The 50,122-nt window shown below is 52.0% G+C and carries 49 protein-coding genes; 29 read left to right on the top strand and 20 right to left on the bottom strand.

The annotated features are described in order from the left end of the window. Positions 1–27 precede the first annotated feature (27 nt). Positions 28–780 carry a 16S rRNA (guanine(1516)-N(2))-methyltransferase RsmJ gene (gene rsmJ / locus ATB02_RS10670; RefSeq protein WP_032303981.1) on the top strand — a complete coding sequence of 251 codons (753 nt, stop codon included), beginning with the start codon at positions 28–30 and terminating at the stop codon, positions 778–780. 48 nt (positions 781–828) lie between these two features. Here rsmJ and dtpB read toward each other — a convergent pair whose 3' ends face one another. Then, positions 829–2,298, bottom strand: coding sequence for a dipeptide/tripeptide permease DtpB (dtpB, locus tag ATB02_RS10665; protein WP_105271540.1), 1,470 nt, complete (start codon positions 2,296–2,298; stop codon positions 829–831). A 165-nt stretch (positions 2,299–2,463) separates the two neighbouring features. Between dtpB and ATB02_RS26660 the strand changes: the two genes are divergently transcribed. Next, the gene (locus tag ATB02_RS26660; protein WP_212591402.1) at positions 2,464–2,517 is read left to right on the top strand and encodes a hypothetical protein; all 54 of its coding nucleotides are present in this window, start codon (positions 2,464–2,466) and stop codon (positions 2,515–2,517) included. A gap of 98 nt (positions 2,518–2,615) precedes the next feature. Here the strand turns inward: ATB02_RS26660 and uspA are convergent, their stop codons facing one another. After that, positions 2,616–3,050: a universal stress protein UspA gene (gene uspA, locus ATB02_RS10655; RefSeq protein ID WP_000323571.1), complete on the bottom strand. Its 435-nt coding sequence runs from the start codon at positions 3,048–3,050 to the stop codon at positions 2,616–2,618. A gap of 390 nt (positions 3,051–3,440) precedes the next feature. On the opposite strand from uspA, the gene uspB reads away from it, so the two are divergent. Next, on the top strand, positions 3,441–3,776 hold the full coding sequence (gene uspB / locus ATB02_RS10650) for a universal stress protein UspB (protein WP_000626187.1): 336 nt from the start codon (positions 3,441–3,443) through the stop codon (positions 3,774–3,776). Positions 3,777–4,020: 244 nt separating this feature from the next. Here the strand turns inward: uspB and pitA are convergent, their stop codons facing one another. Then, positions 4,021–5,520 carry an inorganic phosphate transporter PitA gene (gene pitA / locus ATB02_RS10645; protein WP_000902780.1) on the bottom strand — a complete coding sequence of 500 codons (1,500 nt, stop codon included), beginning with the start codon at positions 5,518–5,520 and terminating at the stop codon, positions 4,021–4,023. A 231-nt stretch (positions 5,521–5,751) separates the two neighbouring features. Between pitA and ATB02_RS10640 the strand changes: the two genes are divergently transcribed. Beyond that, on the top strand, positions 5,752–6,954 hold the full coding sequence (locus ATB02_RS10640; protein WP_105271539.1) for an NAD(P)/FAD-dependent oxidoreductase: 1,203 nt from the start codon (positions 5,752–5,754) through the stop codon (positions 6,952–6,954). 307 nt (positions 6,955–7,261) lie between these two features. Here the strand turns inward: ATB02_RS10640 and ATB02_RS10630 are convergent, their stop codons facing one another. Continuing rightward, complete coding sequence (locus ATB02_RS10630) at positions 7,262–8,314, bottom strand: DUF2776 domain-containing protein (RefSeq protein ID WP_001028909.1); 1,053 nt, start codon at positions 8,312–8,314, stop codon at positions 7,262–7,264. A 381-nt stretch (positions 8,315–8,695) separates the two neighbouring features. Here ATB02_RS10630 and ATB02_RS10625 point away from each other — a divergent pair, with 381 nt between their 5' ends. The 6 genes from ATB02_RS10625 to ATB02_RS10605 all read left to right on the top strand — a co-directional run bounded on the left by ATB02_RS10625 (position 8,696) and on the right by ATB02_RS10605 (position 17,476). Next, a complete protein-coding gene (locus ATB02_RS10625) occupies positions 8,696–10,303 on the top strand; it encodes a DUF4049 domain-containing protein (protein WP_105271537.1) in 1,608 nt (535 codons plus the stop codon). Between the two features lie 261 nt (positions 10,304–10,564). Further along, a complete protein-coding gene (locus tag ATB02_RS10620; RefSeq protein WP_105271536.1) occupies positions 10,565–12,187 on the top strand; it encodes a DUF4049 domain-containing protein in 1,623 nt (540 codons plus the stop codon). Between the two features lie 189 nt (positions 12,188–12,376). Further along, on the top strand, positions 12,377–12,481 hold the full coding sequence (gene yhiY / locus ATB02_RS26655) for a hypothetical protein (protein WP_213054493.1): 105 nt from the start codon (positions 12,377–12,379) through the stop codon (positions 12,479–12,481). Between the two features lie 71 nt (positions 12,482–12,552). Continuing rightward, a complete protein-coding gene (locus tag ATB02_RS10615) occupies positions 12,553–13,620 on the top strand; it encodes an HlyD family secretion protein (protein WP_000361507.1) in 1,068 nt (355 codons plus the stop codon). Continuing rightward, positions 13,617–16,352: a ribosome-associated ATPase/putative transporter RbbA gene (gene rbbA, locus ATB02_RS10610; protein WP_032185361.1), complete on the top strand. Its 2,736-nt coding sequence runs from the start codon at positions 13,617–13,619 to the stop codon at positions 16,350–16,352. Before ATB02_RS10615 ends, rbbA begins: the two co-directional genes overlap by 4 nt. Further along, on the top strand, positions 16,352–17,476 hold the full coding sequence (locus tag ATB02_RS10605; protein WP_016262635.1) for an ABC transporter permease: 1,125 nt from the start codon (positions 16,352–16,354) through the stop codon (positions 17,474–17,476). Before rbbA ends, ATB02_RS10605 begins: the two co-directional genes overlap by 1 nt. Positions 17,477–17,484: 8 nt before the next feature. Here ATB02_RS10605 and nikR read toward each other — a convergent pair whose 3' ends face one another. From nikR to ATB02_RS10565, 8 genes are all read right to left on the bottom strand, one after another. Beyond that, positions 17,485–17,886, bottom strand: coding sequence for a nickel-responsive transcriptional regulator NikR (gene nikR, locus ATB02_RS10600; protein WP_032185354.1), 402 nt, complete (start codon positions 17,884–17,886; stop codon positions 17,485–17,487). 4 nt (positions 17,887–17,890) lie between these two features. Further along, positions 17,891–18,697: a nickel import ATP-binding protein NikE gene (gene nikE / locus ATB02_RS10595; protein ID WP_000173700.1), complete on the bottom strand. Its 807-nt coding sequence runs from the start codon at positions 18,695–18,697 to the stop codon at positions 17,891–17,893. Then, positions 18,694–19,458, bottom strand: a complete 765-nt coding sequence (nikD, locus tag ATB02_RS10590; protein ID WP_103253587.1) for a nickel import ATP-binding protein NikD — start codon at positions 19,456–19,458, stop codon at positions 18,694–18,696. Before nikD ends, nikE begins: the two co-directional genes overlap by 4 nt. Next, positions 19,458–20,291 (bottom strand): nickel ABC transporter permease subunit NikC, encoded by an 834-nt coding sequence (gene nikC / locus ATB02_RS10585; protein ID WP_001008972.1) that lies wholly within the window; start codon positions 20,289–20,291, stop codon positions 19,458–19,460. The genes nikD and nikC overlap by 1 nt, the downstream gene beginning before the upstream one ends. Then, complete coding sequence (gene nikB / locus ATB02_RS10580) at positions 20,288–21,232, bottom strand: nickel ABC transporter permease subunit NikB (RefSeq protein WP_000947080.1); 945 nt, start codon at positions 21,230–21,232, stop codon at positions 20,288–20,290. Before nikB ends, nikC begins: the two co-directional genes overlap by 4 nt. Next, complete coding sequence (gene nikA, locus ATB02_RS10575; protein ID WP_105271535.1) at positions 21,232–22,806, bottom strand: nickel ABC transporter substrate-binding protein; 1,575 nt, start codon at positions 22,804–22,806, stop codon at positions 21,232–21,234. Before nikA ends, nikB begins: the two co-directional genes overlap by 1 nt. Positions 22,807–22,916: 110 nt before the next feature. Next, a complete protein-coding gene (acpT, locus tag ATB02_RS10570; protein WP_032185350.1) occupies positions 22,917–23,504 on the bottom strand; it encodes a 4'-phosphopantetheinyl transferase AcpT in 588 nt (195 codons plus the stop codon). Between the two features lie 54 nt (positions 23,505–23,558). Further along, positions 23,559–24,608, bottom strand: coding sequence for an AI-2E family transporter (locus ATB02_RS10565; RefSeq protein ID WP_001353619.1), 1,050 nt, complete (start codon positions 24,606–24,608; stop codon positions 23,559–23,561). Between the two features lie 98 nt (positions 24,609–24,706). Here ATB02_RS10565 and ATB02_RS10560 point away from each other — a divergent pair, with 98 nt between their 5' ends. Beyond that, complete coding sequence (locus tag ATB02_RS10560; RefSeq protein ID WP_123059838.1) at positions 24,707–25,957, top strand: MFS transporter; 1,251 nt, start codon at positions 24,707–24,709, stop codon at positions 25,955–25,957. A 3-nt stretch (positions 25,958–25,960) separates the two neighbouring features. On the opposite strand, the gene dcrB is transcribed toward ATB02_RS10560, so the two are convergent. Together dcrB and ATB02_RS10550 are read right to left on the bottom strand one after the other, a co-directional pair. Next, the gene (gene dcrB / locus ATB02_RS10555) at positions 25,961–26,518 is read right to left on the bottom strand and encodes a phage sensitivity protein DcrB (RefSeq protein ID WP_001245295.1); all 558 of its coding nucleotides are present in this window, start codon (positions 26,516–26,518) and stop codon (positions 25,961–25,963) included. A 72-nt stretch (positions 26,519–26,590) separates the two neighbouring features. Then, positions 26,591–27,256 (bottom strand): 7-cyano-7-deazaguanine/7-aminomethyl-7-deazaguanine transporter, encoded by a 666-nt coding sequence (locus ATB02_RS10550; RefSeq protein WP_001100467.1) that lies wholly within the window; start codon positions 27,254–27,256, stop codon positions 26,591–26,593. Between the two features lie 220 nt (positions 27,257–27,476). Between ATB02_RS10550 and tusA the strand changes: the two genes are divergently transcribed. Further along, complete coding sequence (gene tusA / locus ATB02_RS10545) at positions 27,477–27,722, top strand: sulfurtransferase TusA (RefSeq protein WP_000130623.1); 246 nt, start codon at positions 27,477–27,479, stop codon at positions 27,720–27,722. Positions 27,723–27,936: 214 nt separating this feature from the next. Further along, the gene (locus ATB02_RS10540) at positions 27,937–28,245 is read left to right on the top strand and encodes a hypothetical protein (protein ID WP_000385055.1); all 309 of its coding nucleotides are present in this window, start codon (positions 27,937–27,939) and stop codon (positions 28,243–28,245) included. Positions 28,246–28,277: 32 nt separating this feature from the next. Here the strand turns inward: ATB02_RS10540 and zntA are convergent, their stop codons facing one another. Together zntA and ATB02_RS10530 are read right to left on the bottom strand one after the other, a co-directional pair. Further along, positions 28,278–30,476 carry a Zn(II)/Cd(II)/Pb(II) translocating P-type ATPase ZntA gene (gene zntA / locus ATB02_RS10535; protein ID WP_105271533.1) on the bottom strand — a complete coding sequence of 733 codons (2,199 nt, stop codon included), beginning with the start codon at positions 30,474–30,476 and terminating at the stop codon, positions 28,278–28,280. 73 nt (positions 30,477–30,549) lie between these two features. Further along, the gene (locus ATB02_RS10530; RefSeq protein ID WP_000964718.1) at positions 30,550–31,176 is read right to left on the bottom strand and encodes a lysoplasmalogenase; all 627 of its coding nucleotides are present in this window, start codon (positions 31,174–31,176) and stop codon (positions 30,550–30,552) included. A 140-nt stretch (positions 31,177–31,316) separates the two neighbouring features. Here ATB02_RS10530 and ATB02_RS10525 point away from each other — a divergent pair, with 140 nt between their 5' ends. Next, a complete protein-coding gene (locus ATB02_RS10525) occupies positions 31,317–31,676 on the top strand; it encodes a DUF2500 domain-containing protein (protein ID WP_000042886.1) in 360 nt (119 codons plus the stop codon). Between the two features lie 2 nt (positions 31,677–31,678). On the opposite strand, the gene ATB02_RS10520 is transcribed toward ATB02_RS10525, so the two are convergent. Both ATB02_RS10520 and rsmD read right to left on the bottom strand, forming a co-directional pair. Next, on the bottom strand, positions 31,679–31,948 hold the full coding sequence (locus ATB02_RS10520; protein ID WP_032185343.1) for a DUF1145 family protein: 270 nt from the start codon (positions 31,946–31,948) through the stop codon (positions 31,679–31,681). Then, complete coding sequence (gene rsmD, locus ATB02_RS10515) at positions 31,938–32,534, bottom strand: 16S rRNA (guanine(966)-N(2))-methyltransferase (RefSeq protein ID WP_000743193.1); 597 nt, start codon at positions 32,532–32,534, stop codon at positions 31,938–31,940. Before rsmD ends, ATB02_RS10520 begins: the two co-directional genes overlap by 11 nt. A gap of 149 nt (positions 32,535–32,683) precedes the next feature. Between rsmD and ftsY the strand changes: the two genes are divergently transcribed. From ftsY to livJ, 5 genes are all read left to right on the top strand, one after another. Continuing rightward, positions 32,684–34,222, top strand: a complete 1,539-nt coding sequence (ftsY, locus tag ATB02_RS10510; RefSeq protein ID WP_001040621.1) for a signal recognition particle-docking protein FtsY — start codon at positions 32,684–32,686, stop codon at positions 34,220–34,222. A 2-nt stretch (positions 34,223–34,224) separates the two neighbouring features. Further along, positions 34,225–34,893, top strand: a complete 669-nt coding sequence (gene ftsE / locus ATB02_RS10505; protein ID WP_000617723.1) for a cell division ATP-binding protein FtsE — start codon at positions 34,225–34,227, stop codon at positions 34,891–34,893. Continuing rightward, positions 34,886–35,944: a permease-like cell division protein FtsX gene (gene ftsX, locus ATB02_RS10500; RefSeq protein ID WP_001042003.1), complete on the top strand. Its 1,059-nt coding sequence runs from the start codon at positions 34,886–34,888 to the stop codon at positions 35,942–35,944. Before ftsE ends, ftsX begins: the two co-directional genes overlap by 8 nt. A 244-nt stretch (positions 35,945–36,188) precedes the next feature. Further along, positions 36,189–37,043 carry an RNA polymerase sigma factor RpoH gene (rpoH, locus tag ATB02_RS10495; protein WP_000130217.1) on the top strand — a complete coding sequence of 285 codons (855 nt, stop codon included), beginning with the start codon at positions 36,189–36,191 and terminating at the stop codon, positions 37,041–37,043. Between the two features lie 271 nt (positions 37,044–37,314). Continuing rightward, positions 37,315–38,418 carry a branched chain amino acid ABC transporter substrate-binding protein LivJ gene (gene livJ / locus ATB02_RS10490; protein ID WP_001021996.1) on the top strand — a complete coding sequence of 368 codons (1,104 nt, stop codon included), beginning with the start codon at positions 37,315–37,317 and terminating at the stop codon, positions 38,416–38,418. A 200-nt stretch (positions 38,419–38,618) separates the two neighbouring features. Here the strand turns inward: livJ and panM are convergent, their stop codons facing one another. Beyond that, positions 38,619–39,002, bottom strand: a complete 384-nt coding sequence (panM, locus tag ATB02_RS10485; RefSeq protein WP_000778764.1) for an aspartate 1-decarboxylase autocleavage activator PanM — start codon at positions 39,000–39,002, stop codon at positions 38,619–38,621. A 423-nt stretch (positions 39,003–39,425) separates the two neighbouring features. On the opposite strand from panM, the gene livK reads away from it, so the two are divergent. From livK to ugpQ, 10 genes are all read left to right on the top strand, one after another. Then, entirely contained in the window at positions 39,426–40,535 is a 1,110-nt protein-coding gene (gene livK / locus ATB02_RS10480) for a high-affinity branched-chain amino acid ABC transporter substrate-binding protein LivK (protein WP_001353622.1), read from the top strand. Positions 40,536–40,582: 47 nt separating this feature from the next. Continuing rightward, entirely contained in the window at positions 40,583–41,509 is a 927-nt protein-coding gene (gene livH, locus ATB02_RS10475) for a high-affinity branched-chain amino acid ABC transporter permease LivH (RefSeq protein WP_001295097.1), read from the top strand. Beyond that, positions 41,506–42,783, top strand: a complete 1,278-nt coding sequence (livM, locus tag ATB02_RS10470; RefSeq protein ID WP_000803807.1) for a branched chain amino acid ABC transporter permease LivM — start codon at positions 41,506–41,508, stop codon at positions 42,781–42,783. The genes livH and livM overlap by 4 nt, the downstream gene beginning before the upstream one ends. Then, positions 42,780–43,547 (top strand): high-affinity branched-chain amino acid ABC transporter ATP-binding protein LivG, encoded by a 768-nt coding sequence (gene livG / locus ATB02_RS10465; protein ID WP_000082101.1) that lies wholly within the window; start codon positions 42,780–42,782, stop codon positions 43,545–43,547. The genes livM and livG overlap by 4 nt, the downstream gene beginning before the upstream one ends. A gap of 1 nt (position 43,548) precedes the next feature. Then, entirely contained in the window at positions 43,549–44,262 is a 714-nt protein-coding gene (gene livF, locus ATB02_RS10460; protein ID WP_000416895.1) for a high-affinity branched-chain amino acid ABC transporter ATP-binding protein LivF, read from the top strand. Between the two features lie 397 nt (positions 44,263–44,659). Beyond that, positions 44,660–45,976 (top strand): sn-glycerol-3-phosphate ABC transporter substrate-binding protein UgpB, encoded by a 1,317-nt coding sequence (gene ugpB / locus ATB02_RS10455; RefSeq protein WP_105271532.1) that lies wholly within the window; start codon positions 44,660–44,662, stop codon positions 45,974–45,976. 97 nt (positions 45,977–46,073) lie between these two features. Beyond that, positions 46,074–46,961, top strand: coding sequence for a sn-glycerol-3-phosphate ABC transporter permease UgpA (ugpA, locus tag ATB02_RS10450; RefSeq protein ID WP_000099289.1), 888 nt, complete (start codon positions 46,074–46,076; stop codon positions 46,959–46,961). Next, entirely contained in the window at positions 46,958–47,803 is an 846-nt protein-coding gene (ugpE, locus tag ATB02_RS10445) for a sn-glycerol-3-phosphate ABC transporter permease UgpE (RefSeq protein WP_000572172.1), read from the top strand. Before ugpA ends, ugpE begins: the two co-directional genes overlap by 4 nt. Position 47,804: 1 nt before the next feature. Further along, complete coding sequence (gene ugpC, locus ATB02_RS10440) at positions 47,805–48,875, top strand: sn-glycerol 3-phosphate ABC transporter ATP binding protein UgpC (protein WP_000907804.1); 1,071 nt, start codon at positions 47,805–47,807, stop codon at positions 48,873–48,875. Then, entirely contained in the window at positions 48,872–49,615 is a 744-nt protein-coding gene (gene ugpQ / locus ATB02_RS10435; protein WP_105271531.1) for a glycerophosphodiester phosphodiesterase, read from the top strand. The genes ugpC and ugpQ overlap by 4 nt, the downstream gene beginning before the upstream one ends. Here ugpQ and ATB02_RS10430 read toward each other — a convergent pair. Continuing rightward, entirely contained in the window at positions 49,602–50,042 is a 441-nt protein-coding gene (locus ATB02_RS10430; protein ID WP_105271530.1) for a DUF2756 family protein, read from the bottom strand. The genes ugpQ and ATB02_RS10430 overlap by 14 nt on opposite strands. Positions 50,043–50,122 lie beyond the last annotated feature (80 nt).

Genomic DNA, 50,122 nt, shown 5'->3' with positions numbered 1-50,122 from the left:
ACTACGGCATTAAGGGCTGATCATTCAGTGAAAATCTGTTTAATTGATGAAACAGGCGCCGGAGACGGCGCCTTATCTGTTCTGGCGTCCCGCTGGGGGCTGGAGCACGATGAAGACAACCTGATGGCGCTGGTGTTAACGCCGGAGCATCTTGAATTGCGTAAGCGCGATGAGCCAAAACTTGGCGGCATCTTTGTTGATTTTGTTGGCGGAGCGATGGCGCACCGTCGCAAATTCGGCGGTGGTCGCGGTGAGGCGGTGGCAAAAGCGGTGGGCATTAAAGGCGATTATTTGCCGGACGTAGTAGACGCTACCGCAGGCTTAGGTCGCGATGCCTTTGTGCTGGCTTCGGTCGGCTGTCGTGTGCGGATGCTGGAGCGTAATCCAGTCGTTGCCGCGCTGCTCGACGACGGCCTGGCGCGTGGTTATGCGGATGCGGAAATCGGCGGCTGGTTGCAGGAGCGTTTACAGTTAATCCACGCCTCCAGCCTGACGGCGCTAACCGATATTACTCCCCGCCCGCAGGTGGTCTATCTCGACCCGATGTTCCCGCATAAGCAGAAAAGCGCGCTGGTGAAAAAAGAGATGCGCGTGTTCCAGTCGCTGGTGGGGCCGGATCTCGACGCTGATGGGTTGCTGGAGCCTGCACGCTTGCTGGCGACCAAACGCGTGGTGGTAAAGCGCCCGGACTACGCGCCGCCGCTGGCGAATGTCGCCACGCCAAACGCCGTAGTCACCAAAGGGCATCGCTTTGATATTTATGCAGGTACGCCGGTGTAAAAGTAAAGCAGGGTAGTGTTATTGCTACCCTGTGTTCTGCAAGAATAATTAATGGCTTTCCGGCGTCGCAATCATGCGTTTCAGCCACGGCACCATCAGCAGCATCACCACCGCAACGCCCAGCGTAACCAGGCCAATCTTACCAAACACGTTGGTATAGACGGGCAACGTCTCAAGCGGATCGGTAATGTTGTCTGGTACTGCGGTAAATGTTGCCACATAGCCGCCCAGCAAGAACGCGGCAGCCTGCGTCAGGAACCACATCCCGAGAATAAAGCCCATCAAATGCTGCGGCACCAGGGCAGCAATCATCGCCAGGCCAAGGGCGCTAATAAACAGTTCACCCAGGCTCTGGAACAAGTAAACCAGCACGATAAACCACGGCGATGTCAGTCCTTGTGCATCAGCAAACCACATTCCCGCAGCGGCGGCTGTAAGAAAGCCCAGCGAGCACATAAACATTCCGAGAGTAAATTTCATCGGCATCGAGAGGTCTTTGCCTTTGTTACCCAAATGCGTGTAGATACCTGCCAGTATTGGGCTGGCGAGTACCACCCAGAACGGGTTAAGCGCCTGGAAGCTGACCGGGTTGATGGAAAAGCCGAGAATTTCATGATGCACGTTGTTGATGGCAAAGAAGTTCAGCGACGTTGGCATCTGGGCGTAGAGAATGTAAAACACCACCGCTTCGAGCATCAGGACAAAGGCAACAAACATTTTATTGCGCCCGGTTTTATCCAGCTTGAATGCCTGACGAAAGAAGATGATGGTGACGACGATGGAGAGAACAATCAGCACCAGATTGGCGACTTCTACGTTGTGCATCAGCCATGCACAGACGAAGATCATCACCACGCTGCCAAGTAATACGTACAACAGTTTGCTGAAGCTCATCGGCTTGAAGTCGGGTTCAGAACCAATGTTTTTCACCATTCCACGACAGGCGATGTAAACCAGTAATGCGATAATTAACCCCGCACCGCACAGGTTGTAGGTAACAGAATAACCGAATCTATCAGCGATCACAGGGGCCAACGATAACGCTATCAACGAGCCGATATTGATCGACATATAGAACAGGGTGAATGCGCCATCAAGCCGCGGATCTTTCGGTGGATAGCACTTCGAAAGCAAGCTGGCAGGGTTAGCTTTAAACAGGCCGTTACCGACAGCGATAGTCCCCAGGGCGATGAAAATCAGGTCAGGCTTAAGTAGCGACATGCCGGTCATGAAGTAGCCAATCGCCAGCACAAGTGCTCCGAGAACAATGGTGCGTTTGGTCCCCAGCAGGTGGTCGCCGACATAGCCGCCAATGGAAATGAGGCCATAGACCAGCGCAGCAAACGCACCAAAAGTGACAAAAGCCTGCTCTTGCGAGAATCCAAGCTGTTTAACGAAGAAAACCGCCAGTACGCCCTGCACGCCGTAGTAGCCGAATCGCTCCCATAACTCGACAAAAAAGATCATGAAAAATGGGCGAGGTTGCTGCAGCATCCCCATGGGTGTTGTTGTATTCATATTTATTAACCTTCCAATACCATCCTGAAAAGTATGAACGCGTAAGGGATAACGCGCGAAAAAGTTTACATCTGTCAGAGATTCTTAATATTGATGCGGTGAATAGATTAATACACTATTACAACAGAAAATAACCAGCTGATCACACTAATGATGGAAAATATGATGGTGTTAAATGTTGTATTGGCTGGGGATTTTGATTGCGTACGCAGATCGTAGGCCAGATAAGGCGTATACGCTGCATCAGGTAACAAGGCGCGCCAAAAAGCAAAACGCCCGCATATGCGGGCGTTCAGGCACACGTCGTGGAGGGAAGATTATTCTTCTTCGTCGCGCAGCGGAACAATCAGCATATCAACGTGAACGGTGTTGATCAGCTGACGTGCGGAAGACATCAGTTTGCTCCAGAAGTCCTGGTGGTGACCACAAACCACCAGATCCATATCGTATTTCTTGATTGCATCGACCAGAACCTGGCCCAGATCGCCGCTGCCGCTCAGGGTTTCAGTGATTGGGTAGCCTGCATTAGTGGAAAGCTCGGTCAGCGCATGATGTGTCTCTTCAGAGATGCGTTTCTGCATATCACCCAGATTCACATCAATAAGCCCGGTGTATAGGTCAGAGTAGTTTACATCTACGTGGATCAGAGAAACTTTCGCATTGTAGGGGCGAGCCATAGAGACTGCTTTCTCTACCAGAACTTTGCTTTCCGGGGAGAGATCGACCGCGATGAGAATGTGTTTATAAGCCATAGTGTTACTCCTTCCATAAAGTTGTCGATGACTGGCCAGCTAGCGTTTCTTGTGCCGTTACGTCACCCGCGTCCTGCGAACTACGTGCGCGGGGCTAACCCAGCCGTAAAGATTCAGTGTTAAGACCATCCTTACCTTATAGCGACCCGGATGATCCGTCAATCCGCCTTGCTTACCCGTTAGATAAACAAATTTTCGGCATGAATATATTGATAGTGGTTAACCTTCTGGAAAAAAAACAACCTGATCTCCTACACTATCTATAGAGCCGCTCGGATGTTGGTCACCACAAAAGCGGTTTCTCCAGGACCTGGTGTTAACTGATTGGCAGCGTATCGGGAGCGGTAGCCCCGGGGTGGAACTCCGCGGGCAGGTCGCCGGGGAGGAGGTATGATAAGCACCGTCGCATTATTTTGGGCTTTATGTGTCGTTTGCATTGTTAACATGGCGCGCTATTTCTCATCACTACGCGCGTTGTTAGTGGTACTGCGTAACTGCGATCCATTGCTCTATCAATATGTTGATGGAGGGGGCTTTTTTACCTCACATGGCCAACCCAACAAACAGGTGCGTCTCGTTTGGTATATCTATGCCCAACGTTATCGCGATCATCACGATGATGAGTTTATTCGCCGCTGTGAGCGGGTGCGTCGGCAGTTTATTCTGACCAGCGCATTGTGTGGTCTGGTGGTGGTCAGTCTGATTGCATTGATGATTTGGCATTAAGCACTTCAGCAAAAATAACGCATAAAAAAAGCGGGCCAGCAAACTGACCCGCTCGAGACTGATTACAAACGCAAAATTGCCTGATGCGCTACGCTTATCAGGCCTACATAATCTCTGCAATCGATTGAATTTGCATGTTTTTGTAGGCTGGATAAGGCGTTCACGCCGCATCCGGCATGAACAAAGCGCACTATGTCAACAATCTGAAGCGGGCCAACTGACCCGCTCGTTTTGGTGCGTGCGATTACAGGAACTGCAAGGAGAGCCAGTAAAGCCCGCCGGAAAGCAGTACCGCAGCCGGAAGGGTAAACACCCAGGCCATCAGAATACTGGTCACGGTTTTACGCTGTAAGCCGCCGCCATCTACCACCATCGTCCCCGCGACAGAAGAGGAGAGTACGTGGGTAGTGGAAACCGGCATCCCGGTATAACTCGCCAGGCCAATAGACACTGCCGCAGTCATCTGGGCAGACATCCCCTGAGCGTAGGTCATGCCTTTCTTACCGATTTTCTCACCGATAGTCGTTGCCACACGACGCCAGCCAATCATCGTACCGATACCTAACGCCAGCGCGACCGCCATGATGATCCACACCGGCGCATACTCGATGGTGCTAAGCATGTCGGACTTCAGTTTCTTCAACAGACGCTGATCGTCAGCACTCACGCCAGGCATCTTCACCACTTTGTCGATAGTGTCAGAAACGCACAGCATAATGCGGCGCATCTGGCTACGTTGATCAAGCGACAGCTTGTCGTAGCTTTCCACATCAGTAGTCAACATGCCTTTCAGGCGGTTGAGCGCGTTAATGGTATTCGACGGATGGCAATGGAACTCCGCAGGTTGCGTTGCGCCAGCTTCCGGAGCCGGTACTAACTGATCAGCACCGGTAGCCTGTTTCAGCAGCGCAGGGTGCTGCTCAAAGTAAGCTTCCACGTTGTTGATGGCATCACGGGTACGGGTGATTTCGTAGCCAGTGGCATTCATATTCACCACGAAGCCTGCTGGCGCGACGCCAATCAGTACCAACATAACCAGACCAATGCCTTTCTGACCATCATTTGCGCCGTGAGAAAACGCCACACCGATAGCGGAAAGGATCAGCGCGATACGCGTCCAGAACGGCGGCTTTTTCTTGCCGTCTTTCTTTTCACGCTCCGCTGGGGTCAGGTGGATACGGGCGCGTTTCTTGGTGCCGCTCCAGTAGCGACGCAGCAAGAAAATCAGACCGCCAGCAAACACCAGGCCGACAATAGGGGAAACGATCAGAGAACCGAAAATACTTAATACTTTCGGGATATTGAGTGCATCCACCACTGACGTCCCGGTCATCAACGCATTGGTTAAACCAATCCCGATGATCGCGCCAATCAGAGTATGAGAGCTGGATGCAGGTAAACCAAAGTACCAGGTACCCAGGTTCCAGATAATCGCCGCCAGCAACATAGAGAACACCATGGCAAGGCCATGAGACGATCCCATATTAAGCAGCAGATCCGTCGGCAGCATATGCACAATGGCATAGGCAACACTCAGACCACCCAGCAAAACACCCAAAAAGTTGAACACCGCCGCCATAACCACGGCGAGCTGAGAACGCATCGCGCGGGTATAGATAACGGTTGCCACGGCGTTGGCTGTGTCATGGAAACCATTGATGGCTTCGTAGAACAGCACAAAAGCCAGTGCAAGCAATAATAACAGCCCGGTATGCAAATCCAGGCCAGCAAACAAATGTAGCATAGGACGTTACGCCATTTTGAGGACATGAACGCGGCGCATTATCAGTGACTTTCGCGGCGCGGGCAAAGTGAAATATAGACTTTTTTTGATTTGCCTCCTGTATAGATTGCACTCAAAAAATAATTATCTTATATAATTCAGGCAAATACTTCCTTTTAGTAATATTGATGCTGGTGCGACCACTGAGGAATCTTTACAATTCACGCCCGTTTTTTCTTAGAGGAGCGCAACGTGGAAAGGTTTGATGCCATTATTATAGGCGCTGGTGCGGCGGGTATGTTCTGTTCTGCGCTGGCAGGTCAGGCAGGACGCCGGGTTCTGCTGATCGATAATGGTAAAAAACCAGGGCGCAAAATCCTCATGTCTGGCGGTGGGCGCTGCAACTTTACCAACCTTTATGTCGAACCGGGCGCTTATCTGAGCCAGAATCCGCATTTTTGTAAGTCTGCACTCGCGCGTTTTACCCAGTGGGATTTCATTGATCTGGTCAATAAACACGGCATTGCCTGGCACGAGAAAACGTTAGGGCAACTCTTCTGTGATGACTCCGCGCAGCAGATTGTCGACATGCTGGTGGCTGAGTGCGAGAAGGGCAATGTGACCTTCAGATTGCGAAGCGAAGTGCTGAGTGTGGCGAAGGATGAAACAGGCTTCACGCTTGAACTGAATGGCATGACCGTCGGTAGCGAAAAACTGGTCATCGCGACCGGTGGGCTGTCAATGCCGGGGCTGGGGGCATCGCCGTTTGGTTATAAGATTGCCGAACAATTTGGCCTCAACGTGCTGCCGACCCGCGCGGGTCTGGTGCCATTCACTTTGCATAAACCGTTGCTCGAGGAGTTACAGGTGCTGGCGGGTGTGGCGGTGCCTTCCGTGATTACGGCTGAAAACGGCACCGTTTTCCGTGAGAACTTACTCTTCACCCATCGCGGCTTGTCTGGACCGGCAGTGTTGCAGATTTCCAGCTACTGGCAACCGGGTGAATTTGTCAGCATTAATCTGCTACCGGATGTGGACCTCGAAACCTTCCTGAATGAACAGCGTAACGCACATCCGAATCAGAGCCTGAAAAACACACTGGCGGTTCATCTACCGAAGCGGTTGGTTGAACGCTTACAACAACTCGGGCAAATCCCGGATGTCTCGCTAAAACAGCTCAACGTACGTGACCAACAGGCACTGATTAGCACCTTGACCGACTGGCGTGTGCAGCCGAACGGCACTGAAGGCTATCGCACTGCCGAAGTGACGCTCGGCGGCGTGGATACCAACGAACTCTCTTCACGGACGATGGAAGCGCGCAAAGTGCCTGGGCTGTATTTCATCGGCGAAGTGATGGACGTCACCGGCTGGCTGGGGGGCTATAACTTCCAGTGGGCGTGGTCGAGTGCGTGGGCTTGTGCGCAGGATTTGATTGCTGTGAAGTCGTCCTGACCTATTACCTAAAGATGAAAATTATTAGAGCCGCATTAAAAATGAGCTAATTTTGATAGTGGCTATCTTGTGATTATTTTCTAATAAGCCCGTGAACTGAAACCCTCCATGCTTAAAATAAGGTGGGGGAATGGTGATTAAAAATCGACCGAAGTCCAGATCTTTATAAAATATGAACAGGTTGAAAAAATACAGTAACTTTACTGTTTTTTTATACTTAACCATCAATGTTAAGTTATTTCATGATACCTAAGAAAAACCAGCGTTACGCAATTGGTCGACGCTGGTTTTATCCGGTACGTTGCAATTATTTTTTAGCAGAACCCGCTTCTAATATTGAAACGATTGAGAACAACGTAAAGCATACCGCTCCCAAACCGACCAGAACCCGCGAAGGAATAAAATATCCCATGTCGGTCTGCGCCATTTCCGCAAGAAACGATGCCAGGAAAAGGCAAAACAGGCAGGTGAAGACGGGAATCATCGGAATTCTGTTGGCTAATGAACAGGTACGTCTCCAGACCAGTGCCAGTAGCCAGACTTTTGAGAATATGCTGTAACAGATCATTCCAAGGCAAATGAGAATAATGCCGGGAGCCAGTCGAGCGCTTGCATCGGAACTGACTAAGACGTATATGCCCTGCAGCACCGTGATTGAGCCGAGAAAAATAACCCAATAACACCACAGCCAGTGCTCTTTGGATGAGAACGTATTACGTGTTTGATGGACGATTGTGGCTACAAGGCCAATGAGACAGGCACAGATTGCGGTTAACCCAAGCAATACGTGACCGGCGACATAATGTGGTGTTATGTCGGCACTGCGTAACAGCGTTATCGACCAAATGAAACCGAGCAGGGTGAGTAATACGGGAACGGCAATGAGGCAATTACCGATTAATGAAGAATAAGCCTGTACCGGCGTTCCGTCGCTTTTGCTCCCCGATGCATTTTTGGGAATGAGCAGAAAGTGACCGGATGACGCTGCCACTGTCGATACACAGGCGGCAATCATACCAACGCCGAAAATCACATGACCGGCGACAAACTCGTCTGCCATCACATCATTGCCTGCTAACAGTGCCCAACCCCATATCATGGTGATAATTGACCCCGCATAGCCAATAATGGGGAACAGTGTATTGTAAAACGTATTAACACCGCGCGTGAGCTGCGAAATGATAATAAATGCGGTAGTGAATAATGCCAGGCATATGGCTGCCAGAGAAATCAGCACATGACCCGCGACGAAATACTCGCTTTGCCCTGAACTTTCCAGCACAAAGCCACCTAACGCGATACAAATTAACCCCATAATCAAGGGGATTAATTTGAAAAGCCACCCGATATATATGTTCACTTTTAACTCCTCAGGTATCCCTGCTAATATCGAAATGTGCATTAATGATAATTTCAGCCTGTTAATAAAATGACGAGATATCATTAAAGACAAATGCATAGCATAACTATAGCTGGGTTTACTTTGCCGAGTGCCACTTTTCAGCGTTCAAAAGGCCATGGTAAATAAATATTTATCCTAAGATTAATTCTTATTCTGTAGTTCTTTACAATTATCTTCCAGGGAGGGATTATTTTTCATTATTGGTAAAAGACCGGATAGTCTCGGTGTTTAAAATCAGCGAACATATAATTATTATTGCTTTATATCGTCGTAAATATGTCTTTCAGACATGTATCGTTTATTTTGTAACAAACAATTCAAAAATATCATAGGTTATTTATGAAAGCAATTCATAATCTGATTGGAAACAACTCCTTAAGCCATCAATATAAGCATTCAGATAAAGTTAACAATCATCAACACCATGGCAAGGTTGATAAAAAACATCTTTCAAAGACAGTTGAAGTTAATATACTGGATAAATTTTCGCAAATAGGTAACAATGCAGGCCTGCATATCATCTATTTCCTGCAATATGGTCACTGGAATGTAAATGACTATTTTCATCAGACGGTGAAAACATCGCTTTACAATAGTGAGCCTTCTATAGATATCCAAGAATATAATAGTTTCGCCAACATGGATACTGACACGTTTATCTTTACAATTATACCAGACAATAACCATGTGTTAAAATTATCATCTCCCATAACCGTTACGATTGAGCGTAGGGATGGTTATTATTTTATTAATTTCTCCGGAGATAAATCAGATATAATTTATAAAGTTGATGGGCTTTCTATCATATCTGAAAATTTCTTTACTCTTCTTAGCGGTAATTTTAAACCTGACTGGCGTTGGGATGTCTCTACTGAGATGCTCACTAAGGAAAAGTTTGATAACTATGTTAAATCTGTGTTCTCAGAAATAGATTTTTATAAACACTGTGGTGTGATTAACCCACAAAATATGAACACGGCTTATTTTGGCGATACAGATGGAAGAGTAGGCGCTATACTTTATGCATTGCTCGTTTCAGGGCATATAGGCATCCGGGAAGAGGGGTGGAGTTTAATATGTGAATTATTAAATCACGAAAATATGGCTTCATCTGCATACGAAAAGAAAAAAATGGGAGAGCTCTACGCTTTATTAAATGCAAGAGACATGATCTTGAATAAGTTGCATAATCATGTTTTTTTAAAAGGCGATGCGATTACTCCTTGTATTTTCCTTGGAGATCATACAGGCGACAGGTTTAGTACTATTTTTGGAGATCAATATATCCTTACTTTGCTAAATTCTATGCAAAATATGGAGGGTAATAAAGATAGTCGTATAAATAAAAATGTCGTCGTTCTGGCTGGAAATCATGAAATCAATTTTAATGGTAACTATAGTGCACGACTAGCAAATCATAGACTCTCCGCCGGTGATACATATAACTTAATTAAAACGCTTGATGTTTGTAATTATGACCCAGAAAGGAAAGTTTTAACCAGTCATCACGGAATAATAAGAAATGAAGAAAGTAAATGTTATTGTCTCGGTGCTTTGCAGGTTCCATTTAAACAGATGAAAAATCCTACTGATCCTGAGGAATTAGCTAATATATTTAATAAAAAACATAAAGAATATATGGATGATCCTCTATTCCATCTAATCCGAAGCAATATTATGAAACCCACAGATTTATATGCTGATTATTTTAATAACACTACTGATTTCAGACCAACACGTAATCATATCTTCATATGTGGAGAGAAACTCAAATGTGAAGACCCCAGAAAATACATTAGACAAAAATATGGCCATCATGGGCTCGGGGTAGATCAGAATCAACTATTTGATAATGGTATTATGGGTCTAAATTCCCGGAAGAAAGTACGTGATAAAAATAATGAAATAATTTATTTATCAGGGCTTAGTTGTTTTCAATCTCATTAAAACTCCATGAATACTGTGGTATGTCTTATTAATCCTGAAAGTATTTCATAGGTTTTCTTAATCGATTGTAGAGGTATGTTCTGATAACGCCTCTACAATCTCTAGGGATTTTGTCTACTTTGAGATAAGAAATTTCATATTATGCCTTAAGGCTGAATGATTTGTGCAAAATATAATTGTTTTTCCATCGAACATGAGGTGTATGTCATAAGATTAAATATTAACTACGTATTCCTCGCGGTGAATAGCATGAGGTAAAAAATGAAAATTGGAGCTGTGACCGGTACTCACGACAGTACTATGACAATCCCCGCAAATGATATTATGCAAGATCATGTTACCAACTTCACTAAAGAACTGTTTGGGTATATAGCAAATGGCTTAGATAATGACATATCAAGTATTGCCAGGACAATGCTCGGTGAAGTTGTGGAAAAAATAGATGACTGGCAAATAGAACGTTTCCAACAATCTTTTCAAGATGACAAGATTTCATTTTCCATACAGACGTATCAATCAGAAAAATATAGTATGCTATCGGGCATGCGTGTTCATATCCTACGCAGGAATAATAGTTATCAGTTTATTGTGACAATTAATGGAAAAAATTACGGTTGCCCTCTTGATAACATAGAAATAAATTGGCGCAGCATTGTTTGTTTTCTTAATGCCATGACAGAAGATGGTAATATGAATGATATTGTAGTTACTGAGTCGTACAAACCCCTCTGGGACTGGAAAACTTCGCAATACAATATATTTGATATTAAATTCGAAACAGTAATAAAGGCCCATTTTGCTAATAGAGTCTATTTCTCAAATTGCTCACCCGTTGATCCTACAAGTACCAGACCGACCTATTTCGGTGATACCGATGGCTCAGTCGGTGCCGTTTTGTATGCGCTTACTGCAACAGGACATTTGGGTATTATGGCTGAAGGAGAAAATTTCCTTAGTCAGTTGCTTAATATAGAAGATGAAGTTCTCAACGTATTGCTAAGGGAGAACTTTAATGAGCAACTTGACACTAATGTTAATACAATAATCAGTATTCTGAACAGAAGAGATATAGTTTTAGAAAGTCTTCAGCCTTATTTGGTTATTAATAAAGGCGCAGTGACGCCATGTACGTTTCTGGGTGACCAAACCGGCGATCGGTTTAGTAATATCTGTGGCGATCAATTTATCATCGATTTGTTAAAACGCATAATGAGTATCAATGAAAATGTTCATGTATTAGCTGGAAATCATGAAACAAATTGCAATGGTAACTATATGCAGAACTTCACGCGCATGAAACCACTTAATGAAGATACCTACGCTGGGATAAAAGATTATCCTGTATGTTTCTATGACCCCAAATATAAAATAATGGCAAATCATCATGGGATAACTTTCGACATACAACGCGAACGTTACATTTTAGGTCCGATAACAGTCTCTAAAGATGAAATGACCAATGTTCTCGATCCGGTCGAATTAGCGGCAATCATTAATAAAAAGCATCATACCATAATTAATGGTAAAAAATTTAAAATTAGCCGGGCCATCTCTTGTCAATCTTTTAATCGTTATTTTTCCATCTCGACAGATTACAGGCCCAAACTTGAAGCACTATTAGCATGCTCACAAATGTTAGGTATAAATCAAGTTGTTGCACATAACGGTAATGGTGGGAGAGAACTCATAGGTGAAATGGGGGCTGTTTTAGGTCTGAACGCCCGTGACAGTAAACATGCCGGAAGAATGTACAGTATGCATAATTGCCAAATTAATCCTGGTGCAGGGCCTGAGGTAACCGCTCCCTGGACGTCTTACCAGCATGAAAAAAACAGAAATGAACTTATGCCTTTGAGTAGAAGGCGCACGCTGTTACAGCTTTGAACCATAGACAACATGAATATTAATGTTACTATCTGGTTGAGACTGTTGATAAAACGTAAAAAGGAATGCTCTGTTCCTGCAACTGAACAGGCGTGAAACGCTATCCAACAGGATGGATACCGTTTTATCAGCCAGTTTTATAGATCACACTTATGAGTATGCGTGTTTCATTTACGGCCAGGAATGCTGATGATGACAACATTACTACCCGTTTTCACTAAGCCTTCCCCATTGGCGCTCAATGCTCTGTGCGCTGGTCGTATTTGCCGTTTCCTTCTTATCCCGGATGGATGAATCCGCTGAACGTCGTTCGGCGGCAGTTGTAACACGTGTCGTTTGCTTACAGGGATTATGGCGGGTCGATTATGGATAAGAGTAAGCGCCATCTGGCGTGGTGGGTTGTCGGGTTACTGGCGGTGGCTGCCGTCGTGGCGTGGTGGCTGTTGCGCCCGGCAGGTGTGCCGGAAGGCTTTGCCGTCAGCAATGGGCGTATTGAAGCGACGGAAGTGGATATCGCCAGCAAAATTGCCGGGCGTATCGACACCATTCTGGTGAAAGAAGGCCAGTTTGTTCGTGAAGGTGAAGTATTGGCGAAGATGGATACCCGCGTGTTGCAGGAGCAACGGCTGGAAGCCATCGCACAAATCAAAGAAGCACAAAGCGCCGTTGCTGCCGCGCAGGCTTTGCTGGAACAGCGGCAAAGCGAAACTCGTGCCGCACAGTCGCTGGTCAATCAACGCCAGGCCGAACTGGACTCCGTGGCCAAACGTCATACGCGTTCCCGCTCGCTCGCCCAACGAGGGGCTATTTCTGCGCAACAGCTGGATGACGATCGCGCCGCCGCTGAGAGCGCTCGAGCTGCGCTGGAATCAGCAAAAGCCCAGGTTTCGGCTTCTAAAGCGGCTATAGAAGCGGCACGTACCAATATCATTCAGGCGCAAACGCGCGTCGAAGCGGCACAAGCCACTGAGCGGCGCATTGCCGCAGATATCGATGATAGTGAACTGAAAGCCCCGCGTGACGGACGCGTGCAGTATCGGGTTGCTGAACCAGGGGAAGTGCTGGCAGCAGGCGGTCGGGTGCTAAATATGGTCGATCTCAGCGACGTCTATATGACCTTCTTCCTGCCAACTGAACAGGCGGGCACGCTGAAACTGGGCGGCGAAGCCCGGCTGATCCTCGATGCCGCGCCAGATCTGCGTATTCCTGCAACCATCAGTTTTGTCGCCAGCGTCGCCCAGTTCACGCCAAAAACCGTCGAAACCAGCGATGAGCGGCTGAAACTGATGTTCCGTGTCAAAGCGCGTATCCCACCGGAATTACTCCAGCAGCATCTGGAATATGTCAAAACCGGTTTGCCGGGCGTAGCGTGGGTACGGGTGAATGAAGAACTTCCGTGGCCTGACGACCTGGTGGTGAGGTTGCCGCAATGACGCATCTGGAACTGGTTCCCGTCCCGCCTGTCGCGCAACTGGCGGGCGTGAGCCAGCATTATGGAAAAACCGTTGCGCTGAACAATATCACTCTCGATATTCCGGCCCGCTGCATGGTCGGGCTGATTGGCCCGGACGGCGTTGGGAAGTCGAGTTTGTTGTCACTGATTTCCGGTGCCCGCGTCATTGAGCAGGGCAACGTGATCGTGCTGGGCGGCGATATGCGCGACCCGAGGCATCGCCGTGACGTCTGCCCGCGCATTGCCTGGATGCCGCAGGGACTGGGCAAAAACCTCTACCACACCTTGTCGGTGTATGAAAACGTCGATTTTTTCGCCCGCCTGTTCGGTCACGACAAAGCGGAGCGGGAAGTCCGAATTAATGAGCTGCTGACCAGCACCGGGTTAGCACCGTTTCGCGATCGTCCGGCAGGTAAACTCTCCGGCGGGATGAAGCAAAAACTGGGGCTGTGCTGTGCGTTAATCCACGACCCGGAATTGTTGATTCTTGATGAGCCAACAACGGGGGTTGACCCGCTCTCTCGCGCCCAGTTCTGGGATCTGATCGACAGTATTCGCCAGCGGCAGAGCAATATGAGCGTGCTGGTTGCCACCGCCTATATGGAAGAGGCGGAACGCTTCGACTGGCTGGTAGCGATGAATGCCGGAGAAGTACTGGCGACTGGCAGCGCCGAAGAGCTGCGGCAGCAAACGCAAAGCGCCACGCTGGAAGAAGCATTTATTAATCTGTTACCGCAAGCGCAACGCCAGGCGCATCAGGCGGTAGTGATCCCACCGTATCAACCTGAAAACGCAGAGATTGCCATCGAAGCGCGCGATCTGACCATGCGTTTTGGTTCCTTCGTTGCCGTTGATCACGTCAATTTCCGCATTCCACGCGGGGAGATTTTTGGCTTCCTCGGTTCGAACGGCTGCGGTAAATCCACCACCATGAAAATGCTTACCGGACTGCTGCCTGCCAGCGAAGGTGAGGCGTGGCTGTTCGGGCAACCGGTTGATCCAAAAGATATCGATACTCGCCGTCGGGTGGGCTATATGTCGCAGGCGTTTTCGCTCTATAACGAACTCACCGTGCGGCAAAACCTGGAGTTACATGCCCGTTTGTTTCACATTCCGGAAGCGGAAATTCCCGCGCGAGTGGCTGAAATGAGCGAGCGTTTTAAGCTCAACGACGTTGAAGATGTTCTGCCGGAGTCATTGCCGCTCGGCATTCGCCAGCGGCTTTCGCTGGCGGTGGCGGTGATTCATCGCCCGGAGATGTTAATCCTCGATGAGCCTACTTCTGGCGTCGATCCAGTGGCGAGGGATATGTTCTGGCAGTTAATGGTCGATCTTTCGCGCCAGGACAAAGTGACCATTTTCATCTCCACCCACTTTATGAACGAAGCGGAACGCTGCGACCGCATCTCACTAATGCACGCCGGAAAAGTGCTTGCCAGCGGTACACCGCAGGAACTGGTTGAGAAACGCGGAGCCGCCAGTCTGGAAGAGGCATTTATCGCCTATTTGCAGGAAGCGGCAGGGCAGAGCAACGAAGCCGAAGCGCCGCCTGTGGTACATGACACCACCCACGCGCCGCGTCAGGGATTTAGCCTGCGACGTCTGTTTAGCTACAGCCGTCGCGAAGCACTGGAACTGCGCCGCGATCCGGTACGTTCGACGCTGGCGCTGATGGGAACGGTGATCCTGATGCTGATAATGGGTTACGGCATCAGTATGGATGTGGAAAATCTGCGCTTTGCGGTGCTTGATCGCGACCAGACCGTCAGTAGCCAGGCGTGGACGCTCAATCTCTCCGGTTCCCGTTATTTTATCGAACAGCCGCCGCTCACCAGTTATGACGAGCTTGATCGTCGGATGCGTGCGGGCGATATCACGGTGGCGATTGAGATTCCACCCAATTTCGGGCGCGATATCGCGCGGGGTACGCCAGTGGAACTCGGTGTCTGGATCGACGGTGCGATGCCGAGTCGCGCCGAAACGGTAAAAGGTTACGTGCAGGCCATGCACCAGAGCTGGTTACAGGATGTGGCGAGTCGGCAATCCACGCCCGCGAGCCAAAGCGGGCTGATGAATATTGAGACACGCTATCGCTATAACCCGGACGTAAAAAGCCTGCCAGCGATTGTTCCGGCGGTGATCCCGCTGTTGCTGATGATGATTCCGTCGATGTTAAGCGCCCTTAGCGTGGTGCGGGAAAAAGAGTTGGGGTCGATTATCAACCTTTACGTGACTCCCACCACCCGTAGCGAATTTTTGCTTGGCAAACAGCTACCGTACATCGCGCTGGGGATGCTGAACTTTTTCCTGCTCTGCGGCCTGTCGGTGTTTGTGTTTGGCGTGCCGCATAAAGGCAGTTTCCTGACGCTCACTCTGGCGGCGCTGCTGTATATCATCATCGCCACCGGAATGGGGCTGCTGATCTCCACCTTTATGAAAAGCCAGATTGCCGCCATTTTCGGTACGGCGATTATCACGTTGATTCCGGCGACGCAGTTTTCCGGGATGATCGATCCGGTAGCTTCGCTGGAAGGTCCAGGACGTTGGATCGGCGAGGTTTACCCGACCAGTCATTTTCTGACTATCGCCCGCGGGACGTTCTCGAAAGCGCTGGATCTGACTGATTTGTGGCAACTTTTTATCCCGTTGCTGATAGCCATCCCGCTGGTGATGGGCTTAAGCATCCTGCTGCTGAAAAAACAGGAGGGATGATGCGCCATTTACGCAATATTTTTAATCTGGGTATCAAAGAGTTGCGCAGTCTGCTCGGTGATAAAGCGATGCTGACGCTGATTGTCTTCTCGTTTACGGTGTCGGTGTATTCGTCAGCGACCGTTACGCCAGGATCGTTGAACCTCGCGCCGATCGCCATTGCTGATATGGATCAATCGCAGTTATCGAACCGGATCGTTAACAGCTTCTACCGCCCGTGGTTTTTGCCCCCGGAGATGATCACCGCCGATGAGATGGATGCCGGGCTGGACGCCGGGCGCTATACCTTCGCGATAAATATTCCGCCTAATTTTCAGCGTGATGTCCTCGCCGGACGTCAGCCGGATATTCAGGTGAACGTCGATGCCACGCGCATGAGCCAGGCATTCACTGGCAACGGTTATATCCAGAATATTATCAACGGTGAAGTGAACAGCTTTGTCGCGCGCTACCGTGATAACAGCGAACCGTTGGTATCGCTGGAAACCCGCATGCGCTTTAATCCGAATCTCGATCCCGCGTGGTTTGGCGGGGTGATGGCGATCATCAACAACATTACCATGCTGGCGATTGTGTTGACCGGATCAGCGCTGATCCGCGAGCGTGAACACGGCACGGTGGAACACTTACTGGTGATGCCGATAACGCCGTTTGAGATCATGATGGCGAAGGTCTGGTCGATGGGGCTGGTGGTGCTGGTGGTATCGGGATTATCGCTGGTGCTGATGGTAAAAGGCGTGCTGGGCGTACCGATTGAAGGCTCGATCCCGCTGTTTATGTTGGGCGTGGCGCTCAGTCTGTTTGCCACCACGTCAATCGGCATTTTTATGGGGACGATAGCGCGTTCAATGCCGCAACTGGGGCTGCTGGTGATTCTGGTGCTACTGCCGCTGCAAATGCTTTCCGGTGGCTCCACGCCGCGCGAAAGTATGCCGCAGATGGTGCAGGACATTATGCTGACCATGCCGACGACACACTTTGTCAGCCTCGCGCAGGCCATCCTCTACCGGGGGGCCGGATTCGAAATCGTCTGGCCGCAGTTCCTGACGTTGATGGCAATTGGCGGCGTGTTTTTCACCATCGCGCTGCTGCGATTCAGGAAGACGATTGGGACAATGGCGTAATTACGGGGTTAATCTTCCTTCGGCAGGCACTGCAAATGCCCGTGCCGCACGCCTCGCTGAGCGATAACGTCGTCGGCAAAATGCTGCACGTCACCCATGTCACCTTTCAACACGGCGATTTCCAGGCAATCGTTGTGATTGATATGCACATGCAGCGTGGCGACTGAGAGGTCGTGGTGATGATGCTGCGTGGAGACAATACGGCTGGCTAAGTCGCGTTTTTCGTGTTCATACACATACGACAGCACCGCGAAACCTTGTGTGCCGTGCTGCTGGGTGGCCTCCTGCGCCAGAGCGCTACGCAAAATATCGCGGATAGCTTCGGAACGGTTGTTATAACCACGACGCTGGCTCAGGCTGTCCAGCGTCTCCAGTAAATCGTCATCAAGGGTGATGGTGACTCGTTGCATTGACTTAAACCTTTTCTGTGGCGCGACGGCGCACTGGGAATGCGGGTAATACCGCGTTTTGTAGCACACGTCCGGCGTCAGAGGAAAAGGTTAATTTATCTCCCACCACCTGGGTTTCGACGATTTGTCCGTTGTCCATCACCATCACCCGCTGACAGAAGCGTTCCACCAGGCGTAAGTCGTGGGTGATGAACAGGCAGGCGGTGCCAAACTGTTGTTGTAGCTTTTTCAGCAGGCGAATGACGCCCGCCTGTAACACGAGATCAAGGTTAGAAACGGCTTCATCCAGAATCAGTAGTTTCGGTTCGACCGCCAGCGCGCGAGCCAGGCAGACGCGCTGGAGCTGACCGCCGCTTAACTGCGGTGGGCGTTTGTCTAGAACGCTGTCATCGAGATCGACCGCCTTCAGCATTTCGCTGGCGCGCGCCAGTTGTTCGGATTTTTTCAGTGATAGCAGGTGGCGCATCGGTTCACGCAGGATCTCGCGCACGGTTTTGCGCGGATTCACGGCGCTGATGGAGTCCTGAAATACCATCTGAATATCGCGGCGGAACGCTTTACGCTGGGCGCGATTGAGCTTTGCCAACGATTCGCCGCGCCAGCTAATATTCCCTTGTGAGGGCGACTCTAAGCCTACCAGCAGCCGAGCGAGAGTGCTTTTTCCGCAGCCGCTGCGTCCCAGCAGGGCGACGGTTTCACCGCTTTTCAGGGTCAGCGAAACGTTATTGAGCACTGCCTGATGCTGGTGCTTACCGCTGAATCCACCGTGTGCGTACTGGTGTGAAAGGTCGGAGACGTTAAGTAAAGTCATGATGCCAGCTCCATACCATAAAGGGCGAGGTGAGCAGAAACCAGGCTGCGCGTTACCGCATGTTTGGGGGCATTAAACAGCGTTTCGACATCGCCCTGCTCAACAATCTTACCGTGAGACATGACCGCCACATCGTCTGCCAGACGCGCTACCACGCCCATATCATGGGTGACCAGCAGCATTCCCGGCGCTTGTTTTTGCATGATGCTTTCCAGCAGATCCAGAATGCGTGCTTGCGCTACTACATCAAGATCGGTGGTCGGTTCATCGGCGATGATAAACGGTGATTCACATAGCACTGCCATCGCAATCATCATGCGCTGCAACATGCCGCCGCTCATCTCGAACGGGTATAGCTTCAGCACGCGTGCGGCGTTTTCCAGCCCTACCGCTTCTATAGCGGCGATAAGCGTGGCGTCATCGGCGGGTTTCCCCAGTGCCTGGCAAGTTTCCCGCGCGTGCGTGTGCATGGTGTGCAGCGGATTAAAGGCACTGCGCGGGTTCTGCATGATAGTGGCAATTTTGATACCGCGCAGGGCGCAGGGAGAAACCGGTTTGCCATCGGCCAAAATTTCCCCCGCCGTCTGGCGAACGCCAGCGGGCAGAATGCCCAGCGTCGCAGCGCAGGTCAGCGACTTCCCGCTACCACTACCGCCGACTAACGCCAGCACGCGCCCGCGTTGCAGGGTTAACGATACGCCGTGCACCAGCGGTTGCGCGGCCTGTAGCGCGATATTACGTAGTTCAATCTGTTGCGGCATTAGTGTGCGTGCTCCGTCACCAGATGAGGGTCCAGATGATCGCGCAGTGCGTCACCCACCAGGTTAAAGGCCATCACGCTGATAAACAGCGCCAGTCCCGGCCAGAACATTTGCAGCGGCTGGGTCCAGATATACTGACGTGCATCGTTAATCATCACGCCCCATTCGGCGGTCGGGGCGGTCACGCCGAGACCGAGGAAGGACATCCCCGCGACGTGTAGCATCATATGGCCGATATCCAGCGTCGCCAGCACCAGCAGTGAAGGGATCACCGCGCCCGCCAGATGATCGATAAACACCCGCACATGGCCTGCGCCAGAAAGCCGTGATGCCAGCACAAACTCGCGCTGGCGTAGCGAAATCACCAGACTGCGCACCATGCGCGCGTACCACGCCCAGTGCGACAGGGCGATGGCGATAATCACATTGGTCAACCCGGTGCCGAGCACGCCGACCATAAAGAACGACAGAATCGACGTCGGGAAGGTCATAAACATATCCGCCACGCGCATGGTGGCCTGATCAACGCGCCCGCCAATCAGCCCGGCGCTGCCGCCAATAATCAGCCCTAATGTCAGCACCAACAGCAGGCAGGCCATTACCGAGCCAAGCGACACACGGGTCGCCGCCATCAGCCGTGAGAAAATATCGCGTCCTAAGTGATCGGTGCCCAGCCAGTGCTGTGCATCCGGAGAAAGCAGACGCGACGGCAAATCAATGACCTGGGGATCGTATGGCAGCCACCACTGGCTGGTGAGCGCAATCAGTGCCAGCAGGGCGATAATGATCAGCGCCAGGCGTACCGACCAGCGAGAAGAGAGGAAAAAGTTCACGCGTGCGCTCCTTCATGACGACGAATGCGCGGGTCCAGCGCGGCGTTGAGCAAATCGACAATCAAATTACAGACCACAAAAACCACCACCATCATCAGCGTAAAGCATTGGATCACCGGATAGTCACGGTTGAAAATCGCCGACACCGCATAGCGCCCGACACCCGGCCAGGCAAAGATGTTTTCGATAATCATCGTCCCGCCAATCAGTTCGCCAATGTGCATCCCCACGGCGGTGATCATCGGCAGCGAGGCATTGCGCAGGATATGGCGGCGTTCGGTCTGTTTGTCGTTCAGGCCGCGCAGTCGCGCCCAGGTCACATGACGCTGACCCGCGACGTCCAGCATACTGGCGCGCAGCAGACGCGCGTTAATCGCCAGCGACATAAAAGCGATGGAAACCGCAGGCAAAATGATATGCTGCCAGCCGCCGTAACCCATCGCGGGCAGCCATTGCAGATACACTGAAAATGCCATCACCAGTAAAAACGCCAACCAGAAGTTAGGCATCGACACGCCAAGAAACGCGATAAAACGCACGGCGAAATCCGGCAGGCGGTCGCGATGGCGCGCCGCCCAGATGCCGAGCGGCACGGAAGTGAGCAGAATTAACACTAGCGCCGCGCCCGCCAGTTCCAGCGTGGCGGGCAGGAAGGTCAGCATATCGTCCAGCACCGGGCGTTGGCTGGCGAATGAGATACCAAAGTCAAGATGCAGCGCTTTCCACAACCAGGTTCCGTACTGCACGTACAACGGCTGATCCAGCCCCAGCATGGTGCGGGTAGAAGCCAGCATTTCCGGCGTCGGCGGTAGGTTAGACAGACGCAGATAATCGAGCGCCGGGTCGCCGGTGCCGAGGCGCAGCATCAGAAAAATGATCACCGAGGCGGCGAGCACCATCGGGATCAGCAGCAGAAAGCGGCGTAATACATAACGCAACATTAAGGTTTCACCGGTTTAATCTGTTCGAACGGGATTTCGGTGGCGATCGGCGCGTAGGGGATGTTACCCAGTTCCGGTTTTGAAACCACCATCATTGAGATATAGCTGATGGGCAGATAAACCGCCTCGTCATGCAGACGGGTCAGAATGTCGCGATACAGTGCCTGACGTTGTGTTTCGTCGTGTGTCGCCAGCACTTCGCCAATCTCTTTATCAATCAGTGGTTTGTCGGCTAAACCTTGCTGTGCCTGGAAGTCAGCGTGCGACGGTACGCGCATTGAACTCAGGAAGGCGTGTGGATCGTATGGCGCGCCCCAGGTACGGTGGAAAATCATGCCAAAACGACCGTCGCGCTGACGAGCATAGATACTGCTCTCTTCTTCGCCGATCAGCGTGACATCCGCGCCAATCTGGCGCATATCAGCCTGAATGATTTCGGCCATTGATTTGCTTAACGCATCGGTGCCGATGAACGACAGTTCAATGCGCAGCGGCTGACCATTTTTCTCGCGGATGTCTTTGCCTGCGGGCAGCGTCCAGCCTGCTTGTTCCAGCAACGCTTTCGCTTTCTGCGGATCGTACTGGCGCGGTTTCAGGCCGAGATTGGCATAGGGCACGGAAGGGGCAAACAGGGTGTCGGCGACCTGCTGGGTGCCATACAACGCGTTATCGATCAGCGATTTTTTGTTTACCGCGTAATTGAGAGCTTCACGTACGGCCAACTCGTTGGTGGGGGCTTTTGCAGTATTGAGCGCCAGCATCACGGTTTCGATCGGCTGTGACAGTTGGGTGTGGTAAGCCGGGTTCTGGCTAAAGCGGGCGAAGGTATCGAGCGGTAATAGCCCTTCATTACCGTATAGCAGATCGATATCGCCGGTTTCAAACGCCACCGCGCGGGTGGTCGGGTCCGGGATCACGTTAAAAGTGACCTTTTTAATCGCCGGCTTTTCGCCCCAGTAGTTTTCGTTACGGACGAAGACATCGTATTGATTCAGTTTCGATTCCTGCAAAACCCACGGCCCGGTACCAATCGGCGCTTTAATCCCGTTCATGGTTTCATTATTTTTAAACTGCGAGGGGGCGATAAAGCGGAAAGGACGGGGCAGGGCCAGTTCTTGCAGGAAAGGGTAGTAGGCGCTTTTCAGGGTGATTTGCAGCTCGGTTTTACTGAGAGCTTTGACATCAACAATCTGGTTTGCCAGCTCCAGCCAGGCGTGACGTTGACGGTTGTCGAGCACAGCGCGGAAGTTTTCTGCCGCGGCCTCTGCATCAAACGGTTCACCGTTAGAGAATTTCACATCATCACGCAGGGTGAAGGTCCAGGTTTTGCCATCTTCTGAATGGGTCCAGCTTTTTGCCAGCCACGGGATCACCGAACCGTCTGCCTGATATTTCACCAGTGGTTCATAAACCATGCTCTGGGCGAACATCTGGTTGGGTGTGTAAAGGTGCGGGTTTAGTGGCCCGACATTCACCGGCCAGGCGGTGGTGATTTCATCTGGTGCAGCGGCATGGACGATAAAAGACGCACAAGCCAGCAGCGCAAATAGAGTGCGGCGGAGTGTGGAGAACATGGTAACCCCAATGGATTAAAATAGATGGCGGAAATAAGTATGACGATTTTAAGTATTCGTCATACTGATAACCTGTTCTGGATCAATAGATGGGCAGTCGGATGGGCTGATCAGTTAACTGAATCGATCCATTGCACACTGTCGGCGGTGAGCGTAAAGGGAGTAGGGGTGCAGATCGCCAGACTTAAATTTTCAAGCTGACAATGGCTGACTGACAGCGAGGACTGATAGGTGCTGTCTACGCTGACGATTTGCCAGGCGCTGCCGCCACGTTGTTTAACGATGGCTTCTTTGCGTGTCCAGATGCGCCAGAACATTTCCAGTTGCTGATCTGGATGCACGGCGTCCATCTCGGCATGTTCTCCGAGGCTGAACACCGCGTTCGCCAGCCAGCGCCAGTTGGCACGCGGGCGAATCACTTCGATATCGCAGCCGACTTCGCCTTCATCGCTCAACAGTAGGGCAATATCGTCACCGCTATGGCTTAAGTTGAACCATAGCGGCGTTTCCGATGCGAATGCGGGTTTGCCTTGTTCGCCGTAGATGATCTCAGGTAGCGGGGAAAGCGTGTGTGAAAGCAATGCACGCCCCGCCAGCCAGCGTTCGCGCCGTGGACCTTGCGGTGCTTTATCGCGTAAAGCCGGTGGCAGTGGAGCTGCGCTTAAGGTCGAAACTTTCCCCAGAACTATCCGATACATATCAGGGCCAACGTTTAATGGAAAATGAAAGTGCGTATCGTATCACTTGTCGCCTCATCCCGGTAATCGACTTTTCGGTCTGCCCGGCCCCAGTAAGATCGCCAGTTTGCTACCGCCTTTGGTGGTTTCCATCCAGATTTTACACACGCTGGTTAATGGTACCGAAAGTAGCATCCCTACCGGGCCGAGCAGCCATCCCCAAATTAACAATGAAAGAAATACCACCATGGTGGACATCCCCAGGCGATGGCCCATCATCCGCGGTTCTAAAATATTGCCGATGACCATATGGACCACTAAAAACAATGCGCCGACCAGAATACATTCGTAAACGCCATTAAACAGTAGCACCTGAATCATTGGCGGTACGGCGGAAATTACCGCGCCGATATTGGGCACGTAGTTGAGCAAAAACGCCAGTACTGCCCACATCAGCGCAAACTGTACGCCCATAAGTTCCAGCCCCAGCCAGACGATAATGCCTGTCCATAAACTTAGCAGTGTCTTCAATGCCAGATAGTGCGAAACACCTTTTAAGGCGCGGTGTAGTCCGGCGATGTGAATCTGTGGATTATTCAACGCAAAACGCATTTTGTAAGGGACGTGGCGCACTTCAAACAGCATGAAAACTACGGTCATCACCAGCAAAAGCACGCTCGCCATTGCCCCGGAAAGCCCGGTCATTAGCGCCGTGGTGAAGGTAACCACTTTTTCCGAGTCCATCCGCTGCAGCATTCGCTCCGGCGACATATGCAAATTAAGAAAAGGCAACATCTCCTGCAATTTAAAAAGTTTGCGCGTCAGCTCCTTATTAAACTTCGGCAGCATAGAGATGAATTCGTTAAACGAAGCTGCCAGTACACCGACCAGCGCGGTTAGTGCGATCAGCATCACCACCACCACAATCGTAATTGCAACGGGGCGTTGTACTCCGCGACGAATAAACCAGGTGACGAGCGGGTTGAGGACGATGGCAAAAAACAGCGCCAGTAACAGTTGCACAATGATATCTGCCGCTGCGTGAATGCCCGCGAGGATTACTACCAGCGAGGCCAGTTTAAGCAGAATGTGCATGCCCGTTTTATCGGGTTGAGGGGTTTCCATTGGGGCTTCCTTGTGACTTTTTGTATTAAGTGTAGCGGGAGTCACGCCAGCAATATTCTGATTCTTACTGCTGATTTTCACGTCAGCACGTGGTAAAAATGAAACACTGTTGTAAAAATGTGGTGATCCTCATGCCCGAACCCGTAGCCGAACCCGCGCTAAACGGATTGCGCCTGAATTTGCGCATTGTCTCCATTGTCATGTTTAACTTCGCCAGCTACCTCACCATCGGGTTGCCGCTCGCTGTATTACCGGGCTATGTCCATGATGTGATGGGCTTTAGCGCTTTCTGGGCAGGATTGGTTATCAGCCTGCAATATTTCGCCACCTTGCTGAGCCGCCCTCATGCCGGACGTTACGCCGATTTGCTGGGACCTAAAAAGATTGTCGTCTTCGGTTTATGCGGCTGCTTTTTGAGCGGTTTGGGGTATCTGACGGCAGGATTAACCGCCAGTCTGCCCGTCATCAGCCTGTTATTACTGTGCCTGGGGCGCGTGATCCTTGGGATTGGGCAAAGTTTTGCCGGAACGGGATCGACCCTATGGGGCGTTGGCGTGGTGGGTTCGCTGCATATTGGGCGGGTGATTTCGTGGAACGGCATTGTCACTTACGGGGCGATGGCAATGGGCGCGCCGTTAGGTGTGGTGTTTTATCACTGGGGCGGCTTGCAGGCGTTAGCGTTAATCATTATGGGCGTGGCGCTGGCGGCCATTTTGTTGGCGATCCCGCGTCCGACGGTAAAAGCCAGTAAAGGCAAACCACTGCCGTTTCGCGCGGTGCTTGGGCGCGTCTGGCTGTACGGCATGGCGCTGGCACTGGCTTCCGCCGGATTTGGCGTTATCGCCACTTTTATCACGCTGTTTTATGACGCTAAAGGTTGGGACGGTGCGGCTTTCGCGTTGACGCTGTTTAGCTGTGCGTTTGTCGGTACGCGTTTGTTATTTCCTAACGGCATTAACCGTATCGGCGGCTTAAATGTGGCGATGCTCTGCTTTAGCGTTGAGATAATCGGCCTGCTACTGGTTGGCGTGGCGACTATGCCGTGGATGGCGAAAATTGGCGTCTTACTCGCGGGGGCGGGGTTTTCTCTGGTATTCCCGGCGCTTGGTGTGGTGGCGGTAAAAGCAGTGCCGCAGCAGAATCAGGGGGCGGCGCTGGCAACTTACACCGTATTTATGGATTTATCGCTTGGCGTGACCGGACCAGTGGCTGGGCTGGTGATGAGTTGGGCGGGCGTCCCGGTGATTTATCTGGCGGCGGCGGGACTGGTCGCAATCGCGTTATTACTGACGTGGCGATTAAAAAAACGGCCTCCGGTGGAAGTACCTGAGGCCATCTCATCATCTTAAAACTTACTGAATAACCAGCGTATTAATGATGTTTTCTGCGGTGGTCTGTGCTTTTTGCTGATCGTCAGCTGGCAGCGTAATTTGCATGGTCAGCAGTTGATTACCCACGTTACCCAGAATAACGGAAGAGTACGCCGTCTGGCCTTTCGCGGAGATAATGCTGTCTAACTGCTGCATTTTGTGACCTTTCAGCTCAATGGCTTTATTGGTTACCACTTGCAGCTGCGGATCGCGGCTACGTTGCTGATCTTCCAGGCGCTTCGCCAGCACCGCCAGATCTTCTTTCGGATCATCGCCCATGATGACGATGACTGCTTTTTGCCCGGTGGCGTCGGACCAGACATGCATGTTATTAGCCTGCGTTCCCAGCTTACCGCTCTGGTCGGTCATATCCGCTGGCAGCGAGAAACTTAACTTGCCATCAAGCAGGTTGACGGGATTCCCGGTAGCGTTACTTTCCGCGACCGAACCCTGCGCCGTAGCGTTAGTGTCTTTATCATCACAGGCCGCAAGCCCCATAACCAGCAGGCCAATTCCGACATATTTAACCAGATTGCGCATTGACTTCTTCCTTTCGATAAACGGCCATAACGGCTCATTCATCCATCTTATCACAACTCTGATAACGAACCTTTAACTCGCCTGCAAAGCGTTGATTTCGGATTTATCTGCCAGTCTTTTCAACAGCATATTGAGTAATACGCCATACATTGGCAGGAAGAAAACGATACTGATTAACACTTTGAAACAGTAATCGACCAGCGCGATTTCCATCCAGTGTTCAGCCATAAAGGCATCTGGGCTGCGCCAGAAGGCAATGAAGAAGAAGGCCAGCGTGTCGCTGACGTTACCAAACAGGGTGGAAGCCGTCGGTGCCAGCCACCAGCGACGACTCTGACGCAGGCGGTTAAAAACGTGCACGTCGAGGATTTGCCCCAGCGCGTAGGCCATGAAACTGGCGGTGGCGATACGGGCGACAAACAGGTTGAAGTGGGCGAGCGCGCCGAATCCCTGCCAGGAACCCATATAGAACAGCGACGAGATGACGTAGGAGATCAGTAACGCCGGGATCATCACCGCAAAGATGATACGACGGGCCAGCGGTGCGCCAAAAATACGCACAGTCAGGTCGGTAGCAAGGAAAATAAACGGAAAGCTAAACGCGCCCCAGGTGGTATGGAAACCAAAAATGGATACGGGAAGCTGAACCAGATAGTTACTGGAGGTGATCACCAACAGATGAAATAACGATAACCAGAACAACGCTTTATAGCGTTGAGTTTGCGAGAAAACGTTCATATTGTACCTTTTTGATTAACCATTGGGGTGAGGGAACCCAATACGTACGACACGTCTGTTACCTTAACATAATAACGTGCTGACCCTTTTTTCGAGCCGCCGCATGATACTGCTTTACGTTGACAATGCAATGGTTAATTTTTACGCAATCGTTAACCTGGTTTGCTTACGGACTCACAGGGCGTAAACTAGCGCCGTTTTTTTATGTGATGAGAAGAAAATGACCGATCTCTTTTCCAGCCCTGACCACACACTCGACGCACTTGGCCTGCGCTGCCCGGAACCAGTAATGATGGTGCGCAAAACTGTGCGCAATATGCAGCCAGGTGAAACGTTGCTGATTATTGCTGACGATCCGGCGACGACACGCGATATTCCTGGGTTTTGTACCTTTATGGAACACGAACTGGTTGCGAAAGAGACCGATGGACTGCCTTATCGTTATTTGATTCGCAAATCGGGGTAAGGTGAATCAGGCTAGCGGACCGATCGCGCTCAATTTTGCGGCTTGCAACCGGTTTGTAGGACGGATAAAACGTTCAAGCTGCATCTGGCGATACGGTGCGCAATGCCTGATGCGACGCTGTCGCGTCTTATCATGCCTACGAGTTCAATGCCCTGTGTAGGCCAGATAAGGCGTTTACGCCGCATCCGGCACGCAAACGTAATGGAATGCACAAATGGATTATTTAATTCCAGTTTGTCTGGCATTGCTGGGATTGCTCGCGATCTTCACCCCCAATTGGCTGATCCCTGTTTTTATCGTCGTGGGGGGATGGCTGGGGGTACTTGCCTGGGGTTGGCTCTGGCTAATGATTTTTTTACCTTTACTTAACGGTGTCGGGCTTGCTTATGCCCTGTGGTTGATGTTCAAAAGGCCATCCATAGCATCCCGCCTGGTTGCTGCATGCTGTGTTATCTCCGTCATTCTGATGTTAGCGCTTTATTATGCTTTCCTGACTATGCCGCCGTTCCCGCCTCAGCACTAAGCCTGATAGCCAGAGGCTATCAGGCAACACTTTTACTTCCTGCGCAACAATCTTAACGCATTCGCTGTTACCAGCACCGTCGCACCCGTATCTGCCAGCACCGCCAGCCATAGTCCGGTCATCCCTAACAGCGTTGTGACGAGGAAGATCCCTTTCAGCCCCAGCGCAATGGTGATGTTCTGGCGGATGTTGGCGTGAGTGGCGCGTGCCAGTTCAATCATCTGCGCCAGGCCGCGCAGGTGGTTATGGGTTAATGCTGCGTCGGCGGTTTCCAGCGCCACATCTGTGCCACTGCCCATTGCAATTCCTATGGCGGCAGCTTTCATGGCGGGCGCGTCGTTAATACCGTCACCGACCATCGCCAGAGGCGCATGTTGATTCAGCTCGGTCACCGCTTTGACTTTATCTTCTGGTAATAGGCCCGCTTTAAATTCCAGCCCCAGTTCACCGGCGATTGCCGCCGCTGCGCGTGGATTATCGCCAGTGAGGATCACCCCTTTGACACCCAGGGCGCTCAGTTCGCTGATGGCAGTTGCGGCGTCGGCGCGCAGGGTATCCTGCAATGCAATTACGCCAAGCACGTCATCGTTACGCACCACCAGTACTACCGTTTGCCCGGCGCTTTCCAGTTCGTTAATTAAACCAGCAAATGCAACAGCCGGATGTTTTCCGGCAGCGCATATCAACACGCGCTCGCCGTTAATCAGTGCTTCAATACCAGACCCGACCAGCGCCCGCTGTGATTCGGCGGTGGGAATGGCGAGTTCAGCAACCTGTGCTTCGCGTACGATGGCTTGCGCCAGTGGATGCGTCGCGCCTTGTTCTACCGCCGCTGCCAGCGACAGCAGTTCAGATTCGCTAATACCCGTTGCTGGATGAATCGCGGTAACGCGCGGTTTGCCGACGGTCAGCGTGCCGGTTTTATCAAATGCCACCTGGGTAACACGACCTAGCTGTTCCAGCGCCGCGCCACCTTTAATCAGCGCCCCGCGGCGTGCCGCTGCCGCCAGCCCGGAGGTTATCGCCGCAGGCGTGGAGATAACTAACGCACACGGGCAGCCAATCAGCAGCAGCGTCAGACCTTTATAAATCCACTCTTGCCAGCTGGCGGCAAACAGCAGCGGCGGCACCAGCGTTACCAGCAGGGCGACGGCCATAATCGCGGGCGTGTAGATACGGCTGAAACGGTCGATAAACCGCTCAATGGGCGCGCGGCGCTCTTCGGCTTCTTCGATCAGTTTCAGAATCCGGTCAATGGCGCTGGCACCCGGTTCTGACAGCACTTCCAACGTTACCAGACGGTCTACGCTGGTGGCGCCTGCAGGAACTTTATCACCCGTCGCGCGCTCCACCGGAATGGATTCGCCGGTCAGGGCGCTTTCATCAAAACTGGCAAAGGGCGAGAGCAGTTTACCGTCGGCAGGTAAACGTCCACCTGCGGCGACTTCAATCACATCGCCAGGGCGCAGGCTGTTAATCGCCACCTCTTCACGCTCACCGTTACGCAGGCGCGTGGCTGTTTCTGGTTTCAGCGCCATTAACGCGCTAACGCCCTGACGCGCGCGGCTGGCGGCCCAGCCTTCCAGTCGTTCACCAATCAAAAACAGCAGCAATACCATCGCGGCTTCTGCCGTTGCGCCAATAAACAGCGCGCCAATGGCGGCTACGCTCATTAACGTTTCAATGGCGAAGTAGCTGCCCGATTTGATCAGCCGTAATGCCTGGCGCGCAATCGGGTACAGCCCAAACAGTGTGGTCGCGATAAACGCCAGTTGACCGAACGGATGATTAAACTGCTCTAGCCCCCAGCTGATTGCCATCATCACGATAAGCGTAATCAGCGGCAGGTTCTCTTTCAGGCGTGATGCTTGCGGTTCTTCGGCGGCCTGTTCATCGCGCAGGGAGTAGCCTGCTTTTTGCACCGCTGATTCAACTTGTGCACGGATGTCATTGTCGGCATCAACCACCAGTTTTTCGGTGGCGAACAGCACCTGCACCTGATTCACGCCTGCAAGCTGGCGCACGGCATTTTCTACCTTGCGCGCACAGGCGGCGCAGTCCATGCCGCTGACTTTCCAGCTATAGCGGGTGCCGGAGACGTTTTCAGAGAGCGTTGGCGTGCTGGAACATGCGCCGTCGCAGCAACAGTCGTTGGCGTTCTGAACCGTGGGCAGCGGTTTGAACGCGGCAAATTGAGGGGCTTTCTTGCCGTGATTGTCAGGAGTCGACATGGCATCCTCCGGTTAAGTTTTTTCTCATTAACCGAAGGATACACTCTGGAGTCGACTCCAGAGTCAAGTTTTATCAGAGATACAGCGAGCGGACGATGAGGAAATGTCCGGCAAAGTAGCAGGCCGCAGCAATCGCGTTGTCCGCACGGAAGCGTCGGCGATAGTGACTACCCAGCCAGACAAAGTTACTTATAAACAGCAACGAAGCGCCGACAAACGCAGAGAGCGCCGGAGCGGTTGGACGGAAGAACCACAGTTCACCTGCCAGCCATACCATCACCAGCGTCATGCCGATAAACGTGCAGATAGGCCAACGATACTCTTCCAGACGCGTCCAGATAATCGCCAGTAACAGCGCGCCCAGAACCAGCAATACCAGTGGCAGAGGCCAGAAGAAAGAGAGCGTCATCTGACTGGCGAAATAGATGGTGTAAAGCAGGTGCGAGAGGAAAAACGCGCCGATGGCGTACATCAGACGTTGACGTGGCAACAGGGTTAGCGCATCGCCTAGCAGTGAGGCGCACAGCCCCGCCAGCACCAGATAGCTAATGGCGTCGAACATCGGCGCTTGCCAGGCCAGCAACAGCAGGAGAAGAAGGGTTAATGGTTTAAATACCCAGCGTTGCCAGGTTGGCCCACGATACGAAGCATCCACAGATAGCCATGCGGAAAGACAGACTGCGATAAACGACCAAAGCATCTTAGTTCCTTGAATTCGTTATTTTTTCGTAAGCGGAATGCCTACGGTCTTGCTTCCAGTTTAGTGGCGAGGGTGGACGGATGACAACACCATAACTGGCAGGGTATGCTTATTTCCGCATTTTCCGATGAGGGATAAAGATGAGCAAACCACCTCTTTTCTTTATTGTTATCATTGGCTTAATTATCGTCGCCGCATCGTTTCGTTTTATGCAACAGCGACGGGAAAAAGCTGATAATGATATGGCACCGCTCCAGCAAAAGTTGGTGGTGGTGAGCAATAAGCGGGAAAAACCGATTAACGATCGCCGTTCGCGCCAGCAGGAAGTAACTCCGGCAGGCACCAGTATGCGCTATGAGGCAAGCTTCAAACCGCAAAGCGGAGGAATGGAACAGACCTTTCGCCTCGATGCCCAGCAGTACCATGCCCTGACAGTGGGCGATAAAGGTACGCTGAGCTATAAAGGAACGCGCTTTGTCAGCTTTGTTGGCGAACAATAAGGTTATTTTTTAACGTTAAATTTCTTCTGCCAGACCAGCAGTTCAAATACGCCGAAAAGGAAAATGCGCACCTTTTCGGCGGTGGTCATCTGCGGGCCATCTTTCGGTAAAGTGGATTTCAACAGCGCCAGCTGCATACCATGCATCAGCACGGTGAAAATCAGCGCCACGTTAACGAAAATATTCAGCGGACGCGGGAAGGGATGCACCAGGTTGAGGATTAAAAATCCCCAAACACAGAGCATTAACACACGACCAATATTAATCAGCATCACTTTCTCCTTGTGCTTCGCGTTGATACAGGCGGTAAGCCACCTGACCTGCCACTTTTTCCCGATGTAATGACCAGTTCGCCGGAACGGTGGGGAGCCCGTTTTCGACTTCGCTTTCGACATAAATCAGGGCTTCGTCAGCCAGCCAGCCGTTATCTTCCAGTAAATTTATCGTCTCTTCTAACAAGCCACGGCGGAACGGTGGATCGACAAAAACGATATTATGCGGTGTGCCTTTTTGCGCCAGGAATGACATCGCGTTGCTGTTCACCACGCGTGCATTACCTGCTTTTAGTGTCGCCAGATTCTTAATTAACTGTTGAGAAACCGCGCGATCCATCTCAATCAACGTGGCCCCCGCAGCGTAGCGCGATAACGCTTCCAGCCCCAGCGCGCCGCTCCCGGCGAAGCAATCCAGACATTGGGCATCAACAATGACCGGAGCCAGCCAGTTAAACAACGTTTCGCGTACGCGGTCGGTGGTGGGGCGTAGGCCTGGGCTATCAGGAACCGGGAGTTTACGGCCTCGCCACTGCCCGCCAATAATGCGGATTTGGCCGCTGCCGGAATGATTCGGTTTTTTCATGATAAATTGCTCAATCCGCCAGATAACACATACTTGCAGGCGGTGATGTGAATTAAGTTAAGTGATAGACTATTTCATCATTTTTTTAGCTGCTATGTACATAGCGTTAACGCTGTGCCATGAAGCAACAGCGAGGAGTGTAGTCGCAAATGGCGAAAGAAAAAAAACGTGGCTTTTTTTCCTGGCTGGGCTTTGGTCAAAAAGAGCAGACCCCGGAAAAAGAGACAGAAGTCCAGAACGAACAACCGGTTGTAGAAGAAATCGTTCCGGCGCAAGAGCCTGCGAAGGCTTCTGAACAAGCCGTTGAAGAGCAGCCGCAGGCGCATACTGAAGCCGAGGCGGAAACTTTTGCTGCCGACGTTGTGGAAGTTACTGAACAGGTTGCTGAAAGTGAAAAAGCGCAGCCTGAAGCTGTTGCTGAACCGGAAGTTATTACTGAGCCGGAAACGATAGTTGAAGAAACGCCAGCGTCAGTCATTGAACCTGAAGTTACGCCAGAGCCTGTGGCTATCGAGCGTGAAGAGCTGCCGTTGCCGGAAGACGTCAAAGCCGAAGAGGTTTCGCCAGAAGAGTGGCAGGCCGAAGCGGAAACCGTAGAGATTGTCGAAGCGGCGGAAGAAGAAGCGGCTAAAGACGAAATCACCGACGAAGAGCTGGAAGCACAGGCGCTGGCTGCCGAAGCGGCAGAAGAGGCGGTGATGGTGGTTCCTCCGGCAGAAGAAGAGCAGCCGGTGGAAGAAATCGCTCAGGAGCAGGAAAAACCGACCAAAGAAGGTTTCTTCGCGCGCCTGAAACGCAGCCTGTTAAAAACCAAAGAAAACCTCGGTTCCGGATTTATCAGCCTGTTCCGCGGTAAAAAAATCGACGATGATCTGTTTGAAGAATTGGAAGAGCAATTGCTCATCGCCGATGTGGGCGTGGAAACCACGCGTAAAATTATCACCAATCTGACAGAAGGTGCGACCCGCAAGCAGCTTCGTGATGCCGAGGCGCTCTATGGCCTACTGAAAGAAGAGATGGGTGAGATTCTGGCGAAAGTCGATGAACCGCTGAACGTTGAAGGTAAAACGCCGTTCGTGATCCTGATGGTGGGCGTCAACGGTGTGGGTAAAACCACGACGATCGGTAAGCTGGCGCGTCAGTTTGAGCAGCAGGGTAAATCAGTGATGCTGGCGGCGGGCGATACTTTCCGTGCAGCAGCGGTTGAACAGCTTCAGGTCTGGGGGCAGCGTAATAATATTCCGGTGATTGCCCAGCATACCGGTGCGGATTCTGCTTCTGTTATCTTCGACGCCATTCAGGCCGCTAAAGCGCGTAACATCGACGTTCTGATTGCCGATACCGCCGGACGCCTGCAGAACAAATCGCACTTGATGGAAGAGTTGAAGAAAATCGTCCGCGTGATGAAGAAACTCGACGTTGAAGCTCCGCATGAAGTTATGCTGACTATCGACGCCAGTACCGGGCAGAATGCAGTAAGCCAGGCCAAACTGTTCCACGAAGCCGTTGGCTTAACCGGCATCACGCTAACGAAACTGGACGGCACGGCGAAAGGCGGGGTAATTTTCTCGGTGGCTGACCAGTTTGGTATCCCTATCCGCTACATTGGTGTCGGCGAACGTATTGAGGATTTGCGTCCGTTTAAGGCGGACGACTTTATAGAGGCACTTTTTGCCCGAGAGGATTAACAATGATTCGCTTTGAACATGTCAGCAAGGCTTATCTCGGTGGGAGACAGGCGCTGCAGGGCGTTACGTTCCATATGCAGCCGGGTGAGATGGCGTTTCTGACCGGTCATTCCGGCGCAGGGAAAAGTACCCTCCTGAAGCTGATCTGTGGGATTGAGCGGCCCAGCGCCGGGAAAATCTGGTTTAGCGGCCATGACATCACGCGTCTGAAAAACCGTGAAGTTCCGTTTCTGCGCCGCCAGATTGGCATGATTTTCCAGGATCACCATCTACTGATGGACCGTACTGTCTACGATAACGTGGCGATCCCGCTGATTATCGCCGGTGCCAGCGGTGACGATATTCGTCGTCGTGTATCGGCGGCGCTGGATAAAGTCGGGCTACTGGACAAAGCGAAGAACTTCCCTATTCAGCTTTCCGGCGGTGAACAACAGCGTGTTGGCATTGCCCGCGCGGTGGTGAACAAGCCCGCGGTACTGCTGGCGGATGAACCGACCGGTAACCTTGACGACGCGTTGTCAGAAGGAATTCTACGTCTGTTTGAAGAATTTAACCGCGTTGGGGTAACCGTATTGATGGCAACGCACGACATCAACCTGATTTCGCGGCGTTCCTATCGCATGCTCACCCTGAGCGATGGTCACTTGCATGGAGGCGTGGGCCATGAATAAGCGCGATGCAATCAATCATATCCGGCAGTTTGGCGGGCGTCTGGATCGCTTCCGTAAATCGGTCGGCGGCTCTGGCGACGGCGGTCGTAACGCGCCAAAACGGGCGAAATCCTCGCCAAAACCGGTAAATCGCAAAACCAACGTTTTCAACGAACAGGTGCGCTATGCCTTCCACGGCGCATTGCAGGATCTGAAAAGTAAACCGTTCGCCACGTTTTTAACGGTGATGGTTATCGCCATCTCCCTGACGCTGCCCAGCGTCTGTTATATGGTGTACAAAAACGTTAACCAGGCGGCGACGCAGTATTATCCGTCACCGCAAATCACTGTTTATTTGCAAAAAACGCTGGATGATGACGCCGCTGCGGGTGTGGTGGCACAGTTGCAGGCCGAGCAAGGCGTAGAGAAAGTAAACTATCTTTCTCGTGAAGACGCACTGGGCGAGTTCCGTAACTGGTCTGGTTTTGGTGGTGCGCTGGATATGCTGGAAGAAAACCCGCTTCCGGCAGTGGCGGTGGTAATCCCGAAACTCGATTTTCAGGGGACCGAGTCACTGAATACCTTGCGCGATCGTATCACCCAGATCAACGGCATTGACGAAGTGCGAATGGATGACAGCTGGTTTGCCCGTCTGGCGGCGTTGACCGGGCTGGTCGGGCGCGTTTCGGCAATGATCGGCGTATTGATGGTGGCGGCAGTGTTCCTCGTCATCGGTAACAGTGTGCGTCTGAGCATCTTTGCTCGCCGTGACTCCATTAACGTACAGAAACTGATTGGTGCGACAGATGGTTTCATCCTGCGCCCATTCCTGTACGGTGGCGCATTGCTGGGATTTTCTGGCGCATTGCTGTCATTAATTTTGTCGGAAATTCTGGTACTGCGTTTGTCTTCGGCGGTTGCGGAAGTGGCACAGGTTTTCGGAACGAAGTTTGATATCAATGGCTTATCTTTTGATGAATGCCTGCTATTGCTGCTGGTATGCTCGATGATTGGCTGGGTGGCAGCCTGGCTTGCCACGGTACAACATTTACGCCACTTTACGCCTGAATAATAAAAGCGTGTTATACTCTTTCCCTGCAATGGGTTCCGTAGCAGGGAAAGAGACCCCGTTGTCTCTTCCCGGTATTTCATCTCTATGTCACATTTTGTGCGTAATTTATTCACAGCGCTGCATTGAACTTGTGGATAAAATCACGGTCTGATAAAACAGTGAATGATAACCTCGTTGCTCTTAAGCTCTGGCACAGTTGTTGCTACCACTGAAGCGCCAGAAGATATCGATTGAGAGGATTTGAATGACTGACAAAATGCAAAGTTTAGCTTTAGCCCCAGTTGGCAACCTGGATTCCTACATCCGGGCAGCTAACGCGTGGCCGATGTTGTCGGCTGACGAGGAGCGGGCGCTGGCTGAAAAGCTGCATTACCATGGCGATCTGGAAGCAGCAAAAACGCTGATCCTGTCTCACCTGCGGTTTGTTGTTCATATTGCTCGTAATTATGCGGGCTATGGCCTGCCACAGGCGGATTTGATTCAGGAAGGTAACATCGGCCTGATGAAAGCAGTGCGCCGTTTTAACCCGGAAGTGGGTGTGCGCCTGGTCTCCTTCGCCGTTCACTGGATCAAAGCAGAGATCCACGAATACGTTCTGCGCAACTGGCGTATCGTCAAAGTTGCGACCACCAAAGCGCAGCGCAAATTGTTCTTCAACCTGCGTAAAACCAAGCAGCGTCTGGGCTGGTTTAATCAGGATGAAGTCGAAATGGTGGCCCGTGAACTGGGCGTAACCAGCAAAGACGTACGTGAGATGGAATCGCGTATGGCGGCACAGGACATGACCTTTGACCTGTCTTCCGATGACGATTCCGACAGCCAGCCGATGGCTCCGGTGCTCTATCTGCAGGATAAATCGTCCAACTTTGCCGACGGCATTGAAGATGATAACTGGGAAGAGCAGGCGGCAAACCGTCTGACCGACGCGATGCAGGGCCTGGATGAGCGTAGCCAGGACATTATCCGCGCACGCTGGTTGGACGAAGACAACAAGTCCACGTTGCAGGAACTGGCTGACCGTTACGGTGTTTCCGCTGAGCGTGTGCGCCAGCTGGAAAAGAACGCGATGAAAAAACTTCGCGCTGCTATTGAAGCGTAATTACCGCTGTTAAGCAGAGAACCCTGGATGAGAGTCCGGGGTTTTTATTTTTTGGGCCTCTGCAATAATCAATGACCCCCTCCGGCAAAACGCCAATCTCCACGCAGATTGTTAATAAACTGTCAAAATAGCTATTCCAATATCATAAAAATCGGGTATGTTTTAGCAGAGTATGCTGCTAAAGCACGAGTAGTCATGCATAAAACGAAATAAAGTGCTGAACAACAACATCACAACACACGTAATAACCAGATGAATGGGGATTCTCAGGATGAATATAAAGGGTAAAGCGTTACTGGCAGGATGTATCGCGCTGGCATTCAGCAATATGGCTCTGGCAGAAGATATTAAAGTCGCGGTCGTGGGCGCAATGTCCGGTCCGGTGGCCCAGTACGGTGACCAGGAGTTTACTGGCGCAGAGCAGGCGGTTGCGGATATCAATGCTAAAGGTGGTATCAAAGGCAATAAACTGCAAATCGTAAAATATGACGATGCCTGTGACCCGAAACAGGCGGTTGCGGTGGCGAACAAAGTCGTTAACGACGGCATTAAATATGTCATTGGTCACCTCTGCTCTTCATCAACGCAGCCAGCGTCTGACATTTATGAAGACGAAGGCATTTTAATGATCACCCCAGCAGCAACCGCACCAGAGCTGACCGCCCGTGGCTATCAGCTGATCCTGCGCACCACCGGCCTGGATTCCGACCAGGGGCCGACGGCGGCGAAATATATTCTTGAGAAAGTGAAACCGCAGCGTATTGCTATCGTTCACGACAAACAGCAATACGGCGAAGGTCTGGCGCGAGCGGTGCAGGACGGCCTGAAGAAAGGCAATGCTAACGTGGTGTTCTTTGATGGCATCACCGCCGGGGAAAAAGATTTCTCAACGCTGGTGGCGCGTTTGAAGAAAGAGAATATCGACTTCGTTTACTACGGTGGTTACCACCCGGAAATGGGGCAGATCCTGCGTCAGGCACGCGCGGCAGGGTTGAAAACCCAGTTTATGGGGCCGGAAGGCGTGGCTAACGTCTCGCTGTCTAACATTGCGGGCGAATCAGCGGAAGGGTTGCTGGTAACCAAGCCGAAGAACTACGATCAGGTTCCGGCGAACAAACCAATTGTTGACGCGATCAAAGCGAAAAAACAGGACCCAAGCGGCGCGTTCGTCTGGACCACCTACGCCGCGCTGCAATCTTTGCAGGCGGGCCTGAATCAGTCTGACGATCCGGCTGAAATCGCCAAATACCTGAAAGCGAACTCCGTGGATACCGTGATGGGGCCGCTGACCTGGGATGAGAAAGGCGATCTGAAAGGCTTTGAGTTCGGCGTATTTGACTGGCACGCCAACGGCACGGCGACCGATGCGAAGTAATCATTAATCGGCAACTTTGGGTTGCCGCCAAATTGCTAATATCGAGTACGCATGCTTCATGCCGGATGCGGCGTAAACGCCTTATCCGGCCTACAAGATCCAAAGAAATCAGTAAATTGCAGCACACATTGTAGGCCTGATAAGCGTAGCGCATCAGGCAATTTCTCGTTGGTCATCACTTTTGAAATCAAACTTGACGATTAACGCTTCTCCCAGCCGCCCTGTTGTGCCGTAAACCCCAGCGCCTGCATAAACGCCGTCATCACGCCGCGATCTTCCACGCCTGCATCCGCCATCCACCAGCCTGAAACGCCAGGATTGTTACGCAAAACCTCTTCCAGCAGATATTGCCCCACACCGCGACGGCGGGTGACTTCCCGCACGCGCAGGGAATCCAGTGCCCCCTCGGTGCCGTTTAAGGTTACCCGCACGGCCGCGAGCAGGCGCTCGTTAAAACGCGCGGCGTAGATGCGGTGGTTATCGTCAACCTGTAAAGAGGAAGGGGAGTACTCCGGCCAGATCTTTTGCAGATCAATCCGGTCCTGGTCGCTAAAGTGTTCTAATCGAATGATGGTCAGCTTCATGGGGAACCCGTGTAAATCACAAAAGTGGAACCAGTGTAGCGAAATAATTTAATCGGAGGCTTTCTCTTTTTTATTTCTTTTGGCAGGTGATTAATTTTTTAACAGCAATAATTACAAATTAAAAACATTAGAGAATGAAAAATGTCCAGCATAATCCCCTGAATGGTAGTGAATTATTCCGCCCTTTGTACCGTTATTTTATGCTGACAACGGCGCTTTTTTCTGTTTATCTATCAATAAATTCAGAATATTATCTGTTCTTAATCGACTGAAAAATAGGGATTTTAATCGCTATTATCACAAAATACTGCGCTAACCCCTTAATCAGACAGGCAAAAACAGTGCAGTATAAAAAAAGTACAGTCTGATTTGTTAACACATAAAAACAAAGCAACACAACATCACGAATGGGGATTTTTGACTATGAAACGGAATGCGAAAACTATCATCGCAGGGATGATTGCACTGACAATTTCACACACCGCTATGGCCGACGATATTAAAGTTGCCGTTGTCGGCGCGATGTCCGGTCCGATTGCCCAGTGGGGCGATATGGAATTTAACGGCGCGCGTCAGGCGATTAAAGACATTAATGCCAAAGGGGGAATTAAAGGCGATAAGCTGGTGGGCGTGGAATATGACGACGCCTGCGACCCGAAACAAGCCGTTGCGGTCGCCAACAAAATCGTTAACGACGGCATTAAATACGTTATTGGTCATCTGTGTTCTTCTTCTACCCAACCTGCATCAGATATCTACGAAGATGAAGGTATTTTGATGATCTCGCCGGGGGCGACCAACCCGGAGCTGACTCAACGCGGTTATCAACACATCATGCGTACTGCCGGGCTGGACTCTTCCCAGGGGCCAACAGCGGCAAAATACATTCTTGAGACGGTGAAGCCCCAGCGCATCGCCATCATTCACGACAAACAACAGTATGGCGAAGGGCTGGCGCGTTCGGTGCAGGACGGATTGAAAGCAGCCAATGCCAACGTCGTCTTCTTCGACGGTATTACCGCTGGTGAGAAAGATTTCTCCGCGCTGATCGCCCGCCTGAAAAAAGAAAACATCGACTTCGTTTACTACGGAGGTTACTACCCGGAAATGGGGCAGATGCTGCGCCAGGCCCGTTCCGTTGGCCTGAAAACTCAGTTTATGGGGCCGGAAGGGGTGGGTAATGCGTCGCTGTCGAACATTGCTGGTGATGCCGCCGAAGGTATGTTGGTCACTATGCCAAAACGCTATGACCAGGACCCGGCAAACAAAGGCATCGTTGATGCGCTGAAAGCAGACAAGAAAGATCCGTCCGGGCCATATGTCTGGATCACCTACGCGGCGGTGCAATCTCTGGCGACTGCCCTTGAGCGTACCGGCAGCGATGAGCCGCTGGCGCTGGTGAAAGATTTAAAAGCTAACGGTGCAAACACCGTGATTGGGCCGCTGAACTGGGATGAAAAAGGCGATCTTAAGGGATTTGATTTTGGTGTCTTCCAGTGGCACGCCGACGGTTCATCGACGGCAGCCAAGTGATCATCCCACCGCCCGTGAAATGCGGGCGGTTTTAGAAAGGTTACCTTATGTCTGAGCAGTTTTTGTATTTCTTGCAGCAGATGTTTAACGGCGTCACGCTGGGCAGTACCTACGCGCTGATAGCCATCGGCTACACCATGGTTTACGGCATTATCGGCATGATCAACTTCGCCCACGGCGAGGTTTATATGATCGGCAGCTACGTCTCTTTTATGATCATCGCCGCACTGATGATGCTGGGCATTGATACCGGCTGGCTGCTGGTGGCGGCGGGATTCGTCGGCGCAATCGTCATTGCCAGCGCCTATGGCTGGAGTATCGAACGTGTGGCTTACCGCCCGGTGCGTAACTCTAAGCGCCTGATTGCGCTCATCTCGGCAATCGGCATGTCCATCTTCCTGCAAAACTACGTCAGCCTGACCGAAGGTTCGCGCGACGTGGCGCTACCCAGCCTGTTTAACGGTCAGTGGGTTGTGGGCCATAGTGAAAACTTCTCTGCCTCTATTACCACCATGCAGGCGGTGATCTGGATTGTTACCTTCCTTGCCATGCTGGCGCTGACAATTTTCATCCGCTATTCCCGCATGGGGCGCGCCTGTCGTGCCTGCGCGGAAGACCTGAAAATGGCGAGCCTGCTTGGCATCAACACTGACCGGGTGATTGCGCTGACCTTTGTGATTGGCGCGGCGATGGCGGCGGTGGCAGGTGTGCTGCTCGGTCAGTTCTATGGCGTAATTAACCCCTACATCGGCTTTATGGCCGGGATGAAAGCCTTTACTGCTGCGGTGCTCGGTGGGATTGGCAGTATTCCGGGAGCGATGATTGGCGGCCTGATCCTGGGGATTGCGGAAGCGCTCTCTTCTGCCTATCTGAGTACGGAATATAAGGATGTGGTTTCATTTGCCCTGCTGATTCTGGTACTGCTGGTGATGCCGACCGGTATTCTGGGTCGCCCGGAGGTAGAGAAAGTATGAAACCGATGCATATTGCAATGGCGCTGCTCTCTGCAGCCATGTTCTTTGTTCTCGCGGGCGTCTTTATGGGTGTGCAACTGGAGCTGGACGGCACCAAACTGGTGGTCGATACGGCTTCAGACATCCGATGGCAGTGGGTGTTTATTGGCACTGCGGTGGTCTTTTTCTTCCAGCTTGTGCGACCTGCGTTTCAGAAAGGATTGAAAAGCGTTTCCGGGCCGAAGTTTATTCTGCCCGCGATTGATGGCTCCACGGTGAAGCAAAAGCTGTTCCTCGTCGCACTGTTGGTGCTTGCGGTGGCGTGGCCGTTTATGGTGTCGCGCGGGACGGTGGATATCGCCACCCTGACTATGATCTACATTATCCTCGGCCTCGGGCTGAACGTGGTGGTGGGGCTGTCTGGCTTACTGGTACTGGGTTACGGTGGTTTTTACGCCATCGGCGCTTACACCTTTGCCTTGCTCAATCACTATTACGGTCTGGGCTTCTGGACCTGTTTGCCGATTGCCGGGTTGATGGCGGCGGCAGCGGGCTTCCTGCTCGGCTTCCCGGTGTTGCGTTTACGTGGCGACTATCTGGCGATCGTTACCCTCGGTTTCGGCGAGATTGTGCGCATATTGCTGCTCAATAACACGGAAATCACCGGCGGTCCGAACGGAATTAGTCAGATCCCGAAACCGACACTCTTCGGACTCGAGTTCAGCCGCACCGCCCGCGAAGGCGGCTGGGATACGTTCAGCAATTTCTTTGGCCTGAAATACGACCCGTCCGATCGCGTCATCTTCCTCTACCTGGTGGCGTTACTGCTGGTGGTACTAAGCCTGTTTGTCATTAATCGCTTACTGCGGATGCCGCTGGGCCGCGCCTGGGAAGCGTTGCGTGAAGATGAAATCGCCTGTCGTTCGCTGGGCTTAAGTCCGCGTCGTATCAAGCTGACCGCTTTTACCATCAGTGCCGCGTTTGCGGGTTTTGCCGGAACGCTGTTCGCGGCACGTCAGGGATTTGTCAGCCCGGAATCCTTCACCTTTGCCGAATCGGCGTTTGTGCTGGCGATAGTGGTGCTCGGTGGTATGGGCTCGCAATTTGCGGTGATTCTGGCGGCAATTTTGCTGGTGGTGTCGCGAGAGTTGATGCGTGATTTCAACGAATACAGCATGTTAATGCTCGGTGGTTTGATGGTGCTGATGATGATCTGGCGTCCGCAGGGCTTGCTGCCCATGACGCGCCCGCAACTCAAGCTGAAAAACGGCGCAGCGAAAGGAGAGCAGGCATGAGTCAGCCATTATTATCTGTTAACGGCCTGATGATGCGCTTCGGCGGCCTGCTGGCGGTGAATAACGTCAATCTTGAACTGTACCCGCAGGAGATCGTCTCGTTAATCGGCCCTAACGGTGCCGGAAAAACCACGGTTTTTAACTGCCTGACCGGTTTCTACAAACCCACCGGTGGCACCATTTTACTGCGCGATCAGCATCTGGAAGGTTTACCGGGGCAGCAAATCGCCCGCATGGGCGTGGTGCGCACTTTCCAGCATGTGCGTCTGTTCCGTGAAATGACGGTGATTGAAAACCTGCTGGTGGCGCAGCATCAGCAACTGAAAACCGGGCTGTTCTCTGGCCTGTTGAAAACGCCATCCTTCCGTCGCGCCCAAAGTGAAGCGCTCGACCGCGCCGCTACCTGGCTTGAGCGCATTGGTTTGTTGGAACATGCCAACCGTCAGGCGAGTAACCTGGCCTATGGTGACCAGCGCCGTCTGGAGATTGCCCGCTGTATGGTGACGCAGCCGGAGATTTTAATGCTCGACGAACCGGCAGCAGGTCTTAACCCGAAAGAGACGAAAGAGCTGGATGAGCTGATTGCCGAACTGCGTAACCATCACAACACCACTATCTTGTTGATTGAACACGATATGAAACTGGTGATGGGGATTTCAGACAGAATTTACGTGGTCAATCAGGGGACGCCACTGGCAAACGGTACGCCTGAGCAAATCCGTAATAACCCGGACGTGATCCGTGCCTATTTAGGTGAGGCATAAGATGGAAAAAGTCATGTTGTCCTTTGACAAAGTCAGCGCCCACTACGGCAAAATCCAGGCGCTGCATGAGGTGAGCCTGCATATCAATCAGGGCGAAATTGTCACGCTGATTGGCGCGAATGGTGCGGGAAAAACCACCTTGCTCGGCACGTTATGCGGCGACCCGCGTGCCACCAGCGGGCGAATTGTGTTTGATGATAAAGACATTACCGACTGGCAGACGGCGAAAATCATGCGCGAAGCGGTGGCGATTGTCCCGGAAGGACGTCGCGTCTTCTCACGCATGACGGTGGAAGAGAATCTGGCGATGGGCGGCTTTTTTGCTGAACGCGACCAGTTCCAGGAGCGCATAAAGTGGGTCTATGAACTGTTTCCACGTCTGCATGAGCGCCGTGTTCAGCGGGCAGGCACCATGTCCGGCGGTGAGCAGCAGATGCTGGCGATTGGTCGCGCGCTGATGAGCAACCCGCGTTTGCTACTGCTTGATGAGCCATCGCTCGGGCTGGCACCGATTATCATCCAGCAAATTTTCGACACCATCGAACAACTGCGCGAGCAGGGGATGACCATCTTCCTCGTCGAGCAGAACGCCAACCAGGCGCTGAAGCTCGCTGATCGCGGCTACGTGCTGGAAAACGGTCATGTGGTGCTCTCCGATACCGGCGATGCGCTGCTGGCAAACGAAGCGGTGAGAAGTGCGTATTTAGGTGGGTAATAACACGTTGATTGATAAGGAGTCAAAAGACTCCTTTGAGACAGGTTACAAATGTAAAATTGCCTGATGCGCTGCGCTTATCAGGCCTACTGGGTGAGTTGCAATATATTGAATTTGCACGATCTTGTAGGCCGGATAAGGCGTTTACGCCGCATCCGGCATGAAACGATGAGCAATCTGTAGAGTTTGATTCAGACCTTCTATTTTTCCCGCTTATCCGTGCCCCATCTCCCATTTTCCCTCACCCGCGCCGTCACCGCCTTGTCATCTTTCTGACACCTTACTATCTTAAAAATGTAACAAAAAAGTTATTTTTCTGTAATTCGAGCATGTCATGTTACCCCGCGAGCATAAAACGCGTGAATTCGCGCATTCGGTACAACAAGAGAGATAAACGATGAAACCGTTACATTATACAGCTTCAGCACTGGCGCTCGGACTGGCGTTAATGGGGAATGCACAGGCAGTGACGACCATTCCGTTCTGGCATTCTATGGAAGGGGAACTGGGTAAAGAGGTGGATTCTCTGGCCCAACGTTTTAACGCCGAAAACCCGGATTACAAAATTGTACCGACCTATAAAGGCAACTACGAACAGAATTTAAGTGCGGGGATTGCCGCATTTCGTACCGGCAACGCGCCTGCTATTTTGCAGGTTTATGAAGTTGGCACCGCCACCATGATGGCGTCGAAAGCCATTAAACCGGTGTATGACGTGTTTAAAGAGGCGGGGATTCAATTCGATGAGTCGCAGTTTGTGCCGACGGTTTCAGGTTACTACTCCGACAGCAAAACCGGCCACTTACTCTCCCAGCCGTTCAACAGCTCGACTCCCGTTCTCTATTACAACAAAGACGCCTTCAAGAAAGCGGGGTTAGACCCGGAACAGCCGCCGAAAACCTGGCAGGATCTGGCGGACTATGCCGCAAAACTGAAAGCCTCCGGCATGAAGTGCGGCTACGCCAGCGGCTGGCAGGGCTGGATCCAACTGGAAAACTTTAGCGCCTGGAACGGTCTGCCGTTTGCCAGCAAAAACAACGGCTTTGACGGCACGGACGCGGTGCTTGAGTTCAACAAGCCGGAGCAGGTGAAACACATCGCCATGCTCGAAGAGATGAACAAGAAGGGCGATTTCAGTTACGTAGGGCGTAAGGATGAATCTACCGAGAAGTTCTATAACGGTGATTGCGCGATGACGACCGCCTCTTCGGGTTCTCTTGCCAACATTCGCGAGTACGCCAAATTTAACTACGGCGTAGGCATGATGCCTTACGACGCCGATGCGAAAGATGCACCACAAAACGCCATTATCGGCGGAGCCAGCCTGTGGGTGATGCAGGGCAAAGATAAAGAAACGTATACCGGCGTGGCGAAGTTCCTCGACTTCCTCACGAAGCCAGAAAACGCTGCCGAGTGGCATCAGAAAACCGGTTATCTGCCAATTACCAAAGCGGCGTATGACCTGACCCGTGAGCAGGGCTTTTATGAGAAAAACCCAGGTGCGGATACCGCGACGCGTCAGATGCTGAACAAGCCGCCGTTACCGTTCACCAAAGGGCTGCGTCTGGGCAACATGCCGCAGATCCGCGTGATTGTGGATGAAGAGCTGGAGAGCGTGTGGACCGGTAAGAAGACACCACAGCAGGCGCTGGATACCGCCGTTGAGCGTGGGAACCAGTTACTGCGCCGCTTTGAGCAGTCTACGAAGTCTTAATCAGTGTAATGTCGGATGCGTTTCGCTTATCTGACCTGGCATCGCGTGTAGGCCGGATAAGCGAAGCGCATCCGGCACAGTTCAGGAATTAACCGTAATGTCATCATCCCGTCCGGTGTTCCGCTCGCGCTGGCTGCCTTATTTGCTGGTCGCGCCGCAGCTTATCATCACCGTTATCTTTTTTATCTGGCCTGCGGGCGAAGCGTTGTGGTACTCGCTACAAAGCGTCGATCCGTTTGGCTTTTCCAGCCAGTTTGTCGGCCTGGATAACTTCGTCACGCTGTTTCATGACAGCTACTATCTCGACTCCTTCTGGACGACGATAAAATTCAGCACCTTTGTCACCGTCAGCGGTTTGCTGGTGTCGCTGTTCTTCGCGGCGCTGGTGGAGTACATCGTGCGCGGCAGCCGTTTCTATCAAACCTTAATGCTGCTGCCGTATGCCGTGGCTCCCGCCGTTGCCGCCGTATTGTGGATCTTCCTGTTTAACCCTGGTCGCGGGCTGATCACTCATTTTCTCGCTGAGTTCGGCTACGACTGGAACCATGCGCAAAACAGCGGTCAGGCAATGTTCCTGGTGGTGTTTGCCTCAGTATGGAAGCAAATCAGCTACAACTTTCTGTTCTTCTATGCCGCGCTGCAATCCATTCCCCGTTCGTTGATTGAAGCCGCAGCCATCGACGGTGCAGGCCCGATTCGCCGCTTCTTTAAGATTGCGCTGCCGCTGATTGCGCCGGTGAGTTTCTTCCTGCTGGTGGTGAACCTGGTGTACGCCTTCTTCGATACCTTCCCGGTGATCGACGCCGCCACGTCCGGCGGACCAGTACAGGCTACCACGACGCTGATTTATAAGATCTACCGCGAAGGCTTTACCGGGCTGGATTTGGCTTCATCTGCCGCGCAGTCGGTGGTGTTGATGTTCCTCGTCATCGTGCTGACGGTGGTGCAGTTCCGCTATGTTGAAAGCAAGGTGCGTTACCAATGATTGAGAACCGTCCGTGGCTGACAATATTCAGCCATACCATGCTGATCCTCGGGATCGCGGTGATCCTCTTCCCGCTGTACGTGGCGTTTGTCGCGGCGACGCTGGATAAACAGGCCGTCTACGCCGCGCCGATGACGCTCATCCCCGGCACGCATCTGCTGGAAAATATCCACAACATCTGGGTGAACGGGGTAGGCACAAATAGCGCGCCGTTCTGGCGGATGTTGCTTAACAGCTTCGTGATGGCGTTCAGCATTACGCTCGGCAAAATTACCGTCTCGATGCTCTCGGCATTTGCCATTGTCTGGTTTCGTTTTCCGCTGCGTAACCTCTTCTTCTGGATGATTTTTATCACCCTTATGCTGCCGGTTGAAGTGCGTATCTTCCCGACAGTAGAAGTCATCGCCAACCTGAACATGCTCGACAGCTACGCTGGTTTAACGCTGCCGCTGATGGCCTCTGCGACCGCTACTTTCTTGTTCCGCCAGTTCTTTATGACGCTGCCGGATGAGCTGGTGGAAGCGGCGCGTATCGACGGTGCGTCACCAATGCGTTTCTTTTGCGACATCGTTTTTCCGCTGTCGAAAACCAATCTGGCGGCGCTGTTTGTGATCACTTTTATTTACGGCTGGAACCAGTATTTGTGGCCGTTGTTGATTATTACCGATGTTGATCTCGGCACCACCGTGGCAGGAATCAAAGGGATGATCGCTACAGGCGAAGGCACCACGGAATGGAATTCGGTGATGGCGGCGATGTTGTTAACGCTTATCCCTCCGGTGGTGATTGTTTTAGTGATGCAGCGTGCCTTCGTGCGCGGCCTGGTCGATAGTGAGAAATAAGATGGCAGGACTGAAATTACAGGCAGTAACCAAAAGCTGGGATGGCAAAACCCAGGTTATTAAACCGCTGACCCTTGATGTGGCGGATGGCGAATTTATCGTGATGGTCGGGCCGTCTGGCTGCGGGAAATCCACGCTGCTGCGCATGGTTGCCGGGCTGGAGCGGGTCACCGAAGGCGATATCTGGATTAACGACCAACGCGTGACCGAAATGGAGCCGAAAGATCGCGGGATTGCGATGGTGTTCCAGAACTACGCGCTTTATCCGCATATGAGTGTCGAAGAAAACATGGCGTGGGGGCTGAAAATTCGCGGCATGGGCAAGCAACAAATTGCCGAACGTGTTAAAGAAGCGGCGCGTATTCTGGAGCTGGATGGCCTGCTCAAGCGTCGTCCGCGTGAGCTTTCTGGCGGTCAGCGTCAGCGTGTAGCGATGGGCCGTGCGATTGTGCGCGATCCGGCGGTGTTCCTGTTTGATGAGCCGCTCTCTAACCTCGATGCCAAGCTGCGCGTTCAGATGCGCCTTGAGCTGCAACAACTGCACCGTCGCCTGAAAACGACTTCACTCTACGTTACTCACGATCAGGTTGAGGCGATGACGCTCGCTCAGCGGGTAATGGTGATGAACGGCGGCGTTGCCGAACAGATTGGCACGCCAGTTGAAGTCTACGAAAAGCCCGCCACTCTGTTTGTGGCGAGTTTTATCGGCAGTCCGGCGATGAACCTGCTGACAGGCCGCGTGAATAACGAAGGCACGCATTTCGAACTGGATGGCGGTATCGCGCTACCGCTAAACGGTGGCTACCGTCAGTATGCCGGGCGTAAAATGACTCTTGGCATTCGCCCGGAACATATTGCGTTAAGCTCGCAGGCAGAAGGCGGCATACCGCTAGTGATGGACACGCTGGAGATCCTCGGCGCAGATAACCTGGCGCACGGACGCTGGGGCGAACAGAAGCTGGTGGTGCGACTGGCGCATCAGGAGCGCCCGACGACAGGCAGCACGCTGTGGCTGCATCTGCCGGAAAATCAGCTGCATCTTTTTGATGGTGAAACAGGACAACGAGTATGAGTAACTGGCCTTATCCCCGCATTGTCGCCCACCGTGGCGGCGGTAAGCTGGCCCCGGAAAACACCCTGGCGGCAATCGACGTTGGGGCAAAATACGGTCATAAGATGATCGAATTTGATGCGAAGTTATCGAAAGATGGTGAGATCTTCCTGCTGCATGACGATAATCTCGAACGCACCAGCAACGGCTGGGGCGTCGCGGGCGAACTGAACTGGCAGGATTTACTGCGCGTGGATGCGGGCAGTTGGTACAGCAAAGCGTTTAAAGGTGAGCCGCTGCCGTTGCTTTCGCAGGTGGCGGAACGCTGCCGTGAACATGGGATGATGGCAAATATTGAAATCAAACCCACCACTGGCACTGGTCCATTAACGGGTAAAATGGTATCGCTGGCGGCGAGCGAACTGTGGGCTGGTATGACGCCGCCGCTGCTGTCATCGTTTGAGATTGATGCTTTAGAAGCCGCGCACCAGGCTGCACCGGAACTGCCGCGCGGTTTGTTGCTGGATGAGTGGCGCGACGACTGGCGCGAACTGACCACGAGGCTGGACTGCGTCTCTATTCATCTCAATCATAAGTTGCTCGATAAAGCGCGAGTGATGCAGTTGAAAGACGCTGGATTACGGATTCTGGTTTATACCGTCAACAAACCCCAGCGCGCGGCAGAGTTGCTGCGCTGGGGCGTGGATTGCATCTGTACCGATGCGATTGATGTGATTGGCCCGAACTTTACGGCCCAATAGTTTTCAACGGAATATCAGGCTGCGGCGTGCTGGGCTGATTCAGCATGTCGCCGTTTCTCCTCTCCGGCAACATATGCTGCTGATTCAACGAACTATCCGGATTACGGTTGCTGTTTAACATCCCGCCGTTGGTGTTGGGCAGCATTTGCTGTCGGGCGGGATTTAGCTCCCCCGGCTGTGACTGCAATACCCGCTGAGAGTTGCTATTAAGCTGATTTTCTAAATGCTGCTGTTGTAATTGCGTTTGCGTTTTCAGTTGCTGATTCAGCATCCCTTTTTGCTGGATTTGCTGCATTTGCATTTGAGTTTGCATCCGCTGCTGGCTGGGGATCTGATATCCCGGCTGGTTGGGGTTATTCAGAGTATTAATGGGCTGTGCAAAGCCGACAAACGGCAGGAGTGCCGTCAAAAGCAGAAGTCGTTTCATCGCGTATCCTCCTCTGAAGATATTCTTTAAGTTTACTCCTTTCCTGCAATCATCAGGATTAATTCAGAGTTATATACCAG

Origin of the sequence: Escherichia sp. MOD1-EC5189 (assembly GCF_002966045.1) — a bacterium.
Lineage (GTDB): Bacteria > Pseudomonadota > Gammaproteobacteria > Enterobacterales > Enterobacteriaceae > Escherichia > Escherichia coli_F.
This window is presented reverse-complemented; position numbering and strand designations above follow the sequence as displayed.

What these genes read in the sequence shown, in the direction of transcription:
- ATB02_RS10430 (WP_105271530.1), bottom strand. Translation starts at nt 50,042, where the DNA reads ATGAAACGACTTCTGCTTTTGACGGCACTCCTGCCGTTTGTCGGCTTT.
- ATB02_RS10620 (WP_105271536.1), top strand. Translation starts at nt 10,565, where the DNA reads ATGAAAATTGGAGCTGTGACCGGTACTCACGACAGTACTATGACAATC.
- livM (WP_000803807.1), top strand. Translation starts at nt 41,506, where the DNA reads ATGAAACCGATGCATATTGCAATGGCGCTGCTCTCTGCAGCCATGTTC.
- ftsY (WP_001040621.1), top strand. Translation starts at nt 32,684, where the DNA reads ATGGCGAAAGAAAAAAAACGTGGCTTTTTTTCCTGGCTGGGCTTTGGT.
- ugpA (WP_000099289.1), top strand. Translation starts at nt 46,074, where the DNA reads ATGTCATCATCCCGTCCGGTGTTCCGCTCGCGCTGGCTGCCTTATTTG.
- livG (WP_000082101.1), top strand. Translation starts at nt 42,780, where the DNA reads ATGAGTCAGCCATTATTATCTGTTAACGGCCTGATGATGCGCTTCGGC.
- tusA (WP_000130623.1), top strand. Translation starts at nt 27,477, where the DNA reads ATGACCGATCTCTTTTCCAGCCCTGACCACACACTCGACGCACTTGGC.
- dcrB (WP_001245295.1), bottom strand. Translation starts at nt 26,518, where the DNA reads ATGCGCAATCTGGTTAAATATGTCGGAATTGGCCTGCTGGTTATGGGG.
- nikB (WP_000947080.1), bottom strand. Translation starts at nt 21,232, where the DNA reads ATGTTGCGTTATGTATTACGCCGCTTTCTGCTGCTGATCCCGATGGTG.
- ugpC (WP_000907804.1), top strand. Translation starts at nt 47,805, where the DNA reads ATGGCAGGACTGAAATTACAGGCAGTAACCAAAAGCTGGGATGGCAAA.
- nikD (WP_103253587.1), bottom strand. Translation starts at nt 19,458, where the DNA reads ATGCCGCAACAGATTGAACTACGTAATATCGCGCTACAGGCCGCGCAA.
- ATB02_RS10530 (WP_000964718.1), bottom strand. Translation starts at nt 31,176, where the DNA reads ATGCTTTGGTCGTTTATCGCAGTCTGTCTTTCCGCATGGCTATCTGTG.
- uspB (WP_000626187.1), top strand. Translation starts at nt 3,441, where the DNA reads ATGATAAGCACCGTCGCATTATTTTGGGCTTTATGTGTCGTTTGCATT.
- rsmD (WP_000743193.1), bottom strand. Translation starts at nt 32,534, where the DNA reads ATGAAAAAACCGAATCATTCCGGCAGCGGCCAAATCCGCATTATTGGC.
- ATB02_RS10605 (WP_016262635.1), top strand. Translation starts at nt 16,352, where the DNA reads ATGCGCCATTTACGCAATATTTTTAATCTGGGTATCAAAGAGTTGCGC.
- nikR (WP_032185354.1), bottom strand. Translation starts at nt 17,886, where the DNA reads ATGCAACGAGTCACCATCACCCTTGATGACGATTTACTGGAGACGCTG.
- ugpE (WP_000572172.1), top strand. Translation starts at nt 46,958, where the DNA reads ATGATTGAGAACCGTCCGTGGCTGACAATATTCAGCCATACCATGCTG.
- rbbA (WP_032185361.1), top strand. Translation starts at nt 13,617, where the DNA reads ATGACGCATCTGGAACTGGTTCCCGTCCCGCCTGTCGCGCAACTGGCG.
- pitA (WP_000902780.1), bottom strand. Translation starts at nt 5,520, where the DNA reads ATGCTACATTTGTTTGCTGGCCTGGATTTGCATACCGGGCTGTTATTA.
- ftsE (WP_000617723.1), top strand. Translation starts at nt 34,225, where the DNA reads ATGATTCGCTTTGAACATGTCAGCAAGGCTTATCTCGGTGGGAGACAG.
- rpoH (WP_000130217.1), top strand. Translation starts at nt 36,189, where the DNA reads ATGACTGACAAAATGCAAAGTTTAGCTTTAGCCCCAGTTGGCAACCTG.
- livK (WP_001353622.1), top strand. Translation starts at nt 39,426, where the DNA reads ATGAAACGGAATGCGAAAACTATCATCGCAGGGATGATTGCACTGACA.
- ugpQ (WP_105271531.1), top strand. Translation starts at nt 48,872, where the DNA reads ATGAGTAACTGGCCTTATCCCCGCATTGTCGCCCACCGTGGCGGCGGT.
- livF (WP_000416895.1), top strand. Translation starts at nt 43,549, where the DNA reads ATGGAAAAAGTCATGTTGTCCTTTGACAAAGTCAGCGCCCACTACGGC.
- uspA (WP_000323571.1), bottom strand. Translation starts at nt 3,050, where the DNA reads ATGGCTTATAAACACATTCTCATCGCGGTCGATCTCTCCCCGGAAAGC.
- acpT (WP_032185350.1), bottom strand. Translation starts at nt 23,504, where the DNA reads ATGTATCGGATAGTTCTGGGGAAAGTTTCGACCTTAAGCGCAGCTCCA.
- ATB02_RS10520 (WP_032185343.1), bottom strand. Translation starts at nt 31,948, where the DNA reads ATGCTGATTAATATTGGTCGTGTGTTAATGCTCTGTGTTTGGGGATTT.
- nikE (WP_000173700.1), bottom strand. Translation starts at nt 18,697, where the DNA reads ATGACTTTACTTAACGTCTCCGACCTTTCACACCAGTACGCACACGGT.
- ATB02_RS10540 (WP_000385055.1), top strand. Translation starts at nt 27,937, where the DNA reads ATGGATTATTTAATTCCAGTTTGTCTGGCATTGCTGGGATTGCTCGCG.
- ATB02_RS10625 (WP_105271537.1), top strand. Translation starts at nt 8,696, where the DNA reads ATGAAAGCAATTCATAATCTGATTGGAAACAACTCCTTAAGCCATCAA.
- yhiY (WP_213054493.1), top strand. Translation starts at nt 12,377, where the DNA reads ATGATGACAACATTACTACCCGTTTTCACTAAGCCTTCCCCATTGGCG.
- ATB02_RS10615 (WP_000361507.1), top strand. Translation starts at nt 12,553, where the DNA reads ATGGATAAGAGTAAGCGCCATCTGGCGTGGTGGGTTGTCGGGTTACTG.
- ATB02_RS10565 (WP_001353619.1), bottom strand. Translation starts at nt 24,608, where the DNA reads ATGGAAACCCCTCAACCCGATAAAACGGGCATGCACATTCTGCTTAAA.
- ATB02_RS10560 (WP_123059838.1), top strand. Translation starts at nt 24,707, where the DNA reads ATGAAACACTGTTGTAAAAATGTGGTGATCCTCATGCCCGAACCCGTA.
- ugpB (WP_105271532.1), top strand. Translation starts at nt 44,660, where the DNA reads ATGAAACCGTTACATTATACAGCTTCAGCACTGGCGCTCGGACTGGCG.
- ATB02_RS10550 (WP_001100467.1), bottom strand. Translation starts at nt 27,256, where the DNA reads ATGAACGTTTTCTCGCAAACTCAACGCTATAAAGCGTTGTTCTGGTTA.
- zntA (WP_105271533.1), bottom strand. Translation starts at nt 30,476, where the DNA reads ATGTCGACTCCTGACAATCACGGCAAGAAAGCCCCTCAATTTGCCGCG.
- dtpB (WP_105271540.1), bottom strand. Translation starts at nt 2,298, where the DNA reads ATGAATACAACAACACCCATGGGGATGCTGCAGCAACCTCGCCCATTT.
- nikA (WP_105271535.1), bottom strand. Translation starts at nt 22,806, where the DNA reads ATGTTCTCCACACTCCGCCGCACTCTATTTGCGCTGCTGGCTTGTGCG.
- ATB02_RS10525 (WP_000042886.1), top strand. Translation starts at nt 31,317, where the DNA reads ATGAGCAAACCACCTCTTTTCTTTATTGTTATCATTGGCTTAATTATC.
- panM (WP_000778764.1), bottom strand. Translation starts at nt 39,002, where the DNA reads ATGAAGCTGACCATCATTCGATTAGAACACTTTAGCGACCAGGACCGG.
- ftsX (WP_001042003.1), top strand. Translation starts at nt 34,886, where the DNA reads ATGAATAAGCGCGATGCAATCAATCATATCCGGCAGTTTGGCGGGCGT.
- livJ (WP_001021996.1), top strand. Translation starts at nt 37,315, where the DNA reads ATGAATATAAAGGGTAAAGCGTTACTGGCAGGATGTATCGCGCTGGCA.
- livH (WP_001295097.1), top strand. Translation starts at nt 40,583, where the DNA reads ATGTCTGAGCAGTTTTTGTATTTCTTGCAGCAGATGTTTAACGGCGTC.